The sequence below is a fragment of the Streptomyces sp. NPDC005863 genome (assembly GCF_042871345.1).
GTDB lineage: Bacteria > Actinomycetota > Actinomycetes > Streptomycetales > Streptomycetaceae > Streptomyces.
Genome location: NZ_JBIAII010000016.1, coordinates 1 through 56,077, shown reverse-complemented (window position 1 = coordinate 56,077; position 56,077 = coordinate 1). Strand labels below are relative to the sequence as shown.

56 protein-coding genes (1 of these 56 cut by a window edge) are annotated in these 56,077 nt (G+C 71.5%); 39 read left to right on the top strand and 17 right to left on the bottom strand.

Annotated features, from left to right (window positions below):
• Positions 1–167 carry the 3' portion of a DUF3099 domain-containing protein gene (locus tag ACFYO9_RS36030; RefSeq protein ID WP_355819312.1) on the top strand. The gene continues 91 nt to the left of window position 1, outside the view, so only the last 167 of its 258 coding nucleotides appear in the window; its start codon lies off the left edge, out of view; its stop codon occupies positions 165–167.
• A 134-nt stretch (positions 168–301) separates the two neighbouring features.
• On the opposite strand, the gene ACFYO9_RS36025 is transcribed toward ACFYO9_RS36030, so the two are convergent.
• From ACFYO9_RS36025 to ACFYO9_RS35995, 7 genes are all read right to left on the bottom strand, one after another.
• Positions 302–589: a DUF1416 domain-containing protein gene (locus tag ACFYO9_RS36025; RefSeq protein WP_355819315.1), complete on the bottom strand. Its 288-nt coding sequence runs from the start codon at positions 587–589 to the stop codon at positions 302–304.
• 42 nt (positions 590–631) lie between these two features.
• Entirely contained in the window at positions 632–1,477 is an 846-nt protein-coding gene (locus tag ACFYO9_RS36020) for a sulfurtransferase (protein WP_355819318.1), read from the bottom strand.
• A 180-nt stretch (positions 1,478–1,657) separates the two neighbouring features.
• The gene (locus ACFYO9_RS36015) at positions 1,658–1,738 is read right to left on the bottom strand and encodes a putative leader peptide (RefSeq protein ID WP_351007875.1); all 81 of its coding nucleotides are present in this window, start codon (positions 1,736–1,738) and stop codon (positions 1,658–1,660) included.
• 192 nt (positions 1,739–1,930) lie between these two features.
• Positions 1,931–2,683, bottom strand: coding sequence for a DUF2993 domain-containing protein (locus ACFYO9_RS36010; RefSeq protein WP_358777837.1), 753 nt, complete (start codon positions 2,681–2,683; stop codon positions 1,931–1,933).
• Positions 2,684–2,799: 116 nt separating this feature from the next.
• Positions 2,800–4,050: a hypothetical protein gene (locus ACFYO9_RS36005; protein ID WP_358777838.1), complete on the bottom strand. Its 1,251-nt coding sequence runs from the start codon at positions 4,048–4,050 to the stop codon at positions 2,800–2,802.
• A gap of 5 nt (positions 4,051–4,055) precedes the next feature.
• Complete coding sequence (locus ACFYO9_RS36000) at positions 4,056–4,310, bottom strand: MoaD/ThiS family protein (RefSeq protein WP_355819326.1); 255 nt, start codon at positions 4,308–4,310, stop codon at positions 4,056–4,058.
• A 12-nt stretch (positions 4,311–4,322) separates the two neighbouring features.
• The gene (locus tag ACFYO9_RS35995) at positions 4,323–5,168 is read right to left on the bottom strand and encodes an alpha/beta fold hydrolase (RefSeq protein ID WP_355819329.1); all 846 of its coding nucleotides are present in this window, start codon (positions 5,166–5,168) and stop codon (positions 4,323–4,325) included.
• Positions 5,169–5,379: 211 nt separating this feature from the next.
• Between ACFYO9_RS35995 and ACFYO9_RS35990 the strand changes: the two genes are divergently transcribed.
• The 7 genes from ACFYO9_RS35990 (at position 5,380) to ACFYO9_RS35960 (ending at position 11,680) form a co-directional block, all read left to right on the top strand.
• Entirely contained in the window at positions 5,380–6,192 is an 813-nt protein-coding gene (locus ACFYO9_RS35990; RefSeq protein ID WP_355819332.1) for a response regulator transcription factor, read from the top strand.
• A gap of 23 nt (positions 6,193–6,215) precedes the next feature.
• Positions 6,216–7,238 carry a LacI family DNA-binding transcriptional regulator gene (locus ACFYO9_RS35985; protein WP_355819335.1) on the top strand — a complete coding sequence of 341 codons (1,023 nt, stop codon included), beginning with the start codon at positions 6,216–6,218 and terminating at the stop codon, positions 7,236–7,238.
• Between the two features lie 121 nt (positions 7,239–7,359).
• Entirely contained in the window at positions 7,360–8,406 is a 1,047-nt protein-coding gene (locus ACFYO9_RS35980; RefSeq protein ID WP_355819338.1) for a trypsin-like peptidase domain-containing protein, read from the top strand.
• A 70-nt stretch (positions 8,407–8,476) separates the two neighbouring features.
• Positions 8,477–8,698, top strand: a complete 222-nt coding sequence (locus ACFYO9_RS35975) for a hypothetical protein (protein WP_358712404.1) — start codon at positions 8,477–8,479, stop codon at positions 8,696–8,698.
• Between the two features lie 48 nt (positions 8,699–8,746).
• The gene (locus ACFYO9_RS35970) at positions 8,747–9,481 is read left to right on the top strand and encodes a response regulator transcription factor (protein WP_358777839.1); all 735 of its coding nucleotides are present in this window, start codon (positions 8,747–8,749) and stop codon (positions 9,479–9,481) included.
• Entirely contained in the window at positions 9,478–10,902 is a 1,425-nt protein-coding gene (locus ACFYO9_RS35965) for a HAMP domain-containing sensor histidine kinase (protein WP_358777840.1), read from the top strand. The genes ACFYO9_RS35970 and ACFYO9_RS35965 overlap by 4 nt, the downstream gene beginning before the upstream one ends.
• Positions 10,903–11,014: 112 nt before the next feature.
• A complete protein-coding gene (locus ACFYO9_RS35960) occupies positions 11,015–11,680 on the top strand; it encodes a flavin reductase family protein (RefSeq protein ID WP_358777841.1) in 666 nt (221 codons plus the stop codon).
• A 43-nt stretch (positions 11,681–11,723) separates the two neighbouring features.
• Here the strand turns inward: ACFYO9_RS35960 and ACFYO9_RS35955 are convergent, their stop codons facing one another.
• Together ACFYO9_RS35955 and ACFYO9_RS35950 are read right to left on the bottom strand one after the other, a co-directional pair.
• A complete protein-coding gene (locus tag ACFYO9_RS35955; protein WP_355819352.1) occupies positions 11,724–13,043 on the bottom strand; it encodes a DUF2993 domain-containing protein in 1,320 nt (439 codons plus the stop codon).
• Positions 13,044–13,123: 80 nt separating this feature from the next.
• Positions 13,124–14,905 carry a bifunctional metallophosphatase/5'-nucleotidase gene (locus ACFYO9_RS35950; RefSeq protein ID WP_358777867.1) on the bottom strand — a complete coding sequence of 594 codons (1,782 nt, stop codon included), beginning with the start codon at positions 14,903–14,905 and terminating at the stop codon, positions 13,124–13,126.
• Positions 14,906–15,514: 609 nt separating this feature from the next.
• Here ACFYO9_RS35950 and mshD point away from each other — a divergent pair.
• From mshD to pstB, 11 genes are all read left to right on the top strand, one after another.
• Positions 15,515–16,456, top strand: coding sequence for a mycothiol synthase (gene mshD, locus ACFYO9_RS35945; RefSeq protein ID WP_355820263.1), 942 nt, complete (start codon positions 15,515–15,517; stop codon positions 16,454–16,456).
• A 195-nt stretch (positions 16,457–16,651) separates the two neighbouring features.
• The gene (locus tag ACFYO9_RS35940) at positions 16,652–17,065 is read left to right on the top strand and encodes a GntR family transcriptional regulator (RefSeq protein WP_355820265.1); all 414 of its coding nucleotides are present in this window, start codon (positions 16,652–16,654) and stop codon (positions 17,063–17,065) included.
• Positions 17,062–17,961 carry an ABC transporter ATP-binding protein gene (locus tag ACFYO9_RS35935; protein ID WP_358777842.1) on the top strand — a complete coding sequence of 300 codons (900 nt, stop codon included), beginning with the start codon at positions 17,062–17,064 and terminating at the stop codon, positions 17,959–17,961. Before ACFYO9_RS35940 ends, ACFYO9_RS35935 begins: the two co-directional genes overlap by 4 nt.
• Positions 17,958–19,007 carry a hypothetical protein gene (locus ACFYO9_RS35930; RefSeq protein ID WP_358777843.1) on the top strand — a complete coding sequence of 350 codons (1,050 nt, stop codon included), beginning with the start codon at positions 17,958–17,960 and terminating at the stop codon, positions 19,005–19,007. Before ACFYO9_RS35935 ends, ACFYO9_RS35930 begins: the two co-directional genes overlap by 4 nt.
• A 158-nt stretch (positions 19,008–19,165) precedes the next feature.
• Positions 19,166–21,571, top strand: a complete 2,406-nt coding sequence (locus tag ACFYO9_RS35925; protein ID WP_388667060.1) for an RNA degradosome polyphosphate kinase — start codon at positions 19,166–19,168, stop codon at positions 21,569–21,571.
• Positions 21,552–22,919, top strand: a complete 1,368-nt coding sequence (locus tag ACFYO9_RS35920) for a CHAD domain-containing protein (protein WP_358777844.1) — start codon at positions 21,552–21,554, stop codon at positions 22,917–22,919. Before ACFYO9_RS35925 ends, ACFYO9_RS35920 begins: the two co-directional genes overlap by 20 nt.
• Positions 22,916–23,362, top strand: coding sequence for an NUDIX hydrolase (locus ACFYO9_RS35915; protein WP_358777845.1), 447 nt, complete (start codon positions 22,916–22,918; stop codon positions 23,360–23,362). The genes ACFYO9_RS35920 and ACFYO9_RS35915 overlap by 4 nt, the downstream gene beginning before the upstream one ends.
• Before the next feature lie 255 nt (positions 23,363–23,617).
• A complete protein-coding gene (gene pstS / locus ACFYO9_RS35910; RefSeq protein WP_355820277.1) occupies positions 23,618–24,742 on the top strand; it encodes a phosphate ABC transporter substrate-binding protein PstS in 1,125 nt (374 codons plus the stop codon).
• Positions 24,743–25,046: 304 nt separating this feature from the next.
• Positions 25,047–26,069, top strand: a complete 1,023-nt coding sequence (pstC, locus tag ACFYO9_RS35905) for a phosphate ABC transporter permease subunit PstC (protein WP_355820279.1) — start codon at positions 25,047–25,049, stop codon at positions 26,067–26,069.
• Positions 26,066–27,139, top strand: coding sequence for a phosphate ABC transporter permease PstA (gene pstA, locus ACFYO9_RS35900; RefSeq protein WP_355820281.1), 1,074 nt, complete (start codon positions 26,066–26,068; stop codon positions 27,137–27,139). The genes pstC and pstA overlap by 4 nt, the downstream gene beginning before the upstream one ends.
• A gap of 53 nt (positions 27,140–27,192) precedes the next feature.
• Complete coding sequence (gene pstB / locus ACFYO9_RS35895; protein WP_355820283.1) at positions 27,193–27,969, top strand: phosphate ABC transporter ATP-binding protein PstB; 777 nt, start codon at positions 27,193–27,195, stop codon at positions 27,967–27,969.
• Positions 27,970–28,101: 132 nt separating this feature from the next.
• Here the strand turns inward: pstB and ACFYO9_RS35890 are convergent, their stop codons facing one another.
• Positions 28,102–29,100, bottom strand: coding sequence for an inorganic phosphate transporter (locus tag ACFYO9_RS35890; protein ID WP_355820285.1), 999 nt, complete (start codon positions 29,098–29,100; stop codon positions 28,102–28,104).
• A 9-nt stretch (positions 29,101–29,109) separates the two neighbouring features.
• Positions 29,110–29,730: a DUF47 family protein gene (locus ACFYO9_RS35885; protein ID WP_324767024.1), complete on the bottom strand. Its 621-nt coding sequence runs from the start codon at positions 29,728–29,730 to the stop codon at positions 29,110–29,112.
• A 218-nt stretch (positions 29,731–29,948) separates the two neighbouring features.
• On the opposite strand from ACFYO9_RS35885, the gene ACFYO9_RS35880 reads away from it, so the two are divergent.
• Positions 29,949–30,332, top strand: a complete 384-nt coding sequence (locus tag ACFYO9_RS35880; protein ID WP_355820287.1) for a metal-sensitive transcriptional regulator — start codon at positions 29,949–29,951, stop codon at positions 30,330–30,332.
• Between the two features lie 944 nt (positions 30,333–31,276).
• Here the strand turns inward: ACFYO9_RS35880 and ACFYO9_RS35875 are convergent.
• Both ACFYO9_RS35875 and ACFYO9_RS35870 read right to left on the bottom strand, forming a co-directional pair.
• Positions 31,277–31,537 (bottom strand): hypothetical protein, encoded by a 261-nt coding sequence (locus ACFYO9_RS35875; protein WP_358777846.1) that lies wholly within the window; start codon positions 31,535–31,537, stop codon positions 31,277–31,279.
• 171 nt (positions 31,538–31,708) lie between these two features.
• Complete coding sequence (locus ACFYO9_RS35870; RefSeq protein WP_358777847.1) at positions 31,709–32,539, bottom strand: hypothetical protein; 831 nt, start codon at positions 32,537–32,539, stop codon at positions 31,709–31,711.
• A 145-nt stretch (positions 32,540–32,684) separates the two neighbouring features.
• Here ACFYO9_RS35870 and ACFYO9_RS35865 point away from each other — a divergent pair, with 145 nt between their 5' ends.
• Both ACFYO9_RS35865 and ACFYO9_RS35860 read left to right on the top strand, forming a co-directional pair.
• Positions 32,685–32,840 carry a hypothetical protein gene (locus ACFYO9_RS35865; RefSeq protein ID WP_355820293.1) on the top strand — a complete coding sequence of 52 codons (156 nt, stop codon included), beginning with the start codon at positions 32,685–32,687 and terminating at the stop codon, positions 32,838–32,840.
• A gap of 115 nt (positions 32,841–32,955) precedes the next feature.
• Positions 32,956–34,557, top strand: coding sequence for an FAD-binding oxidoreductase (locus ACFYO9_RS35860; protein ID WP_358777848.1), 1,602 nt, complete (start codon positions 32,956–32,958; stop codon positions 34,555–34,557).
• A 73-nt stretch (positions 34,558–34,630) separates the two neighbouring features.
• Here the strand turns inward: ACFYO9_RS35860 and ACFYO9_RS35855 are convergent, their stop codons facing one another.
• Together ACFYO9_RS35855 and ACFYO9_RS35850 are read right to left on the bottom strand one after the other, a co-directional pair.
• Positions 34,631–35,350, bottom strand: coding sequence for a phosphatase PAP2 family protein (locus ACFYO9_RS35855; RefSeq protein WP_358712441.1), 720 nt, complete (start codon positions 35,348–35,350; stop codon positions 34,631–34,633).
• A 248-nt stretch (positions 35,351–35,598) separates the two neighbouring features.
• Positions 35,599–36,609, bottom strand: coding sequence for a bifunctional lytic transglycosylase/C40 family peptidase (locus ACFYO9_RS35850; RefSeq protein WP_358777849.1), 1,011 nt, complete (start codon positions 36,607–36,609; stop codon positions 35,599–35,601).
• Between the two features lie 329 nt (positions 36,610–36,938).
• Here ACFYO9_RS35850 and ACFYO9_RS35845 point away from each other — a divergent pair, with 329 nt between their 5' ends.
• Genes ACFYO9_RS35845 through ACFYO9_RS35835 form a run of 3 tightly spaced genes read left to right on the top strand, consistent with a single transcriptional unit; the run spans position 36,939 to position 39,777 of the window.
• Entirely contained in the window at positions 36,939–37,793 is an 855-nt protein-coding gene (locus ACFYO9_RS35845) for an ATP-binding cassette domain-containing protein (RefSeq protein ID WP_358777850.1), read from the top strand.
• A complete protein-coding gene (locus ACFYO9_RS35840) occupies positions 37,793–39,094 on the top strand; it encodes a hypothetical protein (protein WP_358777851.1) in 1,302 nt (433 codons plus the stop codon). The genes ACFYO9_RS35845 and ACFYO9_RS35840 overlap by 1 nt, the downstream gene beginning before the upstream one ends.
• A complete protein-coding gene (locus ACFYO9_RS35835; RefSeq protein WP_358777852.1) occupies positions 39,091–39,777 on the top strand; it encodes a hypothetical protein in 687 nt (228 codons plus the stop codon). The genes ACFYO9_RS35840 and ACFYO9_RS35835 overlap by 4 nt, the downstream gene beginning before the upstream one ends.
• On the opposite strand, the gene ACFYO9_RS35830 is transcribed toward ACFYO9_RS35835, so the two are convergent.
• Positions 39,774–40,214 carry an ATP-binding protein gene (locus ACFYO9_RS35830; protein ID WP_358777853.1) on the bottom strand — a complete coding sequence of 147 codons (441 nt, stop codon included), beginning with the start codon at positions 40,212–40,214 and terminating at the stop codon, positions 39,774–39,776. The genes ACFYO9_RS35835 and ACFYO9_RS35830 overlap by 4 nt on opposite strands.
• Before the next feature lie 197 nt (positions 40,215–40,411).
• On the opposite strand from ACFYO9_RS35830, the gene ACFYO9_RS35825 reads away from it, so the two are divergent.
• The 10 genes from ACFYO9_RS35825 to ACFYO9_RS35780 all read left to right on the top strand — a co-directional run bounded on the left by ACFYO9_RS35825 (position 40,412) and on the right by ACFYO9_RS35780 (position 51,329).
• Positions 40,412–41,263, top strand: coding sequence for a helix-turn-helix transcriptional regulator (locus ACFYO9_RS35825; RefSeq protein ID WP_358777854.1), 852 nt, complete (start codon positions 40,412–40,414; stop codon positions 41,261–41,263).
• 11 nt (positions 41,264–41,274) lie between these two features.
• Entirely contained in the window at positions 41,275–41,463 is a 189-nt protein-coding gene (locus ACFYO9_RS35820) for a DUF397 domain-containing protein (RefSeq protein WP_358777855.1), read from the top strand.
• A gap of 267 nt (positions 41,464–41,730) precedes the next feature.
• Complete coding sequence (locus ACFYO9_RS35815; RefSeq protein WP_358777856.1) at positions 41,731–42,579, top strand: maleylpyruvate isomerase N-terminal domain-containing protein; 849 nt, start codon at positions 41,731–41,733, stop codon at positions 42,577–42,579.
• A 221-nt stretch (positions 42,580–42,800) separates the two neighbouring features.
• Positions 42,801–43,511 (top strand): DUF4232 domain-containing protein, encoded by a 711-nt coding sequence (locus tag ACFYO9_RS35810; protein ID WP_358777857.1) that lies wholly within the window; start codon positions 42,801–42,803, stop codon positions 43,509–43,511.
• A gap of 349 nt (positions 43,512–43,860) precedes the next feature.
• Positions 43,861–44,169 (top strand): hypothetical protein, encoded by a 309-nt coding sequence (locus ACFYO9_RS35805; RefSeq protein ID WP_055570172.1) that lies wholly within the window; start codon positions 43,861–43,863, stop codon positions 44,167–44,169.
• A gap of 259 nt (positions 44,170–44,428) precedes the next feature.
• Complete coding sequence (locus ACFYO9_RS35800; RefSeq protein ID WP_358777858.1) at positions 44,429–45,283, top strand: hypothetical protein; 855 nt, start codon at positions 44,429–44,431, stop codon at positions 45,281–45,283.
• Entirely contained in the window at positions 45,273–46,649 is a 1,377-nt protein-coding gene (locus ACFYO9_RS35795) for a hypothetical protein (protein ID WP_358777859.1), read from the top strand. Before ACFYO9_RS35800 ends, ACFYO9_RS35795 begins: the two co-directional genes overlap by 11 nt.
• On the top strand, positions 46,646–48,205 hold the full coding sequence (locus ACFYO9_RS35790) for an SCO6880 family protein (protein ID WP_355820321.1): 1,560 nt from the start codon (positions 46,646–46,648) through the stop codon (positions 48,203–48,205). Before ACFYO9_RS35795 ends, ACFYO9_RS35790 begins: the two co-directional genes overlap by 4 nt.
• A gap of 21 nt (positions 48,206–48,226) precedes the next feature.
• Entirely contained in the window at positions 48,227–49,630 is a 1,404-nt protein-coding gene (locus ACFYO9_RS35785; protein ID WP_355820322.1) for an ATP-binding protein, read from the top strand.
• Positions 49,620–51,329, top strand: coding sequence for a type IV secretory system conjugative DNA transfer family protein (locus ACFYO9_RS35780; RefSeq protein ID WP_358777860.1), 1,710 nt, complete (start codon positions 49,620–49,622; stop codon positions 51,327–51,329). The genes ACFYO9_RS35785 and ACFYO9_RS35780 overlap by 11 nt, the downstream gene beginning before the upstream one ends.
• Positions 51,330–51,390: 61 nt before the next feature.
• On the opposite strand, the gene ACFYO9_RS35775 is transcribed toward ACFYO9_RS35780, so the two are convergent.
• Positions 51,391–51,945: a GNAT family N-acetyltransferase gene (locus ACFYO9_RS35775; protein WP_358777861.1), complete on the bottom strand. Its 555-nt coding sequence runs from the start codon at positions 51,943–51,945 to the stop codon at positions 51,391–51,393.
• A gap of 143 nt (positions 51,946–52,088) precedes the next feature.
• Here ACFYO9_RS35775 and ACFYO9_RS35770 point away from each other — a divergent pair, with 143 nt between their 5' ends.
• Genes ACFYO9_RS35770 through ACFYO9_RS35755 form a run of 4 tightly spaced genes read left to right on the top strand, consistent with a single transcriptional unit; the run spans position 52,089 to position 55,936 of the window.
• Positions 52,089–53,087, top strand: a complete 999-nt coding sequence (locus ACFYO9_RS35770) for an ATP-binding cassette domain-containing protein (protein ID WP_358777868.1) — start codon at positions 52,089–52,091, stop codon at positions 53,085–53,087.
• Positions 53,084–53,893, top strand: coding sequence for an ABC transporter permease (locus ACFYO9_RS35765; protein WP_358777862.1), 810 nt, complete (start codon positions 53,084–53,086; stop codon positions 53,891–53,893). Before ACFYO9_RS35770 ends, ACFYO9_RS35765 begins: the two co-directional genes overlap by 4 nt.
• A 58-nt stretch (positions 53,894–53,951) precedes the next feature.
• Positions 53,952–55,268: a histidine kinase gene (locus tag ACFYO9_RS35760; RefSeq protein WP_358777863.1), complete on the top strand. Its 1,317-nt coding sequence runs from the start codon at positions 53,952–53,954 to the stop codon at positions 55,266–55,268.
• A complete protein-coding gene (locus tag ACFYO9_RS35755) occupies positions 55,265–55,936 on the top strand; it encodes a response regulator transcription factor (RefSeq protein ID WP_358777864.1) in 672 nt (223 codons plus the stop codon). The genes ACFYO9_RS35760 and ACFYO9_RS35755 overlap by 4 nt, the downstream gene beginning before the upstream one ends.
• The last annotated feature ends 141 nt before the right edge of the window (positions 55,937–56,077 follow it).

The window sequence follows — 56,077 nt, the reverse complement described above, 5'->3', positions numbered from 1 at the left end:
CGATCCCCGTCGCCGTCGGGATGTGCGTCGTGGCGATGGTGATCCCGCCGCTGGCCGCGATGACGGCGAACCGGCGCGGACCCGAAGACCGCTGGTGGGACGATCCCAGCGGGGACCAGAAGTCCGACGAGTGGTGGGACGAGCTGGACGGCAAACGCAAGCGGTGAGCCCTCGCGGACCGGCGCAAGCCGAAGGACCGCACCGCAAGCCGAAGGACCGCACCCCGTTCCAGTGGCGTCCAACCCCCTGGGGTGCGGCCCTTCAGCCGTTCTCGGCGCGGTGTGCGGACCGCGCTGCGTGATCAGACCGCGATCGCGACCTCCGCGAGACCGCCCGTCCGGGCGACGACCGTACGGTCGGCCGTGCCGCCGGGGATCAGCGCCCGGAGGGTCCACGTGCCCTCGGCGGCGTAGAAGCGGAACTGTCCGGTGGCCGAGGTGGGGACCTCGGCGGTGAACTCGCCGGTCGAGTCGAGCAGGCGCACGTAACCGGTGACGGGCTCGCCGTCGCGGGTCACCTGGCCCTGGATCGTGGTCTCACCGGGCTTGATCGTCGAAGCGTCGGGGCCGCCGGCCTTTGCTCCACACATGGGTACTCCTGAGGGGATGGGAAGAGGGAAGGTCGGGCGGTTCTACTTGTTGGCGCCGAGCTCGATCGGCACGCCGACGAGCGAGCCGTACTCGGTCCAGGAGCCGTCGTAGTTCTTGACGTTGGTCTGGCCGAGCAGCTCGTGCAGGACGAACCAGGTCAGGGCCGAACGCTCACCGATGCGGCAGTAGGCGATCGTGTCCTTGGCCAGGTCGACCTGCTCGTCCTCGTAGAGGGCCTTGAGCTCGTCGTCGGACTTGAAGGTGCCGTCGTCGTTGGCGTTCTTCGACCACGGGATGTTGCGGGCGCTCGGCACGTGGCCGGGGCGCTGCGACTGCTCCTGCGGGAGGTGGGCCGGGGCGAGCAGCTTGCCGGAGAACTCGTCGGGCGAGCGCACGTCGACCAGGTTCTTCGCGCCGATGGCCGCCACGACGTCGTCGCGGAAGGCGCGGATCGAGGTGTCCTGGGCCTTGGCCTTGTACTGGGTGGCCGGGCGGCTCGGGACCTCGGCGCCGTCGACCAGGTCGCGGGAGTCGAGCTCCCACTTCTTGCGGCCGCCGTCGAGGAGCTTCACGTCCTGGTGGCCGTAGAGCTTGAAGTACCAGAAGGCGTACGAGGCGAACCAGTTGTTGTTGCCGCCGTAGAGGACGACGGTGGAGTCGTTCGCGATGCCCTTGCCGGAGAGGAGCTTCTCGAAGCCCTCCTGGTCGACGAAGTCACGGCGGACCGGGTCCTGGAGGTCCTTGGTCCAGTCGATCCGGATCGCGTTCTTGATGTGGTTCTTGTCGTACGCGGAGGTGTCCTCGTCGACCTCGACGATGACGACCTTGGGGTCCTCGATGTGGGCCTCGACCCAGTCGGCGTCTACCAGGACGTCGCTGCGGCTCATGTTCTTCTCCTCCGGGGCAGTTACGGCGGTGCGGTGCGGGCGTGCTGCGGTGCACGAGGGGGCGCCCGGTACGGGCCGGTGGTGCGGGGAGGCACGGGTGGCGTACGTACGGCGGCGCGGGGGCGGCCTGCCGGATGGGCGTCGGACAGGCCCGGGGAAACGAGGGGGTGAGGCCCTCGCTCAGAAGGTGCGACAGAGCATGGCGGCGACGCGGCACAGGTCGACTGCCCGCCGCTTCGTGAGGTCCGCCTGTCGTTGCATGCGTCCGATCGTAGGGACGGAGGGGCGGCCGTGTCACCGGTGCTCCGCATGGTGAGACGGGATCGTCCACGATGCGGGATTCGTTGAACTCCGGAGCCGCCCCGGCGGGGCCCCGGGCCCGGTGCGTCCCGCGTCACATCCGCCCGCCGGACGGGCCCGTCTCGTACTGCGGGACGAGGGGGTGCGCAGGCGTCAGCCGGCCAGCCGCACGTCGGTGCCGGTCACGGACATGTCCACGCCGTCCGGGCCCGCCTCGACCTTCTCCAGCTTGATGCCGGCCGGCAGGTCGTCGATCTTCTGGTTGAAGTCGGTGACATTGCGGACCATGCCCTCGGGCAGCGGGATGGAGACACCGAGGACGTCGAGGGTCTTCGGGATCCGGTCGGCGTGCACCCGGATGTCGTCGCCCTCGACCCGCACCGAGCTGAGCACGTCGACGGGCTTGGGGAGCTTCGCGCCGCCCTTGCTGACCTCGACCTCGACCTTGATCTTGCCGTTGCCGCCGTCGGAGAGCCCGACGACCTTGCCGGTGGCGCCGAGCGGCAGGTCGACCGGCTCGGACTTGCTGGCCTTCAGGAGCTCGTCGTAGGAGACGCGGGCGGTGCCGGTGGCGGTCGCCGCCGTCGCCGAGCTGTAGTCGCCGGAGAACTTCACGCCCTTCATGTGGGCCGTGAGGTCGGCGATGCGGATGGAGTCGGACCCGGACTTCGCGTCGTAATTCTTGATGCCGACCTCCACGTCGTCGAGCTCACCGCCCGCGACCTGGGTGAGGAAGGGGAAGCCCTTGATGGAGACGTCGGGCGTCTCGCTCAGCCCCTCGCTGGTCCGCATCTTGTCCGCCGCCTCGTCCTCGGCGAAGTTCACGGCGAGCCGGTCGGCCGCCACGAAGAGCCCTCCGAGGACGACCACGACGATCAGAAGTATTCGTACGGCGCGCTTGCTCATGTCCGGCGTTCCCCCACCTTGTCCCCCGCGTCGACTGTCGTTCCGGCGAGCCTAAAGGACGGATCCCCGGCCGGAGAGTTCGGCCGGGGACCTGTCGATCAGCTGTGACGATCGGTTCAGCCGACGACGCGGCCCAGGACGTAGACGGCCGGGGCGGCGGCCGCGAGCGGCAGCGCGACGCCCGCCGTCATGTGCACGAAGCGGGACGGGTAGTCGTAACTGGCGACGCGGTGCCCGATCAGCGCGCACACCCCGGCGCCGAGACCGAGCAGCGCGCCCTTGCTGCCGTAGTCCGTCATGCCGCCGACGGCGACCCCCGCACCGGCCGCGGCGAGGAGCGCCACGACGACGGAGGCGGGCGTGGGCAGCGGCAGCGCGCGGGCGAGGACCGCGACGGCGACCGCGATGCCGCCCACGGTGACCGCGTCACCGGCTGCCGCGAGGTGCCCGGCGGCGACGATCGCGAGCGCGGAGGAGGTGACGGTGGCCATCAGCCCGTACATCCGCTCGTCCGCGCCCGCGCGGCTGCGCAACTGCAGCACCAGCACGAACAGCACCCACACGCCGAGGGTGCCGAGGATGGCGGCGGGCGCGTTCTCCTTGCCGGCGGCCAGCAGCGCGCCGTCGGCGACGGCGCCGCCGAGGAAGGCGAGCGCGATGCCCTGGCGGGCCGGCCACATCCCGTTGAGCCGGAACCAGCCGGCGGCGGTCACGGCCTGCAGGAGCACCAGCGGGACGAGCAGCGCGTACGAACCGACGGCCGCGCCCGCGGCGAGGAGCAGTCCGAGCAGCGCGGTCAGCGCGGCGGGCTGCATGCCGGGCTCTATGACCGGCGACCGCCCTTCGGCGCGGGCCCGCTGGGCGTCGGTGACGCGGGTGTTGCCGGTGGTGGTGGCGGGCCCGTAGGTGGGGCCGTCGCCGGTGGCGGTCGGCTCGGAGGCGGGCGGCGCGGCGGCGGACGGCTCGGCGGCGGGTGCCGGCTGCTGGTGCTCGTTCGCGCCCTGCGCGGGCAGGTACGCCGTCTCCGTCACGTCCACGGCGGCGACGGGCGGCTGCACCTGCGTCTCCCAGGTCTGCCCCTGCCACTGCTGGGTGTACTGCTCCTGGGGGGCGTACTGCTGCGGCTCGGCGTAGTACGGCTGCTGGGGGTAGGGCTGCTGCTGGGCGTAGTACCCCTGCTGATCCGGGTACGGCTGGTCCGGGTACTGCTGGTCCTGCTGATACTCCGGGTACGGCTGCTGGTGCTGCTGCTGGTGCTGGTGCTGGTGCTGCTGCTCGTCGTACCGCCGCTGCTCGTCGTACCGCTGCTGCGCGTACGGGTCGTACGGGTCGTACCCCTCGTACCCCTCGTAGGGCTGATTGGACATGGTGCTCATCCTCCTGCGAACGGCGGGAGCACCTCGACCGTGCCGCCCTCGGCCAGCCGTACGGTCTCATGCCCGCGGGTCCCGACGGGGTCGCCGTCGACCAGGAAAGAGCAGCGCTGCAGGACCCGGACGAGTTCGCCGGGGTGCCGCTCACGGGCGGCGTCCAGCGCGTCGGCCAGCGTCTGTGCCGCGTACGGCTCCTCGGCGACGCCCGCGGCCGCCTTGGCAGCGGCCCAGTAACGAATGGTGCCGTTCACCATGCGACTCCCCTTTCAGTCGGCGGTTGCCGACGTCCATGATGCCGTGGCCCACGCGGCGATCCGTCCGACGAGCTCGTCGGTGGCGGCGTGCTCGGCGTGCCCCATGCCCTCCTCCAGCCAGAGCTCGGCCCCGCCCTCGGCGGCCGCGGCCAGCATCCGCGGGTGGTCGACCGGGAAGTACGGGTCCCGGTCGCCGTGCACGACGAGCAGCGGGGTCGGGGCGATGAGCGGAACGGACTCGACGGGCGAAAGGGGCACGGGGTCCCACTCGTGCGGGTGGATTCTGGTCCTGAGTCCGAACCGGCCGACCGCGCGGCCCGCGGGACGCGTCACCACCCAGTGCAGCCGCCGCATCGGCGCCGTTCCCCGGTAGTACCACCGCGCGGGGGCACTCACCGCGACCACCGCGTCGGTCCGCGCCTCCGTGCGCCCCCTGTGCAACGCGGCGTGCCGCAGCACCACCGAACCGCCCATGGAGAAACCCACGGTCACCACCCGCGCGTACCCGAGCGAGCGCGCCCAGGCGACCGCCGCCGCCAGGTCGAGCACCTCGCGGTCGCCGACCGTGGAGTGCCCGCCGGAGCGCCCGTGCCCCCGGAACGAGAAGGTGATCACGGCCGCACGCTGGGAAAGGACGCCCGCGATGCGGCGCACGTGGGGCCGGGACAGGTCGCCCGTGAAGCCGTGCGCGACGACGATCGCGACCTCGCCCGCGGGGTCGGGCCCCGGGTCGAGGGCGGCCTCGATCGCCACTCCGTCCTGTGTACGGAGGGTGGCCTGCCGTCGCACGCCACGTTGACCGTGCGTGACCGGAGGCACAGAAGATCGCGCCGATTGACCTGCCGGACCGGAACTCATGTGGGCTATTCTCCTTGCCAGAGGATCCGGGCAGCGCAGCCCCCGGGTCCTTTCGTGCTTTCCCGGGCCCCCGGGCGCGGGCGGGCCAGAAGTACGAAGCTTGAGTACGAAGCAGTGCCGCATACGTCCTCGCAGGGACCGAGGAGGAACCAGACGTTATGGGCGAGCGAAACGTGCACGACAGTCGGACGACCCGGGCAGGTGGTCGGCGGTGAGTTCGCTGCTGCTCCTGACCAATGCCCTCCAGCCGTCGACGGAGGTGCTCCCCGCTCTCGGCCTGCTCCTTCACCACGTGCGCGTCGCCCCCGCGGAGGGGCCCGCTCTCGTCGACACCCCCGGAGCGGACGTCATCCTCGTCGACGGCCGCCGCGACCTGCCGCAGGTGCGCAGCCTCTGCCAGCTGCTGCGCTCCACCGGGCCCGGCTGTCCGCTGGTCCTGGTCGTCACGGAGGGCGGCCTCGCGGCCGTCACCGCGGACTGGGGCATCGACGACGTGCTCCTCGACACGGCGGGGCCCGCCGAGGTCGAGGCGCGGCTGCGGCTCGCGATGGGCCGCCAGCAGATCACCTCCGACGACTCCCCGATGGAGATCCGCAACGGCGATCTCTCCGTGGACGAGGCGACGTACAGCGCGAAGCTGAAGGGCCGGGTCCTCGACCTCACCTTCAAGGAGTTCGAGCTGCTCAAGTACCTGGCGCAGCACCCCGGCCGGGTCTTCACCCGCGCCCAGCTGCTCCAGGAGGTGTGGGGCTACGACTACTTCGGCGGTACGCGCACGGTCGACGTGCACGTGCGGCGGCTCCGGGCGAAGCTCGGCGTCGAGCACGAGTCGCTGATCGGCACTGTCCGCAATGTCGGATACCGGTTCGTCGTGCCGGAGAAGGTCGAACGCGCGGCCGAGGAGGAGAAGGCGAAGGCGGCGGCGTCCCGGGCCGCGGGAAACGGCGGCAGGGGCACGACGGGCGTCTCGCGCGGTGCGGAGACCGCCGCGAAGGAAGGTGCCGTACGCCCTGCCCAGCGGTAGTTCCATCCGCGTAGACTCCGCGCGTGGCCAAGGTGACTCGGGATGACGTGGCACGACTTGCGGGTACTTCGACCGCGGTCGTCAGTTACGTCATCAACAACGGACCCAGGCCGGTCGCCCCGGCCACGCGCGAGCGGGTACTCGCAGCGATCAAGGAGCTGGGCTACCGGCCCGACCGGGTCGCCCAGGCCATGGCGTCCCGGCGCACGGACCTCATAGGCATGATCGTGCCGGACGCGCGTCAGCCGTTCTTCGCGGAGATGACGCACGCCGTCGAACAGGCGGCGTCCGAGCGCGGAAAGATGGTCCTCGTCGGCAACACCGACTACGTGGAAGAGCGCGAGACGCACTATCTGCGCGCCTTCCTCGGCATGCGGGTCTCCGGCCTCATCCTCGTCAGCCACGGCCTGACCGACCAGGCCGCCGCGGAGATCGACGCGTGGGACGCGCGCGTGGTGCTGCTGCACGAGCGGCCCGAGGCCATCGACGACGTCGCCGTCGTCACGGACGACCTCGGCGGCGCGCAGCTCGCCACCCGACACCTCCTGGAGCACGGCCACGCGTACGTGGCGTGCCTCGGCGGCACCGCCGAGACCCCGACCGTCGGCGACCCCGTCTCCGACCACGTCGAGGGCTGGCGGCGCGCGATGGGGGAGGCCGGACTGTCGGTCGAGGGCCGCCTCTTCGAGGCGCCGTACAACCGTTACGACGCGTACAAGGTGGGCCTTGAGCTGCTCGCCGGGCCCGACCGGCCCACCGCGATCTTCTGCTCGACGGACGACCAGGCCATCGGCATCCTGCGGGCGGCGCGCGAGCTGCGCATCGACGTGCCGGGCGGGCTCGCCGTCGCCGGCTTCGACGACGTCAAGGAGGCGGGCCTCACGGATCCGCCGCTGACGACCGTGGCGTCGGACCGGCCCGCGATGGCCCGCGCTGCGGTCGACCTGGTCCTGGACGACGGACTGCGGGTCGCGGGGTCGCGCCGGGAGCGGCTGAAGCTGTTCCCGTCCCGGCTCGTCGTGCGGCAGTCCTGCGGGTGCGCGTAACCGCGTCACGCGTAAGGTTCCGGGCTCAAAGGGCCGGCTTTATATCGGGCATACGCACTTCTGCCGGGCTTCTCAGGACGTACTCAGACAGCTCTCATGTACGCCGGACAAGCTCATGTTCATGACCGAGAGCTTCCGCCACAGCGGCGAGTACCCCCAGCAGCAGTCGTCAGCGCCTGTGCACCACGGCGGTACGGAGGGCGCGTTCGCGCACGGTGCGTACGCGCACGGCACGTACCCGCCCCCGCCCGCTCATGCGCCGGAAGCCCGGCAGGCGCCCCCGCGCCGGCGCCGTGCGAAGGGGCCGATGGCCCTGCTCGCCGCCGTCGCCATCGCGGCGGCCGCGGTCGGTGGCGGCACCGCCTACGCCGTGCAGACGCTCACGGACCGGGACGGCGGCTCCTCCGCGACCAGCACGGACGTCGTGCCGACGAGCAAGAGGGGCACCGTCTCCGGGGTCGCCGAGGCGGTCAGCCCCAGCATCGTCGAGATCAGCGCGTCGACCGGGCAGGGCAAGTCGACCGGCTCCGGTGTGATCACCAAGAGCGACGGCGAGATCGTCACCAACAACCACGTCGTCGCCGGCGCCACCTCGATCAAGGTGCGGACGAACGACGGCAAGACGTACGAGGCCGAGGTCGTCGGCACCGACAGCAAGAAGGACCTGGCGCTCATCCAGCTGAAGGACGCGTCCGGCCTGAAGCCCGCGACCTTCGGCAACTCCGGCAATGTGAAGGTCGGCGACGAGGTCGTCGCCATCGGCTCCCCCGAGGGCCTGACCGGCACGGTCACCAGCGGCATCGTCTCCGCGCTCGAACGGGACGTCACGGTGTCCACGGGGGACGGCCAGGAGCAGCAGCAGAACCCGCGCGGCGAGTGGCCGTTCGAGTTCGGCGGCCAGGAGTTCAACGGCGACACCGGCTCGTCGAAGACCACGTACAAGGCGCTGCAGACCGACGCGTCGCTCAACCCCGGCAACTCCGGCGGTGCGCTGATCGACATGAACGGCAACATCATCGGCATCAACTCGGCGATGTACTCGCCCAGTACGTCGGGGAGCCAGGGCACCGGCGATTCCGCGTCCGGCAGCGTGGGCCTCGGCTTCGCCATCCCCATCGACACGGTCAAGGCCGACCTGGGCAAGCTCCGGTCCGGCTCGCAGACCTGATCCTGCCCCTGCCCCTGACCCTGACTCCGACCCTCATTCCTGATCCTGATCCTGATCCCAGGAGGCGTGCATGTCCGCCACGACCCACACCGTCAGCCGCGTCCGGCACGCCTTGGCCGTCACCATCGGCTGGGGCAGGCCCGACACCGATCCGGCCGGGCTCGGCCTCCCGCTGACCGTCGCACGGGAGCTGCACGGCGCGCGGGCGGTCCGCGCGCCCGAGGTGGCGACGGGCGCAGGCGGAACCCGCCCGGCCGCGCGCCGCGCGTCCCGCGCCCGCGTGCGAGGCTGATACCGGCCCCGTCCACCCCGTACCCGTACCCGAGGAAGTCCGAAGCCCATGAGCCCCGCCGAAGGCGACCGCACCGGTGACCGCGAGCAGCTGCGCATCCTGATCGTGGACGACGAACCCGCCGTGCGCGAGGCGCTGCGCCGCAGCCTCGCCTTCGAGGGGTACGGCACGGAGGTCGCCGTCGACGGCGCCGACGCGCTCGACAAGTTCGCGGCGTACCGTCCCGACCTCGTCGTGCTCGACATCCAGATGCCCCGCATGGACGGCCTCACCGCCGCGCGCAGGCTCCGGGCCACCGGTTCGACCACGCCCATCCTGATGCTGACCGCGCGCGACACCGTGGGCGACCGCGTCACCGGACTCGACGCGGGCGCCGACGACTACCTGGTCAAGCCCTTCGAGCTGGACGAGCTGTTCGCCCGCATCAGGGCGCTGCTGCGCCGCAGTTCGTACGCGCCGGCCGGGCAGGCGGCCGACGGCGACGTCCTCGCCTTCGCCGATCTGCGGATGGACCTGGCCACGCGCGAGGTGACGCGGGGGCCGCGGACGGTGGAGCTGACCCGTACGGAGTTCACGCTCCTGGAGATGTTCCTCGCCCATCCGCGCCAGGTCCTCACCCGCGAGCAGATCCTCAAGGCGGTGTGGGGCTTCGACTTCGAGCCGTCGTCCAACTCCCTGGACGTGTACGTGATGTATCTGCGCCGCAAGACGGAGGCGGGCGGCGAACCGCGTCTGGTGCACACGGTGCGGGGCGTGGGGTACGTGATGCGGGGCGGCGAGTGAGCGGGGTCGTACGGCGGTTCCGTGGGTTGCCGTTGCGCTCGCGGCTGGCGCTCCTTGTGGCGACGGCGGTGGCGGTGGCGGTGGCGGCGGCGGCGGCAGTGTGCTGGTTCGTCGTACGCAACGCTCTGGTGGACTCACTGGACGACGCACTGAGTGAGAACCGCGTGCAGGACAGCTGGGTACGCGGAATGATCGACGACAACGGCCAGTGCCGTCGCACGATCGTCGGACAGAACGAGGCGCCGAACCTCTTCAAGCAGACCGTGCAGGTCGTGGACCAGACCGGCGGCAGCTGCGTCGTTCTGGGCACGCAACCCGTCGAGCTCGACCAGCAGGACACCGGGGTGGCCCGACGGGATGCCCAGAACGCGTTCCACGACGCCACCGCGTCCAACGGCACCAAGTACCGCGTGTTCACGTACCCGCTGGATGGCACGCCGTACGCGGTCTCCGCGGCACGACCTCTCAGCGAGGTCGAGGACACACTGAACAACCTCACCCTGATCCTCGTCTTCGTCGCCGGCATCGGCGTCCTCGGCGCCGGTGCCGCCGGCCTCTGGGTGGCCCGCACCGGGCTGCGCCCGGTCGACCGGCTGACCGCCGCCGTGGAACACGTGGCCCGCACGGAGGACCTCGACCTCCGCATCCCCGTGGAGGGCGACGACGAGATCGCCCGCCTGTCGGAGTCCTTCAACTCGATGACCGCCTCGCTGGCGTCCTCCCGCGACCTCCAGCAGCAGCTGATCGCCGACGCGGGCCACGAGCTGCGGACGCCGCTCACCTCGCTGCGCACCAACATCGAGCTGCTCGCCCGCAGCGAGGAGACGGGGCGGGCCATCCCGCCCGAGGACCGCAAGGCGCTGCTCGCCTCCGTCACCGCGCAGATGACCGAACTGGCCGCGCTCATCGGCGACTTGCAGGAGCTGTCCCGCCCCGACGCGGAGGACGGCAGCGGCAAGATCCAGGTGATCGCCCTGCACGAGCTCACCAGGACCGCCATCGAACGGGCGCGGCTGCGCGGCCCCGAGCTGACGATCACCGCGGAGCTGGCGCCCTGGTACGTGCGCGCGGAGCCGCCCGCGATGGAGCGGGCGATCGTCAACATCCTGGACAACGCGGTGAAGTTCAGCCCGCCGCACGGCACGGTGGAGGTCGCCCTCGACCGCGGCCACCTCACGGTGCGGGACCACGGCCCGGGCATCCCCGCCGACGAACTCCCGCACGTCTTCGACCGCTTCTGGCGCTCCCCGTCCGCCCGCTCCCTGCCGGGCTCGGGTCTCGGCCTGTCGATCGTGGCGCGCACGGTCCACCAGTGCGGCGGAGAGGTGGCCCTGCGGTCGGCGGAGGGCGGCGGCACGGAGGCGTCGGTACGGCTGCCGGGGGCGCCCACGCCTCCGCCCGAGGCGCCGTCGGCTCCGTGAGCGGCGGGCCCGGCATCCTGCCGGGCGCCCGACGCATCCGTAGCGCCCGACGCACTCACCGCACCCGACACTTCGGCGGGCGCCGAAGCGTCGGGACCCTAGCGTTCCGGACATGGACAACGCCACGATCCCGGCGGCGGCCGGCACCGCCACGGGCCACCTCTCCGTATCCAGGGGCCACCTCTCCGTAGCCCCCAAGATCCTCTACTTCGGCACCCCCGTCGCCCTGCTGACCACCACGAACCCCGACGGCACGGCGAATCTCGCGCCGATCTCGTCGCTCTGGGCGCTAGGGCACACCATCGTGCTCGGGCTCGGCTGCGGGGGCCGCACCGGCGACAATCTCGTGGACCGGCCGGAGCTGGTCATCAATCTGCCCTCGCCCGACCTGTGGCCCGCGGTGGAACGGCTCGCCCCGCTCACCGGCGCGTTCCCGGTGCCGGAGGCCAAGCACGGGGTGTTCCGCCACGAGCCGGACAAGTTCGCCGCCGCCGGTCTGCACCCCGAGGATTCCGTGGTGGTCGGGCCGCCGCGGGTCGCCGAGTGCCCGCTGCAGCTGGAGGCCACCGTGCGGAGCGTCACGCCGGTCGGGCCCCGGGGCGAGTTCCGTGCCGTGGAGTGCGCCGTCGTCCACGTCCACGCCGCCGCGGCCGTCATGGTCCCCGGCACGCAGTACGTCGACCCCGCCGCCTGGCGCCCGCTGATCTACAACTTCCGGCACTACTACGGCCTGGCCGGGCAGGAGCTGGCCCCCGGCTTCCGCTCGGAGACCGCCTAGCGCCAGCGGAGACCGCCCGGCGCCACCGGTGCGGCGCGTCCGCTCAGTGGCCGAGGCCGATTCCCGAGCCCTCGATGCGGACCCGGATGCCCTCCTTCTCGACCTTCACGTCCTGCAGCGCCATCGTCCCGTCCCCGGGCAGCTTCGGCAGTTGGAAGGCGAGGGTCAGGCGGTCGGCCAGGACGGGGCGGGTGAGTTGGGAGAGGCCATCGAGGAGGGCGGGGTCGAGGCCGAGCTTCTTGAGGAGTTCGGGGTGGCCCATCGCGACGTCGATGAGGTTCAGGCCCATCACGTCGTTCACGAACTTCGCCGAACCGGTCAGCTCGTTGAGTTTCGTGTCGCTCTTCAGGGCGCTGCGGACCACCTTCTGCGGCACCCCGAGCCGCTGGACGATGGACGGCACGGAGAGCAGCGCCTTCGCCTTGGCCGTCTCCTTCGCCACGCGGTCGGCGGACTTCTGCGACAGGTGCAGGCCCTCCTTCTCGCGCGTACCGGGACGGTAGGTGGCGAGGTCGCCGAGTTGCAGGCGCATGCCGCCGATGTCGGTGGAGACGCCGCGGTCGCCGTTGCGCTGGATACGGGCGTCCGCGCGGACCTTCAGGTCGTGGCCGGCGACGGGCAGCGTGCCGCGGGCGAGCACCTGGTCGTGGCCCCGGCCGGTGAACGTGACCTGGGAGGCGCCCAGTTCACGGTTGAGGTCGTCGAAGGAGAGCAGCACCTCGCCCTGCATGCGGCCGATGTGCGCGCCGGTGATCGAGGTGGGCCCGTCACCGTCGATCGTGACGTCCGTGCCGGTCGCGGAGACCTTGGCCAGCGAGACCCGGTCGGCGGCGACGTCCGGGACGGTCACCTTCACCCTGTCGACGCGCTTGTCGAAGACCTGGGTGAGGAAGGGGAAGCCCTCGATGTCGACCTCGGGCGCCGCGCTCAGGTGCATCTGGTCCTTGAGCTTCTCCGCGGCCTTGTGCTCGGCGTAGAGCAGCGCCCAGCGGTCGCCGAGGGTGAGGAACGCGGTGGCCACCAGGACGGCGACCAGGGCCTTCACGGCGATCGGCAGCCCGGCGAAACGGGTGCGGCGGCGGCTGCGGCCCCGGTTGCGACGGCTGCCGCGGCGGTGGTTCGGCGGCGTCCAGGGGGCCTCGGCCTCCGGCGTGTCCTTCTCCTCGTGGAGGAACTCCTCCAACGGGTTCGGCGCGAGCGCGGCCAGCTCTTCGTACGGGTTGGTGTACGTGGCGGCGGGCAGCTCGGCGGTGTCGGTCGAGCGGTCGGAGTTGTTTGTGCTGCGGGAGCCGTGGGAGCTCTCGATACGGTCGGCCGGCGGGGCATTCGAAGGACGCGGGGCTATGCGGTGGGGGGAACGCATCAAGTGATCTCACCATACGTTCACACCCCACCCCAAGCCTTACATCCGGTAACGCCCGGTTTCCGCCCGAGTGATGTCCGCTACTTCACGACCGTGATCCGGTCGGCGCCGGGCGGCGCGATCGGCTTGTCGGCCGAGGAGTTGGCGATCATGTAGTCGCTGAACGCCTTCAGGTCGTCGCTGCCGACCAGCGGCTTCGTGCCCTTGCCGAGCTCCGCGAAGCCGTCGCCGCCGCCCGCGAGGAAGGAGTTCATCGCGACGCGGTAGGTGGCGGCCGGGTCGATGGCCTTGCCGTTCAGCTCGACGGTGTCGGCGACGACGCGGTCCGCGCCGGTCTTGGTCATGTCCAGCGTGTACGTCAGCCCGTCCGAGACCTGGAGGATCTTCGGCGAGGCCTGATTGGCCCCGCTGACCTGCTGCTTCAGTCCGGTGATGAGCTGCGCGCCGGTCAGGTCGACCAGATTGACCGTGTTGCTGAACGGCTGCACGGTGAACGCCTCGCCGTAGGTGACGACGCCGTCACCCTCCTTGCCGCTCGCCTTGTAGACGATGTCGGAGCGGATGCCGCCCGGGTTCATCAGGGCGAGATCGGCTTCCGGGTCGAGGGACTTGGCGTGCGCGAGCTGCGCGTCGGCGATGAGGTCGCCGAGCGGGGACTCGGGGGAGGTGGCGCCGCGGCCGGGGATGTCCGCCGAGATGTAGCCGACGGGCTTGTCGGCGACCGGCGCGGCGAGCTTGTCCCAGCGGGCGATGAGCGAGGTCATGTCCGGGGCCTTGGCCTGCTCGCGGCTGACCACGTGGTTCGCGGACTTCACGCCGGTCCGCACGATGTCCCTGGTCCTGCGGTCGTACGTGAGGGTGGTGTCCGTGTAGAGCTTCCCGAACGAGGACGCCGAGGTCACCATGCGGGGCTTGCCGGCCGGGTCGGGGATCGTACAGACGTACGCGTTGTGCGTGTGCCCGGTGACGAGGGCGTCGACCTTGGGCGTGATGCCCTTGGCGATGTCGGTGATCGGGCCGGATATGCCGCCGCCCGCGGCCGGGGAGTCGCAGTCGTAGTTGTACGCCTGGCTCGCCGGGACGCCGCCCTCGTGGATCAGGGTGACGATGGACTTCACGCCCTGCTTGTCGAGGACCTTCGCGTACTTGTTGACGGTCTCGATCTCGTCGTGGAACTTCAGCCCCTTGACGCCGTCGGCGGAGACGATGTCCGGGGTGCCCTCCAGGGTGACCCCGATGAAGCCGATCTTCACGCCCTTGTGCTTCCAGACCCAGTAGGGCTTGAGGAGGGGCTTGCCGGTCTTCTCGTCGGTGACGTTGGCGGTGAGGTACGGGTAGTCGGCGCCCTTGAACTTCTTGCCCTTGCCGTGCCCGTCCCTCTCGAAACAGCCGTCCTTGGGGTGACAGCCGCCGTTCTGGATACGGGACAGCTCCTTGGCGCCCTCGTCGAACTCGTGGTTGCCGACGCTGGTGACGTCCAGGTCGAGCTTGTTCATGGCCTCGACGGTGGGCTCGTCGTGGAAGAGGCCGGAGAGCAGCGGGCTGGCGCCGATGAGGTCGCCGGCGGCGGCGGTGACGGTGTAGGGGTGGTTCTTGCGGGCGGTGCGCAGCGACGTGGCGAGGTACTCGACGCCGCCGGCGTCGATCTTCTTCTCGGTGCCGTCGGGCTGCTTCTCCGTGACCTGGCCGGAGGAGCCGGCGGGGGGCTGGAGGTTGCCGTGGAAGTCGTTGAAGGAGAGCAGCTGGACGTCGACCGTACGGTGTGTTGCGGCGGCGCTTTGGCCGTGGCGGGGGTGGGCCTGCGTCCGGTGGTCCTGCGTCTTGTGGTCCTGCCCCGCGCCGGCGGGCAGCGCGGCGGCCATCGCACCGACGGTGGCGAGGCCTGCCGCCACGGCGAGGACGCGGGTGGCTCGGCGCCTGGGCCTTCGGTGCTTTGCTGTGCTGCCGGACACGAGTTCCCCCGGGGGTCGTGGGCGTGAAGTGGGACCGTCGGGAAGCCTAGGGTCAACGCGCGTAGGTCGACAGGGGGTTGCGGGTCACATCCTGGTTTCCGTCCGGGGCCCTGCGTGGGGGGGGGGTGACGGGGGCCTCCTGAACCGGCACGTCCCGGGTGCCGCGTCCCCGCTCCGCGGGGTCTTCCCCACCCACCCGCCCGACCCACCTCCCCCGGCACGCACACCCCCCGCGTGCCCGCTACGCGGGCTTTTCCCCACCCACCCGCCCGATCTTCCAGCCCGTCCGACGTACAAGATCCAGCCCGTCCGGCGTTTGAGGACGCGAGCGCGCAGCGCGATGCCCCCACCCACCGGCCGGCAGACGAGAGCGCCGCCGGAGATCCTCTAGCCCGTCCGGCGATTGAGGACGAGCGCGCAGCGCGATGGGTCGCAAGCCCGTCCGGCGTTTGAGGACGCGAGCGCGCAGCGCGATGCCCCCACCCCCAAAGGCGCCCCCGCCCGAATACGCTCGGGATTATGACTGACCACCACCCCGCCGAGCCCGCCGCCCCCGCCCCCGCCCCCCTCCGGAAGATCGACACCCTCGCCGCCCTCTCCCCCGCCCAGGCCGACGCCGTCCTCGCGCTGCTCGCCGAGGCCGCCCGTACGGACGGGCAGCAGGCGGTGTCCGAGCAGGGGCGGCTGCAACTGCGCGGCGGCGCCCGCGAAGGCGTCCGGCATCTGCTGCTCGACGTCGGCGACGAGCTCGTCGGCTACGCGCAGCTGGAGGACACCGACCCCGTGGAGGCGCCCGCCGCCGAACTCGTCGTGCACCCCGCCCGCCGCGGCCACGGGCACGGCCGGGCGCTCGGCGCGGCCCTGCTCGCCGAGTCCGGCCGCCGCCTGCGCATCTGGGCGCACGGCGGACACTCCGCCGCCCGGCACCTCGCCCAGGTCCTCGGCCTCGCCCTCTTCCGCGAACTGCGCCAGATGCGGCGCTCGTTGGCCGATCTGGACCTGCCCGACCCGGTCCTGCCCGCGGGCGTCACCCTCCGTACCTTCGTGCCCGGCCAGGACGACGCGGCGTGGCTCGCGGTGAACGCCGAGGCCTTCGCCCACCACCCCGAGCAGGGCGCCCTCACCCAGCGCGACCTGGACGACCGCAAGGCGGAGGCGTGGTTCGACCCGGCGGGCTTCTTCCTCGCGGAGAAGGGCGGCGAACTGGTCGGCTTCCACTGGACGAAGGTGCACGAGGAGGAAGGTCTCGGCGAGGTGTACGTGGTCGGCGTGCGGCCCGGCGCGCAGGGCGGCGGCCTCGGCAAGGCCCTGACCACCACCGGCCTGCGCCACCTCGCGCAGGCCGGCCTGCCCACCGCGATGCTGTACGTGGACGCGGACAACAAGGCGGCCGTCAGCGTCTACGAGCGCCTCGGCTTCGTCACCCACGAGACGGACCTGATGTACCGCACCGAGTCCTGAGCCCGGCGACGCACGACCGAAGGGCGCGGCGTTCCAGGAATGGAACCCCGCGCCCTTCGGTCGTTCCTGCCTCGTACCGCTCCCCCTCCTCCCTTCCCCCTCCCCCACGCCCCATTTCGCACCGCCCTCTTGACTCAGCCCCACCCTTCCACCACCCTTTCACTACTCAATTAGTGAAAGGGTGGTGGAAAGGCAGTGCTCGAGTACCGGATCGATCGGCGCAGCGGCGTCGCCACCTATCTCCAGATCGTCCAGCAGACCCAACAGGCCCTGCGCCTCGGCCTGTTGGAGACCGGCGACAAGTTGCCCACGGCCCGCGAGGTGGTCGAGGCCACCGCCATCAATCCGAACACCGTGCTGAAGGCCTACCGCGAGCTGGAGCGGGAGGGGCTGGTCGAGGCCCGGCGCGGCCTCGGCACCTTCGTGCGCCGCACGCTCGGCCACGCACCGGCCGACTCACCGCTGCGGGGCGAGCTCGTCGAGTGGGCCGCGCGGGCCCGGCGGGCCGGCCTGGACCGGGACGACGTCGCGGCGCTCTTCACCGCCGTACTGGACGAGCAGTTCACACCGGCAGCGGCGACAACACCTACCAAGGGGGACCCCGCGTGAGCGACACCGCCATCGAGGCGAACGGACTGACCAAACGCTACGGCCGGGGCCGAACCGCCCTGGACGCCTGCTCGTTCCGCCTGCCCGCCGGACGCGTCTGCGCGGTCGTCGGGCCGAACGGCGCCGGCAAGTCGACCCTGCTCGCGCTCGCCGCGGGACTCGACCGCCCCAGCTCCGGCACCCTCTCCGTCCTCGGCACGCACCCCGCCGAGGCCCGCCACCGGGTCGCGTACGTGGCCCAGGACAAGCCGCTCCACCCGCAGTTGACCGTCGCGGCGACCCTGCGGCTGGGCGCCGAGCTCAACCCGGGGCGCTGGGACGCCGCCGTCGCCGAACGCGTCGTGGGCGACGGGGACCTCGACATGGGCGCCCGCGTCCGCACCCTCTCCGGCGGAGAGCGCACCCGCGTCGCCCTCGCGCTCGCCCTCGGCAAACGCGCCGAACTGCTGCTCCTGGACGAGCCGATGGCCGACCTCGACCCGCTCGCCCGGCACCAGCTCATGGGCACCCTGATGGCCGGGGCCGCCGAGCACGGCACGACGGTCGTGATGTCCTCGCACATCGTCGGCGAACTCGCCGAGTCCTGCGACCACTTGCTGCTCGTCGCCGCGGGCCGCATCCGCCTCGGTGGCGGCATCGACGACCTGATCGGCGCACACCGCCTGGTCACCGGGCCGGGACCCGCCGACCGGCTGCACCCGCACACCGTCGTCGAGTCCCGGCCCACCGGCCGCGGCCTGTCGGCGATGATCCGCCCCGAAGGCCCGGTCGGTGACGCCTGGGACGTCCAAGAACCCTCCCTGGAGGAGCTGTTGCTCGCCCATCTGCGCACCCCGGACACCGCACCGCTGCTGACGCCGGGCACCACCCCCGCCACCCCGGCGGTGACCGCGTGACCACCCTGATGCCCGCACCCGAGAACGGGTCCGCGCCCACGCCCGCGTCCACACCTGCCGAGGCGCGCGGCCGGCGCACCGGCCTCTCCCTGCCCGGACCCTGCCGGGCCGTCCTGCGCCAGCACCGCACCGCCCTGTGGATCACGGTCGCGCTGTTCGCGCTCGCCGCCGCGGCGCTGATCGCCGACCGTCTGTGGGTCGCCCACGCGGCCGACGTCTTCACCGCGTCCGACTGCTCGATCCGGCACACCACGAGGGAGTGCGGCGGCTCGGTCCGCGGTTACCTCGACGCCGAGCTGCAGTTCGACCGGAACCTCGACTACCTGGGCATGGGCCTGCTCGCGCTGCCCTGTCTGATCGGGGCGTTCGTCGCGGGGCCGCTCGTCGGGCGGGAGCTGGAGACCGGCACGTACAAGCTGGGCTGGACCCAGTCGGTCACCCCGGCCCGCTGGCTCGCCGACCGCCTCGTCGTGTGCGCCGCGCTCGTGACCGCAGGGACGACCCTGCTCGTCGCCGTCCAGCGCTGGGCCTGGACGACCGGGCCGGAGCACGCGTACTCCAGGGGCCCCTGGTACGAGCGGGCGATCTACGGCTCGGTGGGCCCGGTCGCCCTGGCGTACGCCCTGCTCGGCCTCGCCGTCGGGGCGCTCGCCGGGCTCCTGCTGCGCCGGGCGCTGCCCGCGGTGGGGGTCGCGGTGGCCGTCACCGCCGGCGCGGTCGCCGCGCTGCCGCTGCTGCGCCCGCACCTGTGGCCGACCGAGACGGGCAGCTGGGCGATGGGCAGCCGCATCACGGTCCCGGACTTCTCCTACGAGGTGGACTGGAGCCTGCTCACCGCCGACGGGGGGCGGCTGCCCGAATCGGTGTGCTGGGCCCCTGACCCCGAGCGGTGTTTCGCCGACCACCAAGTCACCGGCCGGTACGCCGAGTTCCACCCCTCGTCGCACTTCTGGCCGCTCCAGCTCGTGGAGGGCGCCATCGTGCTCGTCCTCGCGGCCGCCGCCCTCTACGCCGCCTTCCGCCTGCTGCGCCGTCGCGCGGCCTGACCGCACACCGCCGCGGCCGAAACCGTACGCTCATCCGGCCGGAACCGTACGATCTGCCGCAGGCCCCCGCGCCGAGGACGCCCGGGGGCCTTCGGCCGATGTCCCGCACGTCATGTCGCCGTAACCGCTGATTCAGACAGGCTTGCGACGCTCGCCCCATGCAGCCGTCCGTGCCCGACCCCGCCCCGGTGAACGGGAAGCGCCGTCTCGCTCCCGCGCTCTCCGACGCGCCTGTCGTCGCGTCCGCGCGGAAGAATGGTCGTATGAGCGAGCAGAACACGCAGGGACCGGCCCACCCGTCTGCCGGCGCCACCCTCGGCCGCGCCCCCGCGGGCCGTCCGGACGCCCGGCACGTCCAGCCTTCCGTGGGTTCCATCGCCGCGCACCGCCCGGCCACCATCGCCGCCACCGTCTCCGACCTCGACCCGGACATCGACGCCGACCTCGACGCGTACGACGAGGACGCCCAGATCGGGCACGACGGCGCCGAGCTGCCCCAGGGGCGGTTCCTGGACCGGGAGCGCAGCTGGCTCGCCTTCAACGAGCGGGTGCTCGAACTCGCCGAGGACCCGCAGACCCCGCTCCTGGAGCGCGCGAACTTCCTGGCGATCTTCGCCTCGAACCTGGACGAGTTCTTCATGGTCCGCGTCGCCGGCCTCAAGCGGCGCATCGCCACCGGCGTCGCCACCCGTTCGGCCTCCGGCCTGCAGCCCCGTGAGGTGCTGGAGCTCATCTGGAACCGTTCCCGTGAGCTCATGGCCCGGCACGCCGCCTGCTACCAGGACGACGTCGCGCCCGGCCTCGCCGACGAGGGCATCCACCTGGTGCGCTGGCACGAGCTGACCGAGAAGGAGCAGTCCCGGCTCTTCACGCTCTTCCGGCAGCAGATCTTCCCCGTCCTGACCCCGCTCGCCGTGGACCCCGCGCACCCCTTCCCGTACATCTCGGGGCTCTCGCTCAACCTCGCCGTGGTCGTCCGCAACCCGGTGTCCGGGCATCAGCACTTCGCACGTGTGAAGGTTCCTCCGCTGCTCTCCCGCTTCCTGGAGGCGTCCCCGCAGCGGTACGTGCCGATCGAGGACGTCATCGCCGCGCCCGCGCACCTCCAGGAGCTCTTCCCCGGGATGGAGATCCAGGAGCACCACATGTTCCGGCTCACCAGGAACGAGGACCTGGAGGTCGAGGAGGACGACGCGGAGAATCTGCTCCAGGCCCTGGAGAAGGAGCTCATGCGGCGCCGTTTCGGGCCGCCCGTGCGCCTGGAGGTCGAGGAGTCCATCGCGCCGAACGTGTTGAGCCTGCTGGTGCGCGAGCTGAAGATCAGCGAGGCCGAGGTCTATCCGCTGCCGGGACCGCTCGACCTCACCGGCCTCTTCAGCATCGCCAAACTGGACCGGCCCGAGCTGAAGTACCCCAAGTTCGTGGCGGGCACCCACCGTGACCTCGCCGAGGTCGAGTCGGCGTCCGCCCCCGACATATTCGCGGCCCTTCACGAACGCGACGTACTCCTGCATCATCCGTACGACTCGTTCTCCACGTCCGTGCAGGCGTTCCTGGAGCAGGCCGCGTCCGACCCCGACGTCCTCGCCATCAAGCAGACGCTGTACCGCACCTCCGGCGACTCCCCGATAGTGGACGCGCTGATCGACGCCGCCGAGTCCGGCAAACAGGTCCTCGTCCTCGTGGAGATCAAGGCCCGCTTCGACGAGCAGGCCAACATCAAGTGGGCGCGGAAGCTGGAGGAGGCGGGCTGCCACGTCGTCTACGGCCTCGTCGGCCTGAAGACGCACTGCAAGCTCTCCCTCGTCGTGCGCCAGGAGGGCGAGACCCTGGTCCGCTACTCGCACGTGGGCACCGGCAACTACCACCCCAAGACCGCCCGCCTGTACGAGGATCTCGGCCTGCTCACCTCCAACGCGGAGGTCGGCGCGGACCTCTCCGACCTCTTCAACCGGCTCTCCGGGTACTCCCGCAGGGAGACCTACCGCCGGCTCCTCGTGGCCCCCAAGTCGCTGCGCGACGGGCTCGTCTCCCGCATCGACAAGGAGACGCAGCACCACCGGGCGGGCCGCCCCTCCTACGTCCGCATCAAGGTCAACTCGATGGTCGACGAGGCCGTCGTGGACGCGCTGTACCGGGCGTCGCAGGCGGGCGTCGAGGTGGACGTGTGGGTGCGCGGCATCTGCGCGGTGCGCCCCGGCGTCGAGGGGCTCTCGGAGAACATCCGGGTGCGTTCCGTTCTCGGCCGCTTCCTGGAGCACTCCCGCATCTTCGCCTTCGGCAACGGGGGCGAGCCGGAGGTGTGGATCGGCAGCGCCGACATGATGCACCGCAATCTCGACCGCCGCATCGAGGCGCTGGTCCGGGTCCAGGACCCGGCGCACCGGGCGGCCCTCAGCCGGCTCCTGGAGACCGGCATGTCGGACACCACCGCCTCCTGGCACCTGGGCGCGGACGGCAACTGGACCCGCCACTCGGTGGATCCGGAGGGCCGCCCGCTGCGGAACGTACAGGAGATGCTCATAGACGCCCGGAGGCGCCGGCGTGGCACAGCAACACCGTGAGATGACGAGTACGGGGACGGGTACGGGGGTCCCTTCAGGTACGGGGGGCGGCGCGGGTTCCGCGGGTGAGGTCCTCACGGTCTATCTGCAGGAGCAGGCGACCGAGTTCCTGCGCTCGCTGCGGCTGCACCGCGAGTCGTCGGCGGACACGCAGGGCGCCGAGGAGTCCTCGGCGGCGGCCCGCTCGCTGCGCCGTGCGGCCCGCCGCATCAGCGGCACGCTGCACACGTTCGCCCCGCTCCTGGACGCGGACTGGTCCTCCGCGCTCCGGCCCGAACTGGCGTGGCTGTCCGGCACGTTGGCGCAGGAGCACGCGTACGCGCTGCGCCTGGAGCGGCTGTCCGGGGCGCTGCACCGACTGTCGGGCACGCCGGAGCCCTCGGGGGTGGGGGTGGGTGCGGGGTCCGGCGCGGGTGGTTCGGGTGCGGGTGTGGGTCCCGGCCCGAGTACGGGTACGGGTGCGGTGTCGCGTACGGGAGTCCTCGCCGCGTCCGCCGTCTCCGCGCGGCGGTACGGGGGGCCGCAGGCCACGGCCACGGTGCCGGCGCCGGGAGGCACGGGGTCAGGAGGGCCGGGAGGTCCCGAGTCGGGTGCCGGTGGGGGCCATCGGGGTGCCACCCTCCGCGGACCCGCCGCGGGTGCCACCGTCCGCGGGCCCGCCGCGGGTGCCACCCTCCGCGGACCCGCCGCCGACACCGGCCCCCGCGGGCCCGCCGCCGGCGCCACGACCCGCGGTCTCGCGGTGGGCGCGGCCAAGGCCGCCGCCCTCCTGGAGCGCCAGCTCACCCTCGCCAGGACGCGGGCCCACTCCGCCGCCCTGCAGGCCCTCGGCTCCTCCCGCTTCCACGCGGTGGCCGACAGCGTGGCCGTACTGGCCAGCGAGGTCCCCGTACGCGGTGCCGCAGGCCACGACCTGCGGCACCTGGCCGCCTCGGCCGAGGCCGCCCTCGCCGAGGCCGTCGGCGCGCTGCCGCTCGGCCAGGCGGGCCACCCCTACAACGCCGGCGCCCTCGTCCACGGCCTCGGCGCGGAGACGGCCCCCGACGCGCAGGACGCCCCCTGGCTGAAGGTCCGCTCCCTGCTGCGCCTGCACCGGTACGCCCAGGAGGTCGTCCTCGGCCACGCGCCCCCGCAGCCCCGCGTGCTGGACGCGAGCCACGCCCTGAACGTCCACCGGGAGGCGGCGGCCGCGGCGGCCGCGGCGGCCCAGGCGGCGCGCACCCCGCGGATCGCGCCCGCCACGGCGTACGCCCTGGGTGTGCTGCACGCCGATCAGCGCCACGATGTGGAGGCGGCACGTTTCGCCTTCCAACAGGCGTGGCCGCACGAGGAGGTACGGGCCCGGTGACGCACGGCACAGGCGAGCACACCGTCCTCGCGGCCGGCTGCGTCCTGTGGCGCCCCGCGCCCGGCGCCGCGTACGGCATCGAACTCGCCCTGGTGCACCGCCCCAAGTGGGCGGACTGGTCCCACCCGAAGGGCAAGCTCAAGCACGCGGAGCCGGCCCCCGACGCGGCCGTGCGGGAGGTCCTGGAGGAGACCGGGATGCGGTGCGAGCTCGGCGCGGAGCTGTCCACCGCGCGCTACCGGGACGCCCGGGGCAACCCCAAGGAGGTGCGCTACTGGGCCGCGGAGGCGGTCGGCGGCACCTTCGTCCCCAACGACGAGGTCTCGCACCTGCGTTGGCTCACGCCGGAGGCGGCCCGCCGCGCCCTGCCCCGGTCCCGCGACGCGGAGCTCGTCGGCGAACTGCTCGCGGCGCTCGGCCGCACCACGGTGGACGACCACTGACGGCACCGACGGGCCACTGACGGCACCGACGGCCACTGACCGCACCGACGGTCGCTGACGCCCACCGGCGCCTATCACCATGCGTAGCAGTACCGTTACCTTCCGTAGCAGATCGCCTCACCAGGCCGACCGCCGAGGTTCACCCGCCGTTCACTCGTGCCCATCGGCTGCTTCACCTGCCCTGCCTAATTTCGGCCTTACAACACCTCGCACGCCGCCAGCAAGGGTCGGCGGCTCCCGGAAGGAAGACCCGAAGTGAAGCTTCAGCGCAAGAACCGGCTCCGCGCCCTCTCCCTCGGCGCCCTCGCCGTCTCCGGCGCCCTGGCCCTCACGGCGTGCGGCTCCGACGACACGAGCTCGGGCGGTGGCGGCAAGGAGACCAACGCCAACGCCAACATCAAGTGCGACGACGCCAAGGGGCAGCTCGCGGCGTCGGGTTCGTCCGCGCAGAAGAACGCCGTCGACGCCTGGCGGAAGGTCTACACGACCAACTGCAAGGACGTGCAGCTCAACTACAACCCGACGGGTTCCGGCGCCGGCATCACCGCGTTCACGCAGGGCCAGACCGCGTTCGCCGGCTCCGACTCGGCGCTGAAGCCGGAGGAGATCGAGAAGTCGAAGAAGGTCTGCAAGGGCAGCCAGGCCATCGACCTGCCCATGGTGGGCGGCCCGATCGCCATCGGCTACAACGTCCCCGGCGTCGACAGCCTGACCCTGGACGCCAAGGCCCTCGGCGACATCTTCAACAACAAGATCAAGACCTGGGACGACAAGGCGATCAAGAAGCTCAACCCCGACGCCAAGCTTCCCGGCACCAAGATCCAGGCGTTCCACCGCTCCGACGAGTCCGGCACCACGGACAACTTCACCAAGTACCTGAAGGGCGCCGCCCCCGACGCCTGGCCGTACGAGCCGGGCAAGTCGTGGGAGCCCAAGGGCGGCCAGTCCGCCAACGGCTCCGCGGGTGTCGCGGGCCAGGTCAAGCAGACCCCGGGCGCCATCTCGTACTTCGAGCTCTCCTACGCCGGTGAGGGCATCAAGACCGTCGACGTGAAGACGGACGCCAAGGAGCCGGTGAAGGCCACCGTCGACAACGCCTCCAAGGCCATCGCCGAGGCGAAGATCAAGGGCAAGGGCAAGGACCTCGCGCTCGAGCTGAACTACAAGCCGACCGCCGAGGGCGCCTACCCGGTCACCCTGGTCACCTACGAGGTCGTCTGCGAGAAGGGCAACAAGCCCGAGACGCTCGCCGCCACCAAGTCCTTCCTGACCTACATCGCCAGCGAGGACGGCCAGAACGTCCTCAAGGACAACGACTACGCGCCGATCCCGGCCGAGATCATCACCAAGGTCCGCTCCACCGTCGCGGGCCTGAGCTAGGGCCTCCCGTCTGGATCAGGCCGGGCTCGCGGGGTCCGGCACGCGCGCTCGCGGCGTTGTCGTCGGTCGCCATGGCTCCGCCATGCCTCCCTCCTCCGCCTTGCGATCGCACGCACCAGCTCCTCCGCCTTGCGATCGCACGCACCGGACCCCGCTCCCTGATCCGGCCCGATCCAGACGACAGACCCTGGCTGAACCGAGTGCGGCCGGCCCCGCGGTACCAGGGCCGGCCGCACCGTCCGGTGCACCGCCGCCACGGAGCGCCTGCCCCCGCGCACGGCGCCTCCGCAGACCGGAGAACCCCATGGACATACCCAGCAGCACCACCGCACCTCCACCCGTCGACGACGCCAGGCCGGCGGCCCCGGTGAGCAAGGCCGCCGCCCGCGGCGCCACCCGCCCCGGCGACCGGATCTTCCTCGGCCTCTCCCGCGGTTCCGGCATCACGCTCCTCGTGATCATGGCCGCCATCGCCGCGTTCCTCACGTACCGCACGGCCCTCGCCCTCGCCGACAACACGGGCAACTTCCTCACCACCCTCGAATGGGACCCGGCCGGCGCCTCCACCGGCGGCAAGCCGTACTTCGGCATCGCCGTCCTGGTCTTCGGCACCGTGGTGAGCTCGCTGATCGCCCTGGTGATCGCGGTCCCCGTCGCCATCGGCATCGCGCTGTTCATCTCGCACTACGCGCCGCGCAGCCTGGCGGGCCCCATCGCCTTCGTGATCGACCTGCTGGCCGCCGTGCCCTCGATCGTGTACGGCCTGTGGGGCGCCCTCGTCGTCGCCCCCCACCTCACCGGTCTCTACAGCTGGCTCGACGACTACCTCGGCTGGACCGGCGTCCTCGAGTACCAGGGCGGCGCCCCGCGCTCCCTGATGACCGTCGGAATCCTCCTCGCGATCATGATCCTGCCGATCATCACCAATGTGAGCCGCGAGGTCTTCCTGCAGGTCCCGAAGGCGCACGAGGAGGCCGCGCTGGCCCTCGGCGCCACCCGCTGGGAGGTCGTCCGGATGTCGGTGCTGCCCTTCGGCCGCTCCGGGATCATCTCCGCCTCGATGCTGGGCCTCGGCCGCGCGCTCGGCGAGACGATCGCCGTCGCCACCGTGCTCTCCCCGACCTTCGTGATCCAGGCCTCCGTGCTCGACTACGGCGGCGGCACCTTCGCGCAGAACATCGCCAGCAAGTTCAACGAGGCCAGCTCGTACGGCCAGGACGCGCTCATCGCCTCCGGCCTGATCCTGTTCCTCATCACGCTGCTGGTCAACGGCGCGGCCCGCCTGATCATCGCGCGCCGCAAGGAGTACTCGGGGGCCAACGCATGACCACCACGACACCCACCCCGTCCGACCCGCTCGTCAAGCGCCCCTCGACGCTCCGTGCGGCCGGCCTCCCGCGCTGGTCCCCCGCGGCCGTCGCGGCCGGCTCGGCGGCGCTCGCGATCGGCATCGGCGCCGGGGCCGGCCTGGACAGCCGCATCCAGTGGGGCCTGATCGCCGCGCTGCTCTTCATCGCCGGCTCGTACGTACTCGCCGTCGCCGTCGAGGGCGTCCGGCAGGCCAAGGACCGCCTCGCCACCTCGCTGGTCTGGGTCATGTTCCTGCTGGCCGTCGTCCCGCTGGCCTCGCTGATCTACGAGACCGTGCAGCGCGGCATCAAGGTCTTCGACGTCTACTTCCTCACCCACTCGATGGGCGTCGTCGCCGACGACGAGGTGGGCGGCGGTGTCTACCACGCACTCATCGGCACCCTGGAGCAGGTGCTCCTGGCCTCCGTGATCGCCGTGCCGATCGGCCTGCTCACCGCGGTCTACCTGGTGGAGTACGGGCGCGGGAGGCTCTCCAAGGTCGTCACGTTCTTCGTGGACGTCATGACCGGCATCCCGTCGATCGTCGCGGGACTGTTCGTGCTCAGCTTCTGGATCCTGATCCTCGGCTTCGACTTCTCCGGCTGGGCCGGCGCGATGGCGCTCGCCATCCTGATGATGCCGGTCGTCGTGCGCTCCACCGAGGAGATGCTCAAGCTCGTGCCGAACGAGCTGCGCGAGGCCTCCCTCGCCCTCGGCGTGCCGAAGTGGCGGACCATCCTCAAGGTCGTGCTGCCCACCGCGGTCGGCGGCATCACCACGGGCGTCATGCTCGCGGTGGCCCGCATCGCCGGCGAGACCGCGCCGGTCCTGCTCCTGGTCTGGGTGAACCCCCTGATCAACACGAACCCCTTCGAGGGCTCGCAGGCGTCGCTGCCGCTGTACATCTACCAGCAGTACGCGGCCGGCAACGACGCGGCGTACGACCGGGCCTGGGCGGCGGCCCTCACCCTCATCGCCTTCATCATGATCCTCAACCTGGCGGCCCGCGGCGTAGCCCGCTGGAAGGCCCCCAAGACGGGCCGCTGAGCGGCCATATCAGCGACCTTTCCCGCAGAACCCCGAAAGAAGCAGTGATCCTTATGGCCAAGCGAATCGACGTATCGGGCCTGACCGCCTTCTACGGCTCCCACAAGGCGATCGACGACATCTCGATGACCGTGGAGCCGCGCTCCGTGACGGCCTTCATCGGCCCGTCCGGCTGCGGCAAGTCCACGTTCCTGCGCACCCTGAACCGCATGCACGAGGTCACATCCGGCGGGCGCGTCGAGGGCAAGGTGCTCCTGGACGACGAGGATCTGTACGGCGCGGGCGTGGACCCGGTGGCGGTGCGCCGCACGGTCGGCATGGTCTTCCAGCGCCCCAACCCGTTCCCCACGATGTCGATCTTCGACAACGTCGCGGCGGGCCTGAAGCTGAACGGCTCGTACAAGAAGAGCGAGCTGAACGACGTCGTCGAGAAGTCCCTCAAGGGCGCGAACCTCTGGAACGAGGTCAAGGACCGTCTCAACAAGCCCGGCTCGGGCCTCTCCGGCGGCCAGCAGCAGCGGCTGTGCATCGCGCGGGCCATCGCGGTCGAGCCCGACGTGCTCCTCATGGACGAGCCCTGCTCGGCGCTCGACCCGATATCGACGCTCGCCATCGAGGACCTCATCGGCGAGCTGAAGGAGCGCTTCACGATCGTCATCGTGACGCACAACATGCAGCAGGCGGCGCGCGTCTCGGACCGCACAGCCTTCTTCAACCTCGCCGCCGTCGGCCAGCCCGGCAAGCTCGTCGAGATCGACGAGACCGAGCGGATCTTCTCCAACCCGTCGGTGCAGGCGACCGAGGACTACATCTCGGGCCGCTTCGGCTGAGCCGATCCCGACTCCTTGCGGTGCTGCATGGCGGTGCCACCGCAGGGGCAACAAGGAAGGCCCGCCCCCTGGCTCCCGGGGGGCGGGCCTTTCCGTCGTACGGACCGTACGTCCGCGGGCAATTCCCGGCTTCTACAGGAACGCGAGGTCCACGATCCAGAAGCTGACCGCCGCGACGATCGCGGCCGCCGGCATCGTGATGAACCAGCCCAGGATGATGTTCTTGGCGACACCCCACCGCACCGCGTTGACCCGCTTCGTCGCGCCCACGCCCATGATCGCGGAGGTGATGACGTGGGTGGTGGAGATCGGCGCGTGGAACATGAAGGCCGTGCTGAACATGATGCCCGCGCCGGTCGTCTCGGCGGCGAAGCCCTGCGGCGGGTCCAGCTCGATGATCTTGCGGCCGAGGGTACGCATGATGCGCCAGCCGCCCGCGTACGTACCGAGCGAGAGCATCAGCGCACAGGCGATCTTGACCCAGATCGGGATGGGCGCGTCGGCGTCCTGCACATCGGAGATGACCAGGGCCATCACCACGATGCCCATGGTCTTCTGCGCGTCCTGGAGGCCGTGTCCGAGCGCCATGCCGGCCGCGGAGACGGTCTGCGCGATGCGGAAGCCGCGCTTGGCCTTGTGCGGGTTGGACTTGCGGAACATCCACATGATCGCGCACATCACCAGATAGCCGACGACGAGGCCGACCACCGGGGACAGGAACATCGGGATGACGATCTTGTCGACGACCCCGGACCAGATGACCCCGATGCCACCGGCGAGCGCCGCCCCGACCATGCCGCCGAAGAGGGCGTGCGAGGAGGACGAGGGCAGGCCGAAGTACCAGGTGATGAGGTTCCACACGATCGCGCCGACGAGCGCGGCGAAGAGCACCCACATGCCCTTGTTGCCGTGCGGGGTCTCGATGAGGCCCTCGCTCACGGTCTTGGCGACGCCGCTGCCGAGGAAGGCGCCCGCCAGGTTCATCACCGCGGCCATGGCGAGCGCCGCGCGGGGCGTCAGGGCACGCGTGGAGACGGACGTGGCGATGGCGTTCGCGGAGTCGTGGAAGCCGTTCGTATAAGTGAATCCGAGCGCGACGCCGATGGTCACGATCAAGGCAAAGGTGTCCATGGCGGTGTCTCAGGACTCCTTGACCGCGATGGTCTCCACAGTGTTCGCCACGTGCTCGAAGGCGTCGGCGGCCTCTTCCAGCACATCCACGATCTGCTTCAGCTTCAGCACTTCCATGGCGTCGTACTTGCCGTTGAAGAGCTGCGCCAGGAGCTTGCGGTGGATCTGGTCGGCCTGGTTCTCCAGACGGTTGACCTCGATCCAGTACTCGGTGAGGTTCGACATCGTCCGCAGGTTGGGCATGGCCTCGGCGGTGAGCTCGGCGGCCCTGGCGAGGACCTCGATCTGCTGCTCGACGCCCTTGGGGAGCTCCTCGACCTGGTACAGGACGACCAGGTCGACGGCCTCCTCCATGAAGTCCATGATGTCGTCGAGGGACGAGGCGAGGTTGTAGATGTCCTCGCGGTCGAACGGCGTGATGAAGGAGGAGTTCAGCTGGTGGAAGATCGCATGCGTGGCGTCGTCTCCCGCGTGTTCCGCGGCCCGCATCCGCTCTGCGATCTCGGCCCGTGCGGAAGAGTCCGCTCCGAGCAGTTCCATGAGGAGCTTCGAGCCCGTGACGATGTTGTCCGCGGATGCGGCGAACATGTCGTAGAAGCTCGTCTCCCTGGGGGTCAGACGAAAGCGCACGTGGGGTCCTCGGGGTGCTTTGGATGCGGTCAGGCTGATGCTAGGCGCATCATCCGGCCACGGCTAACCGGCCGCCCCCCAGTGTCGCCCATCAGGCACAGTGATCAGCACGCCCCCCGAGAAATCGGCTATCCTATACCCACCAGGGGTATATGGATCTGCACAAATGCGGGTACGCCCGAGGGGAAGCCCCGCGGCAGGACCAGGAGGAGGACGCGATGACGACCACCGAGGCGGCCGACGCGGCTGTGCCGGGTGCGGGTGGGGCCAGTGACGGCGCGGGTGGCGCCGGGGAGATCGTCACGGACCACGACCGTGGGGTGCACGGGTACCACAAGCAGAAGGACGAGCACCTCAAGCGGCTGCGGCGCATCGAGGGACAGATCCGCGGCCTGCAGCGCATGGTCGAGGAGGACGTCTACTGCATCGACATACTCACGCAGGTCTCGGCGAGCACGAAGGCCCTGCAGTCCTTCGCGCTGCAGCTCCTGGAGGAGCACCTGCGGCACTGCGTGGCCGACGCGGCGGTCAAGGGCGGGACGGAGATCGACGCGAAGGTGGAAGAGGCGACTCGGGCTATCGCCCGGATGCTCCGCACGTAGTCGCTCCCGCTTGGGGGGGCGGTTTGTGGGTGGGCCGGCGCGTACGGGGCGCCGGGGGCCCGCCACGGGGTGCTTCCCGTACGGCCGGTGAGCGAGGCCTGTCCGCCGCGGCGCCCGCGAGCCACGTCACCCCGGCCGGGTGGCCGGTGAGCGAGGCCCGTCCGCCGCGGCCCGCGAGCCACGTCACCCCGGCCGGGTGGCCGGCTCGCCCCTCCCCGGACGCACCCCGCGAGACACCTCGCCCCGCGCCTACGCCTGGCCACGTGCCGCTGCGCGGGCTTCTCCCCCCTCCACCAACGCACCCCGCGAGACACCTCACCCCGCACCCCACGCCTGGCCGCGTGCCCGCTGCGCGGGCTTTTCCCCACCCACCCACCCGCCCATACACGGCACCCAGCGCCCGCCCGGCAAGCGCCCCCCCAGCACCGCCGATGCCCGCCCGCGCGGGCAGCTCCCCCCCTCCACCAACGCACCCCGCGAGACACCTCACCCCGCACTCGACGCCTGACGCGTGCCCGCTACGCGGGCTCTTCCCCACCCACCCGCCCATCCTGTGCGCCAGCACCCCGCCTGGTTAGCGACCCCAGCACTGCCGACGCCCACCCCGGGCGGTCAGCCCCCTCCACCAACGCACCCTGCGAAATACCCGACCGCGTGCCCGCTGCGCGGGATTCTCCCGGCCACCCGCCCGTACACGGCACCCAGCGCCAGCTCGGCCCTCCGCCGACGCACCCCACACGCCACGTCACCCCGCACCCCGTGCCCACTCACTGGCTGCGCAGGTTTCTCCCCGCCTGCCCTCCGGCGGCGTACCCGTACCCGTACCCGTACCCGCTGCGCGGGCCGCTTGGTTCGTTCCTCGACTGTGCGGTGCGGGGTGAACGGGTGGGTGGGTGGGATACATCGCCGCGAAGCGGCGGACAGGAACGCCACCCCCGGACCCCTCAGGCGGACCCCCGCGACCCCTCCCGGGACGTAGACCGAGCCGCAGGCGTCGACTGGGACGCAGGCGCAAGCGCAGGCGTAGACGGTGACGTCGACGGGTCGGGCCCGTCCGTGACCCTCAGAACCTCGTCGATGCGGTCAAAGCTCAGACGCCCCGCCGCCGCACTCGCCGCAATGATGAGCTCCCCGCAGAGTTCGATCTCGGCGAGGGCGACGTGGTCCTGAACCGCCGTGCCACCACGCACCGGAGCCACGTTCATCACCTCTTCCTGCCGACACCGACCAACTGACTGACCGACCCACCGGCCAACCGACTCACCGAACCGGCCGACCGGCCGACCGACCGACCAACCGACTTCCCGTCCCAGGGTAGAGAGCCCCCTCCGTGCCGCGCATGGCACAGACGGACCATTTCCACCAGCCGTACGCGACTACTGCTCGGCAATCTTCCCGGCGAAGATGTCCTCCTCGGCCGGAAGTCGTACCTTCACGTCCGCCCCGAAGTCGTAGAGCAGCGTGGTCGACGCCACGTTGACGTCCGACACCGCGAACCGCTGCCGCACCTTCCGCACCCGGCCCCGGTCGTCGAGGTAGACGTCGAAGGGCACACTCCCCTTGCTGAACCCTTTCCTCGCCGCCGCACCCAGCGCCCCGCGCTGACCAGCGGAGGCGGCCCGCGCCGCGGCGCGCAGGTCGACGACGCCGCGATAGTGCCGTACCTCCGTCCCACCGAGCCGCTCCTCCCCCACGAACCCCACCTTCCGCGCCCCGCGCAGCAGTTCAGCCGCCGCGAGGGGATCCGTGGCGCCGCCGGTGACGAGGTTGCCGTCGGAGAGCGAACGTGTCTCGATCCGTACCCACTTGTCGGCCGGCACCCCGGCCCCGCGGTTCTTCATGTAGAGCGCGCCGTCGGACATCAGCTCGGTGATGGGCCGGTGCTCGGCCTTGCCCGCGGGGTCCCGCGGCAGCACCACCTCGAACCGGCCGAGCTGCCGCGCGAAGTCGTAGACCCCGGTGCCGCGGATGGTGACGCGCGTACCGCCGCTGGCCATCTCCATGGACGTGTTCGCCTTCGAACTGCCCGCCCGCACCAGCGAGTCGGCGGACTTGCGCACCACGTCGCCGGGGTCGACGGCCCCGCTGCCGTCCGCGACGGCCCCGGACCCCGAACAGCCGGTGGCGACGGCCATCAGGCCCACCGCCGTGACCGCGGCGACGACCACGGCGTCCGCCGCACCCGTGCGCCTGTGCCGTTGCACCATGGCCTGCCTACCCCCAAGCGTCCCGCGCCTGTCGTGGCTGTTCCCCCGTCTCCCGGATAACGACCGGTGCATGGAGCCGTCACGCCGCCGGCCCCCGTACCGGAACCGTCGACGGCCGTTCACCCGGGCTCGGTACGGTGGCCGGGTGGCCGATCAGCATGACCCCGCATCCCACCGCACGACGACGGTCGAGAAGGGCCGGTTCGTCGCCGCCCACTGCAGCTGCGGCTGGCGCGGCCCCGCCCGGCGGGCCCGCAGCAAGGCCCGTACCGACGCGACCGCCCACGAGGAAACCCCCTGAGGACCCCTAGGGCCCACCGTCCCGAACCCCGTATGGAACCCCCGCCCGCCCCACACCGTCTCGTTCTCCGGGAAGCAACGGGAGGCGCGTCATGGAACGACGGATGGAACGACGGATGGAACGACGGACGTTCATCGGCACAGCGGCGGCCACACTCGCGGCCGCCACGGTCGCGGGCTGCACCGGCGGCGGTTCGGGCACGAGCGGCACGAGCGGCGCCGCGACCGGCACCGGCACCGCGTCACGCAGCACCGGCAGCGGCAGCGGCGGCACCGCCCTGAGAACCGCCAGCGCCGCGGCCTCCGCCCCCGCCTCCCTCAAGGCGCTCGCCCGTAACCTGGACGGCATCCTCGTCCAGCCCGGCGAGGCCAAGTGGGCGGCGGCCCGTCAGCTCTACAACACGCGCTACGACGACCTGAAGCCGACCGCCGTCGCCTACGTCGCGCACCCGGACGACATCCGCACCGCCTTCGCGTACGCCCGCGCCCACCACACCCCGGTCGCGATCCGCAACGGCGGCCACAGTTACGCGGGTTGGTCCTCCGGCACCGGCCGCCTCGTCATCGACGTGTCGAAGCTGAGCAAGATACGGGCGAGCGGAAGCACGGCGACCATAGGCGGCGGCGCCAAGCTCATCGACGTCTACCGCTCGCTCGCCGCGAAGGGCGTCACCATCCCCGCGGGCTCCTGCCCGACCGTCGGCATCTCCGGGCTCACCCTCGGCGGCGGCCACGGCGTGGTCTCCCGCGCGTACGGCCTGACCTGCGACAGCCTCACCTCCGCCACGCTGATCACGGCGGACGGCAAGCAGCTCACCGCCTCCGCGTCCGAGAACAAGGACCTGTTCTGGGCGCTGCGCGGCGCGGGCAACGGCAACTTCGGCGTGGTGACCGAGCTGACGTACCGTACGCACGCCGCGCCCCAGGGCGTCTCCGCGTACATGACCTGGCCCTGGTCGAAGGCGGCCGCCGTCGTCAAGGCGTGGCAGCAGTGGGGCCCCGACCAGCCCGACGAGATCTGGTCCTCCCTGCACCTGGCCAACGCCCCCGGCGGCACGCCCACCGTCTCCGTGGCGTGCTTCTCGCTCGGCACCTACGGCGAGCTGCAGAACGCCGTCGACCGGCTCGCCGACAGGATCGGCGCACCGGCGCGCAGCGTCTCGCTGAAGCGGCGTACGTACGAGGAGTCGATGGAGGTGTACGCGGGCTGCTCGTCCTTCGCCACGGACGCCCAGTGCCACCTGCCCGGCGCGACGCCGGGCCGGACCTCGACGGGCGCCCTGCAGCGCGAGACGTACGGGGCCGCATCGGACTTCTTCGACCGTTCCCTGTCGGCGGCGGGCATCCGCGCGCTGCTGTCGCAGATCGAGAACGTGACGGGGGCGAGCGGCGGCAGCATCGCGCTGACCGCGCTCGGCGGCGCGGTCAACCGGGTCGACCCGACGGCGACGGCCTTCGTGCACCGCCGTTCGCGGATGCTGGCGCAGTACATCGCGTCGTGGCGTGCGGGCACCTCTAGCAAGCCCGCACAGGCGTGGCTGAAAAAGGCCCATGGGGCGATGGGGCGGTACGCGTCGGGAGCGGCGTACCAGAACTACACGGACGCGACGCTGACGAACTGGCGCGAGGCGTACTACGGGACTGCGGCGCCGCGCCTGAAGAAGCTGAAGAAGCAGTACGACCCGGGGCGCTTCTTCGACTTCCCGCAGGCGCTGTAGGCGCCTGTACGCGCCTGTAGGCGAGCCTTACGGTGATCCGGCGGGTCCGCGGCGCGGCGGCCGTTCGCGCGGGTCAGGCGGCGAGGTCCCGCTCGTCGGGGTCGGCGGCGGCCCGGTCCTGCGACGGGGACGCCGTCCCGGTCAGCGGCGCGGCGACGGGGGCGACTTTGCGGTCCCACACCAGCCACCCGGCGCGCCGGGTCCGCCCGACCGCCTTGGCGAGCGGCGTGAGCAGCGCCATGGCGAGCGGTGACAGGAGCAGCGCGACGGCCGTGCCGAGCGCGAAGCCGCCGACGACGTCCGTCGGGTAGTGCACGCCCATGAAGACCCGGCAAAAGCCCTCGACGACGGCGAGGCCGAGGCCGACGAGCCCGAACTTGCGGTGGGCGACGAAGAGTCCGGCGCCGACGGCCATGGCGAGCGTCGCGTGGTCGCTCACGAACGAGTAGTCGTTCTTGCCGTCCGCGAGGAGTTCCAGGCCGGGGTGGTCGCGGAACGGGCGGGGCCGCTCCACGAAGCCGCGGATGGGGATGTTGACCAGGACGGCGATCCCGGCGGCGAGCGGCGCCCACACGACGGCGGCGACACAGGACGCGGCGTCGTCGAGGGTCGCCCGGCGGCGCTGGCCCCACCAGCACCAGACCACGAGCAGCACGAGGGCGAGCAGCAGGCCGTACTCCCCGACGAACGCCATGGCGCGGTCGAGCCAGGACGGGGCGTCCTTCGCCAGGCCGTTGATGTCGTAGAGCAGGCTGACGTCGGGGTTCGACCCGGATTCATCGAGTCCAGCCATGGCGCTGCGGCCCCTTGTCTCCTAGCCCATGGGCGCACGTTGCTGTGCGCCCGTCCCATCAACCCCCGTGGTCGGTCCAGTCCAGGGAACGCCCAGCACCCCGCCCTACGTTCCACTCTCCACTGAAAGATCACTGAGACGTTACCGAAGAGAGACTCGTCGCCGCAGCTCAGGGGGATGTTCTGACGGAGAGTTCAAGCCACCTCACGCCCCGCGCTCGCCTCCGTGCGCCCCCGCTTGTGGCACCCTCAGACCTCGGGCGGCTTCTCCGGCAAGGCCTTGGCCCCGTCGGCGGTGACACGGGTCGCGCCAAAATAATCGGGGGTGTCGACCGGGTCGAAGCGGATCACGGCGCCGGGCCGCGGAGCGTTGATCATGTAGCCACCGCCGACGTAGATCCCGACGTGCCGGATGGCGCGCGAATTGGTGAGGTCGTCGGAGAAGAACACCAGGTCGCCGGGGAGCAGTTCGGCCCGCTTGGGGTGCGGTCCCGCGTTGTACTGGTCGTTGGCGACGCGCGGCAGCGTGATGTCGACGGAGCGGTAGGCGGCGAGGGTGAGCCCGGAGCAGTCGAAGCGGCCGTTCTGGTCGGCGGTGCCGTTGCCGCCCCAGAGGTAGGGGGTGCCGAGCTTCTTCTGCGCGTAGTAGATGGCCGCGGCCGCCTGCTGCGAGGGCGCGACCCGGCCGACGGGCCGCGCGAAGCTCTTCGACAGGTCGGTGATGGTCTTCACGTAGTTCTGCGTCTCGCTGTAGGGCGGCACGCCGCCGTACTTGATGACGGCGTAGGCGCCCGCGTTGTACGCGGCGAGCATGTTCTTGGTCGGGTTGCCCGGGGCGTCCTTCACGTACCCGGCGAGCTTGCAGTCGTACGAGGCGGCGGACGGGATGGCGTCCTGCGGGTCCCAGACGTCCCGGTCGCCGTCCCCGTCGCCGTCGACGCCGTGCGCGGCCCAGGTGCCCGGGATGAACTGCGCTATCCCCAGCGCCTGCGCGGGGCTCTTGGCGCGCGGGTTGAAGCCGCTCTCCTGGTAGAGCTGGGCGGCGAGCAGCGCGGGGTTGATCGCCTTGCAGAGGTTGCCCCACTTCTGCACGATCGGCTGGTACGTCGCCGGCACGGCCCCCTTGGCCAGTCCGACGGTCTCGCCCCCGGACCCGCCCGCGAGGCTCCCCGCGGCCATGTACGTCCCGACGACGAGCAGCGCGATGAAGCTGAGGGCACCACCGATCCCGACGGACGCGACCAACCACGCCTTACGCACCGTCAACCACCCCTCACCCGCCGGTAGCCCACCGGCGCTCAGTGTAGAGGCCCGGTACGACGAGGGGGCGGACCGAGCGGAGATCATCGGGCCAGTCCGCCACCACTTGGCCATCCACCGTGACCATCACCGTGTCCATCCACCGTGACCATCACCGTGATCATCGGCACACCCCGGCGATGACCCGGCGGACGTACGCCCGACTCGCATAGCGTGATCGCCGACCGGCCGGACCGGCACGCCCGTCCGGTCATGGCCCTACGTGAACGCCCAGAACTGGCAGAGGACTCCGGCCCCGGACACCGCGAGCCCCTGGACTGAGGACTCAGGTGAACACACCCCCCGGCACCACCCCCTCCCACGACGGCACCCAGCCGGCCCCGGCGGTCGCGACGGGCCCGGCGGTCGCATCGGTCGCGGGCGTCACCGTCCGGTACGGCAGGACGACCGCCCTCGACGACGTCTCCCTCACCTTCCCGGCCGGGGTCACCGGCCTCCTTGGCCCCAACGGGGCCGGAAAAAGCACCCTGTTGTCCCTCCTGAGCACGGCGCGCAGGCCACAGACCGGCGCGATCACCCTCCTCGGCGAGGAGAACCCCGGGCGGGCCCGGGTGCGACACGTTCGGCAGCGGATCGGGGTGCTGCCGCAGTCCTTCGGGTTCTATCCCCGCTTCACCGTCCTGGAGTTCACCGAGTACGCGGCCTGGCTGCGCAAGGTGCCTGCGGCCCGGCGCCGCGAGCGGGCGGTCGAGGCGTTGCGTCTGGTGCAGATGGAGAAGCACGCCGGCAGCAGGATGGGCGCCCTGTCGGGCGGCATGCTGCGCCGCGTCGGCATCGCGCAGGCCATGGTCAACGAGCCCTCCCTGGTCCTCCTCGACGAGCCGACGGTCGGGCTCGACCCGGCCCAGCGGGTCGGATTCCGTTCCATCGTCCAGGAGTTGGGCGACCGGTGCGCGGTGGTGATGAGCACGCACCTCGCCGAGGACGTGGCCCACGTGTGCGACCGGGTCGCCGTCCTCCTGGAGGGCGCGGTCCGCTTCACGGGGACGGTCGCGGAACTGTGCGCTCTGCCGCCCGCCGCCACGGTCGACGGCGCCGGTACGGGTACGGGCCCCGACGTCGACGGCGCAGCCGTGGAAGCCGGATACCTGCACCTGGCGGGCGCGGAAGCGGTGGCGGGCTGATGCGCGTCCTGCTGACCGAGATGCGCCGCGGCGAGGCCAAGTGGACCGCCGCCCTCATGGGCGCCGTCGGCGTCTACTACTTCACCGCCGAGAGCCCCGGCGAGAGCGACTGGATCGGCTGGTGGACCCAGACCAGCCTCCAGGTCCAGCTCTTCTCCGTGATCGTGATGGGTTCCGTGATGAGCGCCGCGGCCGCGTGGGGCGCGGGCCGCGCCTTCCGGCACCGCACCCGGGCCTGGGCGGACACGGCGGCCCGCGGCGGCTGGTCGCAGGCGCTGCTGCTCTGGCTCGCGGTATGGCTGTGGTCCCTGATCGCGTACGCCGTACTGACGGCCGTCGCCTTCTCCCGTACCGCCGAAGTCAGCGACGTCACCGCACCCGCCTGGACACCGCTGCTGCTCGGCGCCGCGATGATGGGCCTGCAGATCGCCGTCGGCGTCGCCGTCGGTTCGGCCCTTCCCTCGCGCGTGGTCGCGCCCTTCGCGGGGGTCTTCTGGTACGGCCTGTTCGTCCTCGTCGCGTTCGTCCCCGACACCCCGCTCGACAAGCTGTTCCCGGCGATAGACGAGTTCTGGAGCTCGGAGTTCGCGCCGAACACGACCCGCATGCTGGTCGCCGTCGCCTGGTGCCTGGCGTTCGGCCTGGCCGTGACCGCGCTCCCCGCGCTGTGGCGCCGCGCCGCGCTCCCACCCCACCCGCTCGCCGTCGGCGCGCTCGCGGTGGTCGCGCTGGCCGCGGGCGGCACACTCGTGGCGTTCCGCACGCCGGCGCCCGACTCGTACTGGGCGGTGCGCAAGGAACAGCCCGCACGGCCGCTCTGCACCGACAGTGGCCGCACCAAGGTGTGCCTGTGGCCCGAGGACCGCCACCTGCTGCCGCAGACCCGCGCGGCAGTACGGACCGTCGACGCCGGCCTCGGCACCCTGTCCGGCCTCAACCGCGCCTTCTACGCCGAAGGCCTCACCCGCCCGCCGGGCGCCACCGCCGAACTCCCCCTGATGACACCGGCGGAGAGCCAGGCGGACCTGACGGACGCGATGTTCGCGGCGGCGCCCTCCCAGCCCAGGTCACCGAAGTGCGAGCCGCACCTCCTCAAGACGGCGGGCGGCTACCCCGACACCTTCCTCTTCGAGGCGGCCGTACGCTCCCGCGTCGGCGCGCCCGGCGAGTACTACGGCGAGGAGTTCGGCCGCGCCCTGGAACGGATCACCGGCGCCCCGCGCCCGCAGCAGGACGCCTGGATCGAGGCCTCGGCCCGGTCGATCCGCGCCTGCGAGCGGGTGCCGGAGCTCCCCCGTTGACCGCCCGGACCGGGACGACGGCAGCCACCGCGAACGCCATGGGCCCGGCAGCCGCCTTCGTACGCTGCCGTGGCCTGCCCCGCGCCACGGGCGTGGCCCTGCTCGTGTCCCTGGCGGCGACGGCCTTCGCGGGCCAACGGGTGGCGGTACCGGAGTTCCGTTACCTGGTCGACTTCAGCGTCCCGGTGGCGGAGATCGTGCCGCTCGCCCACGCGGTGATCCTGGCCACGACGCTGTTCTCCCCGATGGCGGACCTGGAACACACGGCGGCCCAGCCGATGCCCCGCCACCGCGCCCTGTACATCGTCGCCCTGCTCGCCCTGGCCCTGGGCCTGACGGCCCTGCCCCTGCTGGCCGGCGCCACGGCCGAGGTCTACGCGTCGGCGGCCCGCAACGCGGTCGGCTACCTGGGCCTCGGCATGCTCGGCGCCGCCCTCTTCGGCAGCGGCCTCGCCTGGCTGCCGCCCCTGGCGATGTTCGGCCCCACCCTGCTGCTCGGGGTCGGCAGCGACAACTCCCCCGAACCCTGGGCCTGGTCCCTGCACGCCTCCGACAGCACGTCGGCGGCGGTCGTTGCGGCGGCACTGTGGCTGACGGGCGCGGCAGCCTCCACCACGGCCGGCCCCCGCCGCGCGGAACGCGCGGAACGCGCGGAACGCGCGGAACGCGCGGAACGCGACTAGGCACCCCGCCACGGAGAGGCGGGCGTGACCTCGGCCCACATCAACTTCCCGGCACCCGCACCGAGCTGGGCCCCATACCGGTCGGCACAGGCCCGCACGAGATGCAGTCCCCGCCCGCCCTCCGCCAGCCCCGACGGAGGCGGGCCGCCCCCGCGCCGGGGCTCGAACCCGGGCGGAACCTGTGGGTCCGAGTCCCACACGGCGACGCGGACCCCCTCCGGGGAGGAGGAACGGAGCCGCAGGGCGTAGGGCCCGTTGGTGTGACAGTGCGCGTTGGTGAGCAGTTCTCCGGCGAGGAGTTCGGCGGCAGGGGTGAGCTCCCCCAGCCCGTACGTCTCCATGACAGCCCGGAGGGTGGCCCGGGCGATCCCAGGGGCGCGGGGATCGTGGGGGAGTTGGAGGGTGTAGGTCCAGGGCGGCGATACGGTGGGGGACATGGAAGTCTCCGATCACATATGCGTGTTGGGGCCCCGGTGACCATGTCGCTCCGTCGAGCGGGGGTACTTCCGGGTGGGTCGGCCTGAGCTACACCGTAGGGCGGAATGCAAAGTTGCTTTGCAGAAATCCGAGAAATGTTGGGCGATACCCCTCGTGTGAGTGACGCTTCAATCCAGCTCGTTGTAGGAGGAGTTGCATGGCGGTGAGGCCGGCCCCTACGGCCCGGCGTATCCGGGTGGCGACGGAGCTGCGCAAACTCCGCGAGCGGGCGGGCATGACCTCGACGGAGGCGGCCCAGCAACTCGGCACCAGTTCGGGACAGCTCAGCAACGTCGAGTCCGCTCGGTTCGGGGTGAGTCCCGACCGAGTACGAGCCATGGCCCGCCTGTACGCCTGCCCGGATCAGGCCTACATCGACGCCCTGGTCGAGATGGTCACCGACAAGACGCGGGGCTGGTGGGATACGTACCGCGAGGTGCTCCCTTCCGGGCTGCTCGACCTCGCAGAGCTGGAACACCACGCGTCGGCCGTGCGCACCGCGCACACCAGCCACATTCCCGGACTGTTCCAGATCGCGGACCACGCTCGCGAGATCTTCCGCCACGTCATTCCGACGCCCACGCCGCCCGAGGTCGAACACCGGGTCTCTCACCGCATCAAACGGCAGGACGTCATCTACCGAGCGGTTCCGCTGCCTTTCAGCACCGTGATCCACGAGGCCGCCCTGCGGATGAGAGTCGGCGGCCGAGACGTGGCGCGCGCCCAGCTGCGACATCTGCTCGACATGGGCGAGCACGACCACATCACGATCCGCGCCCTTCCCTTCGATGTCGGCGCCTTTCCCGGATCAGGGCAGTCGATCACCTATCTGCACGGCGGGGTGCCCCAGCTCGACACCGCGCAACTCGACCAGTTCCACGGCCCCGTGCTTCTGGATTCCGAAGCACACCTGGCGAAGTACAGCAGCCTGCTCGATGTTGTGGAGGGAACCGCGCTGAGCCCCGAAAAGTCGCGGGACCTGATCCACGGCATCGCCCAAGACCTGTGAAGGGACCTCACATGCTCACGTCCGACTGGCAGACCTCCTCCTACTGCCAGGAAGGCGACGCCTGCGTGAACGTCGCCACCACCCCGTCCGGCACGGTGAGACTCACCGAGAGCGCCGACCCCACCGGCGCAATACTCCACACCACCCCCGAAGCCTTCGCAGCCCTGCTCCGTACCGCCCACCGGCCCGCGCCCGCGTAAGAGACGGGAGGGGACGTGGGGGTATGTGCGCACGGAGCACCGAGCCAGCAATAGCAAAATTGTCCGCGAGGCGTGGCGAACAGTGGATGGCGAGTACGCACATACCCCCGCGGCCCCGCACCCACAAACGAACCCCCGGCGCAGACGCCACGCCCCCGTACGCCTTCGGAGAACCCCGACCATGACCGACGAGACGTCGCCCCGCACCCACAAACGAACCCCCGGCGCAGACGCCACGCCCCCGTACGCCTTCGGAGAACCCCGACCATGACCGACGAGACGTCGCCCCGCCCCCGCATCCCCGCCGGCCTGGACTGGACCCGCGCCGCCCCCGAGGACGAGCAGGGCCCCGGCCCCTGGATCGAGATCGCCTTCGGCACGGACAGCGGTGAACCCGGCGCCGATCCCGACGCCGTCTACCTCCGCGAGACCGGCGACCCAGACAACGTCGTCACGACGACCCGGAAGAAGTGGGACGCCTTCGTACTGGGCGTACAGGCAGGCGAGTTCGACCACTTCGTGGACGGCGGCGGCATCACCGCCGCCGACGTCGGCCGCGCCGCCCGCCTCGCCCTCCAAGCCCTCCGCAGCGCCCCCACCACCGCCGACTGGACCGCCCCCGCCGGCCCCCTCGACTGGACCTGCCACGAAACCCTCGCCCACCTCGCGGACGACCTCCACGGATACGCTGCCCAACTGGACCCGGACGCCCCGCCCCCGCCCCACCGCGCCCCGGACACCACCGTCACCGTCACCACGCTGCTCCAGGCCGTCGAGTCCGGCGCCACCCTCCTCGTCGACACGGTCACGGCCGCACCCCCCACGACCCGCGCCCCGCACGGCTGGGGCGCCTCCGACCCCGTCGGCTTCGCCGCGATGGCCGTCGTGGAGATCCTGGTCCACACGTACGACATCACGACGGGACTCGGCATCCCCGACGCCTGGACCCCGCCCGCAGACCTCTGCGAACGCACCCTGACCCGCCTCTTCCCGGACGCCCCGACGGACACGGACCCGTGGCGGACCCTCCTCTGGGCAACGGGCCGCGGCGAACTGCCGGGCCACCCACGCCGCACGGAGTGGCGCTGGTACGGGACGCCGGAAACCGATAGCTGACCGACACCGCGTCCCACGAGGCCATCCCAGGCAGAGCCCATTTCCCCAGCTCAGAGCCGCTTTGGCCGTTCCAGCGTTTCTGATCCCCCGGCGATCCTTGCCCCGCCCCGACCCCACCGGCTTCGCTGTTGCCCAGGCCGGACAGCACGGCGGCCACCCACCCACCTACTCACACTCACTCACTCACTCACTCACTCACTCACTCACTCACGGGGATCGTCATGAAGCTGCACGCCCACGCCACCAAGACCCTGCTCGCCGGCCTCGCCCTCATCGGCACGCTCGGCCTGACTGCCTGCAACGGTGACGACAACGGCAGCTCGGACGCGGCCTCCCAGAGCTCCGGAGGCTCCGCCGGCGTCCCCGCGAACAGCAGCGGCGGCTCCGGTGGCTCCGGCGGCTCGTCCGGCCAGAAGGGCGGCAACGGAGGCAGCGGCAACGGAGGCGCCGGCAACGACGGCGGCCAGGGCACCGCCGCCGGCACCGGTTCGAACAAGGGCGGCAAGGTCGGCATCTGCCGCAGCGATGAGCTGGAGGTGTCCGCCATCGACAACTCCACGGACAAGACCGAGGGCGTCGTCACCGTCCAGTTCAAGAACGGCGGCGGCCGCGACTGCTCCATCAGCGGCTACGCGGGCGTGGACCTGAAGACCTCAACCGGCGACACCATGTCCGTGGACCGCAACGGCGAGCAGACCCACCCCGACATCCTGAAGGACGGCGAGTCCGCGGCCTTCAACATCACGTTCCCGGCCAACACCAGCGGCGGCTCCGGCGTCCGCATCACCAACATCCTCGTGACCCCGCCGAACGAGACCAAGACCGTCACCGTCTCGTGGCCCGCCGGCACCATGCCGGTGAGCGACGGTTCGAGCGGCGGCAAGCTGTCCATCGGCCCGGTCGCCAAGGTGAGCGACTCTCCCGCGGGCTGACGCAGCAGTCCAGGACCCCTGTGACCGGAGGCACCACCGGTCACAGGGGTTCACCCCGTTTCATGGAACCTTTCGCGACACCCTCACCCGCTCCATGACTGTCCGTCACGCCGGATCTGGGCCACCGCCGTAACACCTGGTCAGAGGCACGCCGGGCCGTCATTGCCCGGCGTCGTACCGCGTGATACACAGAGTAACCAGACGTCGCGTGCGCTGAACCGCACGAAGTCAGCCAACGAATGGCGCCAAGGCGACATGCGCGGGCCCTATTGTCGGCGAGAATGAGCTGTCCTCTGTACCGAGGTAGGCAGAGGTGGCAGAACAACCCACTAGGGGCGGTGAGTTACACATGCTTATGGCAGCCGAAAAGGGCGACATCACCACCATCATCGGCGGGATCGCCCCCGACTGGGGTCCCTTCGGGAGCCTGGGCAACGAGGCACGCGTGATGATCGAGGTCGTGATGGCCATCGCGATCCTCCTCTGTCTTGGCATCGCGATCTGGGGCGCCGCGAAGCAGCGCATCGGCGCGACGGCGCTGCGCGACACCTTCAGCGCGGAGCAGGGCAAGGGCCTGATCATCGCCGGGCTGACCGGCGTCTTCATCATCGGCTCACTCGGCACGCTCTTCACGATCGTCTACGGCATGGCGGTCTAGTACGGCCGGGCGCGGGCACCGGTCCCCCGTTCGCGCCCCGCCCACCCACGTCCCCCCGCCACGTCCCCACACCTGCCCCCCACGCCCCTGTCCCCACTCCCGTGTCCCCACTCCCCCACCCATCCGTCGTGCCCACCGGCTGAGGTTGCAACTCCCTGATGTCGAGTCACCACACCGCGCCCGCGCGGGAACCAGCACGGCTACCGTCATACGTGTCCTGCGTGACGGTTCAGCGAGAGGTTGAGGGGGCGTACGCGGCATGAGTCCCGACGACGAGCGGAACGACGGCCTCTTCTTCGGTGGCTCCGGGGAGACCCGGACACGGCTTCCCGAGGGGGAGGGCGCGGGTGACGACGGTTACGGCGGCGTGCGCAGATCCTCCCGCTCCGGCGGGCGGACGTCCTCGCGCAGCCTGGTCACGGTCGTCGGCGTCGTGGTCCTCCTGATCGCGGCGATCGCGTTCGCCAACCGGGGCGGTGACGATTCCTCTGCGGAGGGCGGTGACGGCAAAAAGCCGGAGGCGGCCTCCACGGCTCCCTCCGGGGAGAAGCCGGTTGGGGGCAAGAACGGGGGGATCCCGGCGGGGTTCGCCCACGATGCGCAGGGTGCCCAGAGCGCGGCGGCGAACTACGCGGTGGCGCTGGGATCGGCCGACATGTTCAACAAGGACCGGCGGCACGGCATCGTGAACACCGTCTACACCCCCGACGAGGCGGCGAAGCGCCAGTCCGACCTCGACAAGGTGTACGCGGGCGAGAAGTTCCTGACGAGTATCGGGCTCAGCCCCGACGGCTCCGCCCCCAAGAACACCACGTTCGTCTCACGCATCATCCCCGTGGGCACCAAGACCACGAAGTTCGGCAATGACAGCGCGTCCGTCGAGATCTGGTACTCCTCCCTGTTCGGGCTGGCGGGTGAGAACACGAAGAACCCGGTGTCCGAGAGCTGGTTCACCAACACCTACGAGTTGCGGTGGGTCAACGGGGACTGGAAACTCGCCGACTTCCGGCAGAAGGACGGCCCCGTCCCCGTCGCACGCGACCAGCGGGCCTCCACGGCCGACGACATGGCCAAAGCAGTGGAGGAGTTCGGAGGGTTCACCTATGCCCGGTAGCACCCGTCGACGCACGCTCACGCTGACCGCCGCCTTCGCCACGGTGCAGACGGCGGCGGTGCTGCTGTCCACCCGTGCCTTCGCGGCCCCGGATCCGAACCCTTCCAGCGACTCCTGTGACCTCATCCGCGGCCCCGCCAAGAGGTACTGCGAAAAAGGCGAATCCGGCGGCAGCGACAGCAGCGGCAAATACCCCACCGACAACCCCCTCCCCGACTCCCTGGACCCCCTCAGCTCCCTGGCAAAGGGCTGCGCCGACGCCGCCTCCTGGACCGTCGACAAACTCTCCGACGCCGTCAAGGACACCGCGAACGTCGACTTCACGAACCCGAAGTTCCTCCAGCAGTACGCCGTCGTCTTCGCCGCGTCGACCATCCTGACGCTGCTCCTGTGGCTCCTCGCGGTCGCCAAGCGTGCCGTCCGCGGCGTGCCGCTGACCACCGCTCTGTCCGAGGCGATCGGCTTCCTCTGGCTCACCGTCCTCGCCTCCGCCTTCACGCCCCTCATCCTCTACACCGTCGTCTCGGCGGCCGACGGCGTCACCGACGTCATCGCCAAGGCGACGGGCGGGCAGACGGACACGTTCTTCGGGACGTTCTCGGGCGCGCTGAAGAAGGGCGACGACATCGGCGGCGGACCGATCATGCTGATCGTCGTCTCGCTCGTGTCGATCCTCGCCGCCGGCATCCTCTGGCTGGAGCTGGTCATCAGGGCCGCGCTCCTCTACGTGGGAGCGCTCCTCGGCACCGTCGTCTACGCCGGCCTCGTCGACAAGAACCTCTGGTCGCACGTGCGCCGCTGGGCCGGGATCATGATCGCGGTGATCCTGGTCAAGCCCATCATCGTCATCGTGCTCGGGCTCGCCGGCGCGCTCTCCGCCGACGACGGGCCCGACGCCTTCTCCGCGGTCGTCTCCGGGCTCTCGATCATCCTGCTCGCCATCTTCGCGAGCGCCATGATCTACCGTTTCGTCCCCGGCTTCGGCGACGAGATCGCGGGCTCCCGCGACAACCGCATCATGCGCGGCGCCGAGAACAAGGCCGCCGCCGTCATCAGCTCCCCCGCATCCCTCGTCTCCCAGGGCATCAAGACCCACAGCTCCCGGGGCAACGGCAGCGGAGGCGGCGACCAGGGCGGCAACACCGGCCAGGCGCGTCCCGCCAACACCGCAGGCGCCGGTGTCGCCGCACACAGCAGCCGCCCCACCGGTGGCCGCGGCCCCTCGAACGGCGGCGGAGCCGTCCCCTCCGCCGCACCCCCGCCGCGCAGCAGCGCGACGGACACGCCGCACGCGGGCAACCGCGGCGGCTCCCGCACCAGCAGCACCCCACGCAGTACCAACCGCTCGGGAGGTGAAGGGCGTTGACGACCCAGTCCCACCTGTCCCAGCCGGTCGCGCCCCGCCGCACATATCTGATCGGCCGCGCCCGGCCGAACGCGATCGTCGGCAAGAACCGCGAGACCGGGGAGATCGCCCTGATCATCGTGGGGGCGTTCCTCGGCATGATGTGCGGACTGCTCGTCCCCGTCCTCGCGCTGCGCATCGTCCTGCTGTCGGGCCTCCCGATGCTCGCCATCGCGGCCGTGTACGTCCCGTACAAGGGCCGGACGTTCTACAAGTGGTTCGAGATCAACCGCAGTTACAAGCGCTCCCTCAAGCGCGGCACCGCCTACCGCTCCGCCGTCCCCGAGGCCGGCATCCGGCTCGACGGGCGGGAGGTCGAGGTCGGGCCGCCGCCCGGCATCGGCCGGATCAACTGGCTCGCCGCGCCGTTCGGCCCCGACGAGATCGCCGTGCTGCTGCACGCCGACCGGCGGACCGTCACCGCTGCCATCGAGATCGAGGGCCCGGGCGTGGGCCTGCGCGACTCCGAGGACCAGGAGGCGCTCGTCGACCGGTTCGGGACGCTGCTCAAGCACGTCGCGAACGGCGACGGCTTCGTGACCCGCCTGCAGATGCTCGCCCGTACGCTGCCCGCCGACCCCGACGCGCACGCCAAGGACGTCAGCCAGCGCGGCGACGACCGGGCGCTGCCCTGGCTCCAACAGTCGTACGACCAGCTGCAGTCGATGGTGTCGACCAGCAGCGAGCAGCACCGCGCCTACCTCGTCGCGTGCATGCACTACTCCCGCGACCTGGCCGCCGAGGCGCAGGCGATGGCCCGCGCGGCCCGCCCGTCCGGCGGCCGCAAGCTCGACAAGGACGCCGGTCTCGCCGTCGTCATGGCCCGCGAGCTGACCGACATCTGCTCGCGGCTGCAGGAGGCCGACATCCGGGTCCGTCAGCCGCTCGGCCAGGGCCGCCTCGCGTCCCTGGTCCACTCCATGTACGACCCGGACCACCCCATCGACCACATCCAGGCGATGACGAAGCGCAACGCCTGGCCCGCCGAGCTCGACGCCGTGGAGCCCACCTACCTCCAGGCGAAGACCCGCGAATCCTCCACCCGCGCCCCCTGGTGCCACTCCACGGCGTGGGTGAAGGAGTGGCCGATGACGCCCGTCGGCGTCAACTTCCTCGCCCCCCTGCTCGTCCACACCCCGGACGTCATCAGGACGGTCGCCGTGACGATGGACCTCGAACCCACCGAGGTCGCCATCGAGCGGATGCTGACCGAGAAGACGAACGACGAGGCGGAGGCCAGCCGCCAGGCCAAGATGAACCGCACCGTCGACCCCCGCGACATCGCCTCGCACTCCCGCCTGGACCAGCGCGGCGAGGACCTGGCGAGCGGCGCCGCGGGCGTCAACCTGGTCGGCTACATCACGGTCTCCTCCCGTTCCCCGGAGGCGCTCGCGCGCGACAAGCGCACCATCCGCGCCTCCGCCGGCAAGTCGTATCTCAAGCTGGAGTGGTGCGACCGCGAGCACCACAGGGCCTTCGTCAACACGCTGCCGTTCGCGACCGGCATCCGACGCTAGACGTAGAGGCAGGCTGCCCAGATGCGGGATCCGCTGACCATCCTCACGGACGCCTTCACCGCCTTCCTCTTCGGGAAGGTCGAGACGACCAGGCTTCCGGTGCGTACGTCGACGGGGCAGGCCCAGGCGGTCTACCTCCCGACGGCCGCGCCGGGCCTCGGCGACTCGGGCGTGATCATCGGGCGCGAGGTGTACTCCGGCAAGGGGTACATCTACGACCCGTTCCAGCTGTACGGGCAGCAGTTGCCGGCCCCGCACTGGCTGGTGCTCGGCGAGTCCGGCAACGGCAAGTCGGCCCTGGAGAAGACGTACGTCCTGCGGCAACTGCGCTTCAAGGACCGCCAAGTCGTCGTCCTCGACGCACAGGGTGAGGACGGCGTCGGCGAATGGAACCTCATCGCCCAGGAGCTGGGGATAACCCCCATCCGCCTCGACCCGACGGCGGCCCTGGACATGGGCATCCGCCTCAACCCGCTCGACCCGGCGATCACGACGACGGGCCAGCTCGCGCTGCTCCGCACGATCATCGAGGTCGCGATGGGGCACGGCCTGGACGAACGCTCCGGCTTCGCCCTGAAGGTCGCGCACGCGTACGTGAACGAGACGATCGTGGAGCGCCAGCCGGTCCTCACCGACATCGTCGAGCAACTGCGCCACCCCGAACCGGAGTCGGCCGAGGCGATGAACGTCGCCATAGACGACGTACGGGCCTGGGGCCTGGACGTCGCCCTCGTCCTCGACCGGCTGGTCGACGGTGACCTGCGCGGCATGTTCGACGGCCCGACCACGGTCGGCATCGACCTCGACGCCCCCCTGATCGTCTTCGACCTCTCGCACATCGACCGCAACTCCATCGCGATGCCGATCCTGATGGCGATCGTCGGCGTCTGGCTGGAACACACGTGGATCCGGCCCGACCGCAAGAAGCGCATCTTCCTGGTGGAGGAGGCGTGGCACATCATCAACTCCCCCTTCGTCGCCCAGCTGTTCCAGCGCCTGCTGAAGTTCGGCCGGCGGCTCGGCCTGTCCTTCGTGGCGGTGGTCCACCACCTGAGCGACGTGGTGGACGGCGCGGCGGCCAAGGAGGCGGCGGCGATCCTGAAGATGGCGTCCACGCGGACGATCTACGCCCAGAAGGCGGACGAGGCGCGGGCCACCGGCCGGGTGCTCGGCCTGCCCCGCTGGGCCGTCGAGATCATCCCGACCCTCACCCCCGGCATCGCGGTCTGGGACGTCAACGGCAACGTCCAGGTGGTCAAACACCTCATCACGGAGACGGAACGCCCCCTGGTCTTCACCGACCGCGCCATGACAGAGTCGTCCGCCGACCACCACGGCGACGGCGTACCGGTCGACGACGCGATGCGGGCGGCCGAGCTGGAGGCCGAGAGGCGGGCGGCGTACATGGAGCAGCATGCGGGATGACTGGGAGCGGGGGCGGTCCCCGCACGGGCGGGGTCCGGCGGATCCCGACGGCCCCTACGGCGCGCGCGGCCCGCGCCCCCAACGCGGCGTTCCCGACGGCCTGTTGGTGGGCTTCCTGGCCCTCCTCCTCGGCGCGACGGTCCTCGTCTGGTCCGCGACGAACCTCGCGGGGCGTTTCGCGCAGGGGGCGTGGCCGGAAAAGGTCTCCTTCGGCCATACGCCCCCGGCGGTACGTCACTTGGCCGGGCAACCGCACGACGTGGCGGGCGCCTGGCCCGACACCCCACCGGACCAACTCTCCGGATACGGCCTGTTCTGGGGCCTGTTCATCGGCCAACTCCTGATCCTGATCGTACTGACGATCTTCGTGATGGGGACGGTGACGCGGTGGCGGGCGGTACGTAGGGCTCGGAGGGAGTCCGGGGGGGCGGGGGTGGCCGGAGGGTCGGTCCCGCCGGGGCGCGCCGGCGGCACGGGGGTGGGCGCGGGCTCGGTCCCGCCGACGCGTGCCGACGGCACGGAGATGTACGAGGCCGCCGCCCACCCGCCCCGTGCCGGAGGCACGGAGATGAGCGCAGGCGCCGTCCCGCCAACGCGTGCCGGAGGCACGGAGATCCAGGCCGAAAGGGCGGGTGGGTGGGAGCCCCGCGCCGGAGGCGCGGAGAACACCACGGTGCCGGTCAACTCGGCCGGAGGCCCCCGCGCCGGAGGCACGGAGAACAGCACATCGGAGCGGGGCACGGGACCCAAGACCGTACCCACCCCCCGTACCCCCCTGTTCCTGGGCAGCCCCACGACCCGCCGCCCCCGCGCCGTCGAGGCCCTCCAGGACGCCGAGGGTGCCGCCCTCGTCCTCACCTCCGACCCCACCCTGTGGGCCGAGACGAAGGACGCCCGCGCCAAACTCGGCCCCGTCCTCCTCTACGACCCCGCCCACCTGTGTGACACCCCGGCCCGCCTCCACTGGTCCCCCACCACCGGCTGCCAGGACACGGCGACCGCCGAGCAGCGCGCCGCCGCACTCCTCGCGCCGATAAGGCCCACCGCGAAGCTGGACTCGGCCGTGGCCGACACGGCCCAGCTCCTGCTGCGCAGCTTCCTGCACGCCGCCGCGGTCGGCGACAAGCCCGTGAAGTCGGTGCACCGCTGGTCGCAGGGCACCCAGGTGCAAGAGGCCGTACGCATCCTCCGTACCCACCCCAAGGCGTCGTCCGGCGCCGCCGGCGAGCTGGAGGCGGCCCTCACCGCGTACCCCGAACGGCGCGACATCGCGCAGGAGTTGACCGCCCGCGCCCTCTCCGCCCTCTTCACCGTCCACGTACGGGAATCCTGCACGCCGAACCGAACTGATGCGCTCACCCTGGATTCCTTCATCGATGAAGGGGGCACGCTTTTCGTGGTGGGAGAGGCGATCGAGGATCCCCGATCCCATCAGGGCCCGGGTGCCATGCCCCTGCTGACGGCACTCGCCTCCAGCGTGGTCGAGCGCGGCCGGCGCATGGCCGAACGGTCATCCTCCGGTCGCCTCGACCCACCAATGACGTTCGTCCTGGAGGACGTCGCCGCGGTGGCCCCGCTGCCGCAGCTGCCCGAACTGCTCGCCACCGGCGCGGACCGGGGCCTGCCGACCCTGGCCCTGCTCCGGTCACGGGAACAGGCCAGATCCCGCTGGCCCGACGCGGAGCTCCCCACCCCCTGAAGCCCCTCCCCCTGAAGCCCCGCCCCACACCGCCCCACCCCTCGACGCGCGGCCCCACCCCTCACCCCCGCGCAAGCACCCACTCGTACTCCCGCGCAAAGGGATCACCCGGCACCGGCACGACCACCCCGCTGGGCACGAACCCGAACCGCCGGTAGAAGGCCTGGGCCCGCGGATTGTCCTCGTGGACGTACAACCGCACCCGTTCCAGGCCCGCCAGGGACCACGCCCACCCGACCGCCGCCTCGAACAGCGCGTCCGTCGCGCCGACGCCCCGGTGCTCCGGGCGCACATAGACCCCCACGAGATGAGCCTGCCGCGCCTCGACCGCCCCGCCGAACACGTCGTCCGCCCCGGCCTCCTCGACCAGCACGGTCACCGAGCCGACCCACACGCCACCCGGCCCCTCCGCCACGAACTGCCGGACCGCCTCCCCCCGTGACGCCCCCTCCGCCCGCTCCCGCCAGAAGGCGTCCGGCTGCGCCGCGGCCCTCTCGTACGTCTCCAGAAAGGCGACCGGCGCCGCCGGATCCCGCAGCGCGGCCAGCCGCAACTCCCGTACCCGCGGCCACTCCTCGCCGCGCACGGCCCGTACCACGTACTCCTCATGATCCATGGCCAGATCCTCAGCGACGCCCCGCGCCGACGCAACGTAACCCTCGTCTCAGGGTCGGCGTCGTACCCGGGTACTACCCCCGGCCCGCACGTCCCGCCCCCGGTCCGACGATCCGCGCGGCCGTGAGCGACACCATCGACGACATGATCAGCGCATACGGACTCACCAAACGCTACGGCGCCAGAACGGTCGTCGACGACCTCGGTTTCGAGGTGCTCCCCGGCGCCGTCACCGGCTTCCTCGGCCCCAACGGCGCGGGCAAATCCACCACCATGCGGATGCTCCTCGGCCTCGACGCGCCCACCCGCGGCCGCGCCACCGTCGGCGGCCGCGCCTACGCCGCCCACCCCGCGCCCCTGCACGAGGTGGGCGCCCTCCTGGAGGCCCGCTCCGTGCACCCGGGCCGCTCCGCGTACCACCACCTGATGGCGCTCGCCCACACCCACTCCATCCCGAAGAGCCGGGTGGACACGGTCCTTGAGCTCGCCGGCATCCACGAGGTCGCCCGCCGCCGGGTCAAGGGCTTCTCGCTCGGCATGGGCCAGCGCCTGGGCATCGCCGCCGCCCTGCTCGGCGACCCGGCCACGATCATCCTCGACGAACCCGTCAACGGCCTCGACCCCGAGGGCGTCCTGTGGATCCGCAATCTCCTCACGTCCCTTGCGGCGGAAGGCCGTACGGTCCTCGTCTCCTCCCACCTGATGAGCGAGATGGCGCTGACCGCCGAGCACCTCATCATCATCGGCCGGGGCCGGCTCCTCAGGGACACCACCGTCGACCGGTTCGTACGGGAGTCGGGCACCGGATCCGTCAAGGTCGTCACCCCGGAGGCGACCCGCCTGACCGAACTGCTCGCGGGCCTCGGTGTCACCATCTCCGCCGACGCCCCCGGCGTCCTCGACGTGCGCGGCACGGACGCCGAACACATCGGCCGCACCGCAGCCGCCCACGGCATCCCACTGTACGAACTCACCCCGCAAACCGCCTCGTTGGAGCAGGCCTTCATGGACCTCACCCGCGACTCGGTCGACTACGCGGCCTCCACGAGCACAGGACCCGGCACCAGTACAGGCACAGGCACCGGTCACGTCACCCACACCACCCCCACCGCCCGTCACCAGCCGGAAGGCGCCACGGCATGAGCACCCTCGACCTCGACGACGCCGCGCTGCCCCACATCGCTTCCTCCCCCTACCGGCTGAGCCCCAAGGGCATCCTCCGCTCCGAATGGCACAAGCTGTGGACGCTCCGCTCGACCTGGATCACCCTGGTCACCGCCGCCGCCCTCGTCCTCTCCGTCGGCATCATGATGGGTTCCACCTACGACGGCGACGACGCCGAGATCGACACGGTCGTCTTCACCCTCTTCGGCACCCAGCTCTCCCAGATCTGCCTCGCCGTCCTCGGCATCCTCGTCACCGCGGGCGAGTACTCGACGGGCATGATCCGGGCCTCCCTCTCCGCCGTCCCGACCCGGCTCCCCGTGCTGTGGGCCAAGGCCGGCGTCTTCACCGCGGTCGCCTTCACGCTGTCCCTCGCGACGAACATCGTCACCTTCCTCGCCGCCCAGATCTGGCTCGCGGACACCGACAAGAAGCTGTCCCTCGCCGACTCCGGGGTGTTCGGCGCCCTCACGACCAGCGCCGTGGCCATCACCCTGCTCAGCCTCATCGCCCTCGGCCTCGGCGCGCTGCTGCGCTCCGTACCCGGCGCCATCGGCGCGTTCGTCGGCGCGGTCCTGATCCTGCCCGAGGTCCTCTCGATGCTGCCGTTCGGCGCCATGGACAGCGTGATCAGGCACTTCCCGGCCCAGGCGGCGAGTTCGCTGGGCTCCGTCGCCCGCGTGGAGAACACCGTCGCGCCGGGCACGGCCCTGATCGCCCTCACCCTCTGGGCCGCCGCCCTCATCGCCGCGGCGTCCGTACTGCTCAGGCGGCGCGACGTATGACGCCGACCGAACCCCGGACGGCAATACCCCGGTGCACGAGCCGGACGGCAATATCCCCATGCACGAAGATGAGCCCGTGACGACGCCCCACGCCCGCCCCCACCCCCTCACCCGGCACCTCCAGCGCTCCACCCAGCGGGTACGCGCCTTCGACCGCCGTCACCCGCTGGTCTGGGACGCCCTGGTCACCGCCTTCTTCGTCATCGCCGCCCTCACCGACGGCGCCGGCGGCTGGCGCAGCACCGCGGCCAACCCCGAGGTGGCTCAGGGGCCGATCGTCGTGATGAGCCTGGGCCTCTCCGTACCGCTGCTGTGGCGCCGCCGCCACCCCCTGTACGCACTGGCCGTGATGACGGCGACGACCACGGCCAGCAACTGGACGGGCGCCTGGCTGCAGGCCGCGCTCATCCAGTTCATCGTGGTCTTCACCATCGCGCTGCGCCTGCCCCTGCGGACCCTGGGCGTGGCTGCCGCGATGACGGTGCCGCCCATGGCGGTCTGCGCCTTCACCTATCCGCGCGACAGCTGGGACCAGCTGATCGTCCCGCAGATCTGGTCCTTCCTCGTCGTCACGCTCGCGGGCATCGCGGTCCGCTCCCGCCAGGACCACACCCGCGCCCTCGTCGAACGCGCCCACCGTCTCGAGGTCGAACGCGACCAGCAGGCCCAGCTCGCCGCCGCGGCCGAACGCACCCGCATAGCCCGGGAGATGCACGACATCATCGGCCACAACCTCTCCGTCATCACGGGCCTCGCGGACGGCGGTTCGTACGCCGCCGCCAAGTCCCCCGAGCGTGCCGCGCAGGCCCTGGACGCCATCGGCACCACCAGCCGCCAGGCCCTCGCCGAACTCCGCCGCCTCCTGGACGTCCTGCGCGACGACGCCCCCGAGGCGGCCCACCTCGCCCCGCAACCCGCCCTGACCGACCTGGCCCACCTCATCGACGGCGTACGGGCGGCGGGCCTGCCCGTCCACAGCACGGTGAACGGCGACCTCGACCCCGGTCCTGACCCCGCCCCCGTCACCGCGGGCCGGCAACTCACCGTCTACCGCGTGGTGCAGGAGGCCCTGACGAACACCCTGAAGCACGGCGGCCCCGACGCCACGGCCACCGTCGACGTCTCCTACGGGGACGGTGGCGTCACGGTCGAGGTGACGGACACGGGCACGGGCGGCGGCGCCCCCGACTCCCGTACGAGCCGTGGGGGCCGTGGGGGACGTAGGGGACGCAGAGAACACACAGGCCGCGGCCTCACCGGAATGCGCGAGCGAACGGCCTTGTACGGCGGCACACTTGACGCGGGGCCGCGCCCCGAACCGCCGGGCGGCTGGCGGGTCCGACTCCACCTCCCGAAGGACACCGAAACACCGTGACGACCGTGCTCATCGTCGACGACCAGCCCATGCAGCGGTTCGGTTTCCGCATGCTCCTGGAGAGCCAGGACGACATGACGGTCGCGGGCGAGGCCGGCAACGGCGCCGAGGCGGTCCGCATGACCGCCGAACTCCGCCCGGACGTCGTCCTGATGGACATCCGCATGCCCGGCCTCGACGGCATCGAGGCGACCCGCCGCATCGTCGCGTCGGGCGCCCGCGCCCGCGTCTTGATCCTGACGACGTTCGACCTCGACGAGTACGCGTACGCGGGGCTGCGGGCCGGAGCGTCCGGCTTCCTCATCAAGGACGCGCTGCCCGAGGATCTCCTCTCCGGCATCCGTGCGGTCGCCTCGGGCGACGCGATCGTGGCCCCGAGCCTGACCCGCCGCCTCCTCGACGCGTACGCGGACCAGCTGCCGGCACCCGGCACGGCACCCGCCGACCCGGCGGACGATCCGCGCCTGTCATCGCTCACCCACCGCGAGCGGGAAATCCTGACGGTCATCGGCCGGGGCTGGACGAACGCGGAGATCGCCGACCGGCTGCACCTCGCGGAATCCACGGTGAAGACACACGTGGGCCGCATCCTCGCGAAAACGGGGGCGAGGGACCGGGTGCAGGCGGTGATCCTGGCGTACGACACGAAATTGGTGAGCCCGTCGTAACCCCGGGAAACCTTGAACGTCGAAACCCTGGAATGCCATAACCCCAGAACGCAGAAAACCCCCGCACCATAAGGTGCGGGGGTTTCCCGTTCAAAATTAGTTCGGCGGCGTCCTACTCTCCCACAGGGTCCCCCCTGCAGT

Coding starts and splice junctions, on each gene's coding strand:
- ACFYO9_RS36025 (WP_355819315.1), bottom strand. CDS start 589: ATGTGTGGAGCAAAGGCCGGCGGCCCCGACGCTTCGACGATCAAGCCC.
- ACFYO9_RS36020 (WP_355819318.1), bottom strand. CDS start 1,477: ATGAGCCGCAGCGACGTCCTGGTAGACGCCGACTGGGTCGAGGCCCAC.
- ACFYO9_RS36015 (WP_351007875.1), bottom strand. CDS start 1,738: ATGCAACGACAGGCGGACCTCACGAAGCGGCGGGCAGTCGACCTGTGC.
- ACFYO9_RS36010 (WP_358777837.1), bottom strand. CDS start 2,683: ATGAGCAAGCGCGCCGTACGAATACTTCTGATCGTCGTGGTCGTCCTC.
- ACFYO9_RS36005 (WP_358777838.1), bottom strand. CDS start 4,050: ATGTCCAATCAGCCCTACGAGGGGTACGAGGGGTACGACCCGTACGAC.
- ACFYO9_RS36000 (WP_355819326.1), bottom strand. CDS start 4,310: ATGGTGAACGGCACCATTCGTTACTGGGCCGCTGCCAAGGCGGCCGCG.
- ACFYO9_RS35995 (WP_355819329.1), bottom strand. CDS start 5,168: ATGAGTTCCGGTCCGGCAGGTCAATCGGCGCGATCTTCTGTGCCTCCG.
- ACFYO9_RS35980 (WP_355819338.1), top strand. CDS start 7,360: ATGACCGAGAGCTTCCGCCACAGCGGCGAGTACCCCCAGCAGCAGTCG.
- ACFYO9_RS35975 (WP_358712404.1), top strand. CDS start 8,477: ATGTCCGCCACGACCCACACCGTCAGCCGCGTCCGGCACGCCTTGGCC.
- ACFYO9_RS35970 (WP_358777839.1), top strand. CDS start 8,747: ATGAGCCCCGCCGAAGGCGACCGCACCGGTGACCGCGAGCAGCTGCGC.
- ACFYO9_RS35960 (WP_358777841.1), top strand. CDS start 11,015: ATGGACAACGCCACGATCCCGGCGGCGGCCGGCACCGCCACGGGCCAC.
- ACFYO9_RS35955 (WP_355819352.1), bottom strand. CDS start 13,043: ATGCGTTCCCCCCACCGCATAGCCCCGCGTCCTTCGAATGCCCCGCCG.
- ACFYO9_RS35950 (WP_358777867.1), bottom strand. CDS start 14,905: ATGGCCGCCGCGCTGCCCGCCGGCGCGGGGCAGGACCACAAGACGCAG.
- mshD (WP_355820263.1), top strand. CDS start 15,515: ATGACTGACCACCACCCCGCCGAGCCCGCCGCCCCCGCCCCCGCCCCC.
- ACFYO9_RS35925 (WP_388667060.1), top strand. CDS start 19,166: ATGCAGCCGTCCGTGCCCGACCCCGCCCCGGTGAACGGGAAGCGCCGT.
- pstC (WP_355820279.1), top strand. CDS start 25,047: ATGGACATACCCAGCAGCACCACCGCACCTCCACCCGTCGACGACGCC.
- pstA (WP_355820281.1), top strand. CDS start 26,066: ATGACCACCACGACACCCACCCCGTCCGACCCGCTCGTCAAGCGCCCC.
- pstB (WP_355820283.1), top strand. CDS start 27,193: ATGGCCAAGCGAATCGACGTATCGGGCCTGACCGCCTTCTACGGCTCC.
- ACFYO9_RS35890 (WP_355820285.1), bottom strand. CDS start 29,100: ATGGACACCTTTGCCTTGATCGTGACCATCGGCGTCGCGCTCGGATTC.
- ACFYO9_RS35880 (WP_355820287.1), top strand. CDS start 29,949: ATGACGACCACCGAGGCGGCCGACGCGGCTGTGCCGGGTGCGGGTGGG.
- ACFYO9_RS35875 (WP_358777846.1), bottom strand. CDS start 31,537: ATGAACGTGGCTCCGGTGCGTGGTGGCACGGCGGTTCAGGACCACGTC.
- ACFYO9_RS35870 (WP_358777847.1), bottom strand. CDS start 32,539: ATGGTGCAACGGCACAGGCGCACGGGTGCGGCGGACGCCGTGGTCGTC.
- ACFYO9_RS35860 (WP_358777848.1), top strand. CDS start 32,956: ATGGAACGACGGACGTTCATCGGCACAGCGGCGGCCACACTCGCGGCC.
- ACFYO9_RS35855 (WP_358712441.1), bottom strand. CDS start 35,350: ATGGCTGGACTCGATGAATCCGGGTCGAACCCCGACGTCAGCCTGCTC.
- ACFYO9_RS35840 (WP_358777851.1), top strand. CDS start 37,793: ATGCGCGTCCTGCTGACCGAGATGCGCCGCGGCGAGGCCAAGTGGACC.
- ACFYO9_RS35830 (WP_358777853.1), bottom strand. CDS start 40,214: ATGTCCCCCACCGTATCGCCGCCCTGGACCTACACCCTCCAACTCCCC.
- ACFYO9_RS35825 (WP_358777854.1), top strand. CDS start 40,412: ATGGCGGTGAGGCCGGCCCCTACGGCCCGGCGTATCCGGGTGGCGACG.
- ACFYO9_RS35820 (WP_358777855.1), top strand. CDS start 41,275: ATGCTCACGTCCGACTGGCAGACCTCCTCCTACTGCCAGGAAGGCGAC.
- ACFYO9_RS35815 (WP_358777856.1), top strand. CDS start 41,731: ATGACCGACGAGACGTCGCCCCGCCCCCGCATCCCCGCCGGCCTGGAC.
- ACFYO9_RS35810 (WP_358777857.1), top strand. CDS start 42,801: ATGAAGCTGCACGCCCACGCCACCAAGACCCTGCTCGCCGGCCTCGCC.
- ACFYO9_RS35805 (WP_055570172.1), top strand. CDS start 43,861: ATGCTTATGGCAGCCGAAAAGGGCGACATCACCACCATCATCGGCGGG.
- ACFYO9_RS35800 (WP_358777858.1), top strand. CDS start 44,429: ATGAGTCCCGACGACGAGCGGAACGACGGCCTCTTCTTCGGTGGCTCC.
- ACFYO9_RS35795 (WP_358777859.1), top strand. CDS start 45,273: ATGCCCGGTAGCACCCGTCGACGCACGCTCACGCTGACCGCCGCCTTC.
- ACFYO9_RS35785 (WP_355820322.1), top strand. CDS start 48,227: ATGCGGGATCCGCTGACCATCCTCACGGACGCCTTCACCGCCTTCCTC.
- ACFYO9_RS35780 (WP_358777860.1), top strand. CDS start 49,620: ATGCGGGATGACTGGGAGCGGGGGCGGTCCCCGCACGGGCGGGGTCCG.
- ACFYO9_RS35775 (WP_358777861.1), bottom strand. CDS start 51,945: ATGGATCATGAGGAGTACGTGGTACGGGCCGTGCGCGGCGAGGAGTGG.
- ACFYO9_RS35770 (WP_358777868.1), top strand. CDS start 52,089: ATGATCAGCGCATACGGACTCACCAAACGCTACGGCGCCAGAACGGTC.
- ACFYO9_RS35765 (WP_358777862.1), top strand. CDS start 53,084: ATGAGCACCCTCGACCTCGACGACGCCGCGCTGCCCCACATCGCTTCC.
- ACFYO9_RS35760 (WP_358777863.1), top strand. CDS start 53,952: ATGCACGAAGATGAGCCCGTGACGACGCCCCACGCCCGCCCCCACCCC.